Here is a 56687-nt window from a genome sequence, read left to right on the forward strand (position 1 = left end):
GTTGGGGTTAAACCATCACCCCCTTGTGGCCAATGTTTGCCCGCAAAAATGGGGGGGGGGGGCGGGGGGGGCGGCCCCCGGGGGGGGCGCCCGCCTCCGCATTACGCCAGTCGTTCGAGCTGCGCCGTGATGCGCGCGATGTCGGCCTCGGCGGTCGCCTTGCGCGCCTTGATCTTGTCGACCACCGCATCGGGCGCCTTCGCCAGGAACGCCTCGTTGCCGAGCTTGCCGGTCGTCCCGGCCAGCTCCTTCTCGGCGGCCTTGAGGGCCTTGTCGAGACGGGCCCGTTCGGCCGCCACGTCGATCGTGCCCGACGTGTCGAGCGCGACCGTGACCTGGTCCGAGACGGCCAGTTCGGCGGTCGGCGCGAAGCCTTCGGCCTCGGCGTCGAGCTTCGCGAACGAGCGGATGAGCCATTCCTGGTCGCCCAGTCCCGCCGCGTCGAGGCCGGTGATGCGCGCGGCCACCCGCTGGCCCGGCTTGACGCCCTGGTCCGAGCGGAAGCGCCGCACCTCGACGACCACATGCTGCATGGCGGCCACGAGCCGTTCGGCCTCCTCGTCCACTCCGGACGGCGTCGGCCAGGCGGCCACGGTGAGCGAGTCGCCCCGCTCCTCAGTGCCGGTGAGCGTCAGCCACAGCTCCTCCGTGACGAACGGGATCACCGGGTGCAGCAGGCGCAGCAGCTGGTCGAAGACGTGGCCGAGCACCCGGCGGGTGTCCTCGGCGGCCTGGCCGCCCGCGGCGAGCACCGGCTTGGTCAGCTCCAGGTACACGTCGAACACGTCGTCCCACGCGAAGTGGTAGAGCACGTCCATCGCCTTCGCGAACTCGTACTGCTCCAGGTGGGCGTCCACCGTCGTGACGGTGCCCGACAGTCGCGAGAGGACCCACCGGTCGACGAGCGACGGGTCCGCGGGCAGGTCGCCCTCCACGGTGGCGCCGCTCATGAGCGCGAACCGGGTGCCGTTCCACAGCTTGTTGCAGAAGTTCCTCGCGACCTCGGCCAGCTCGATCGAGGCGATGCCGTCAGCGCCCGGGTTGGCCTCGCGCGCCAGCATGAACCGCAGCGCGTCGGCCCCGAACCGGTCGACCACCTCGAGCGGGTCGATGCCGTTGCCCAGGGACTTCGACATCTTCACGCCGTTCTTGTCCCGGAGCAGGCCGTGCAGGACCACCTCGGAGAACGGCGCCTTGCCCATCGCGTAGGTCCCGAACATCATCATCCGCACCACCCAGAAGAAGATGATGTCCCAGCCGGTGATGAGCGCGGCCGTCGGATAGAACTTCTCCAGCGCCGGGGTCTCCTCCGGCCAGCCGAACGTCGAGAACGGCCACAGGGCCGACGAGAACCACGTGTCGAGCACGTCCGGGTCCTGCGTGTAGCCCTCCGGGGCGGTCTCGCCCGGGCCCACGCACACCTCTTCGCCGTTCGGGCCGTACCAGATCGGGATCCGGTGGCCCCACCACAGCTGGCGCGAGATGCACCAGTCGAGCAGGTTGTCCACCCACCCGAAGTAGCGCTTCTCCATCTCCGGCGGGTAGATCTTCGTCTCGCCGTTGCGGACCGCGTCACCGGCCATCTTCGCCAGGCGCTCCACCTTCACGAACCACTGCATCGACAGCCGCGGCTCCACAGTGGTGTCGCAGCGCTCGCAGTGGCCGACGGCGTGCATGTACGGGCGCTTCTCGGCCACGATCCGGCCGTCGGCCCGCAGCGCGGCGGCGATCGCCGAACGCGCCTCGAACCGGTCGAGCCCCTGGAACGGGCCGTGCGCGGTGATCACGCCGCGCTCGTCCATGATGAGGATCGAGTCCAGGTCGTGGCGCTGGCCGATCGCGAAGTCGTTCGGGTCGTGCGCCGGGGTCACCTTCACCGCCCCGGTCCCGAACTCGGGGTCGACGTGCGTGTCGGCCACGATCGGGATGCGGCGCCCGGTGAACGGCACCTCAACGGTGGTGCCGAGCAGGTGCCGGTAGCGCTCGTCGTCGGGGTGGACGGCCACGGCGGTGTCGCCGAGCATCGTCTCGAGCCGGGTCGTGGCGACCACGATCGACTCGTCCCCGTCGCCGTAGCGCATCGACACGAGCTCGCCCGCGTCGTCCTGGTGCTCCACCTCGGCGTCGGAGAGCGCGGTCATGCAGCGCGGGCACCAGTTGATGATGCGCTCGGCGCGGTAGATCATGCCGTCGTCGTACATGCGTTTGAACATCGTCTGCACGGCGCTGGAGAGGCCCTCGTCGAGGGTGAACCGCTCGCGGTCCCAGTCGACGCCGTCGCCGATCTTCTTCATCTGCGAGCTGATGCGCTCGTGGTAGGTGTCCTTCCACTCCCACGCCTTCGCCACGAACGCCTCGCGGCCCAGGTCGTGGCGGGAGAGGCCCTCCTTGTCGGCGAGCTGGCGCTCCACCACGTTCTGCGTGGAGATCCCGGCGTGGTCGGTGCCCGGCAGGAACAGGGCCTCCTTGCCGCGCATGCGCTCGCGGCGCACCATCCAGTCGATGAGGGTGTGATTGAGCGCGTGCCCGAGGTGCAGCTGGCCGGTCACGTTCGGCGGCGGGATCACGATCGCGTAAGGGTCGCGGTCCGAGTCGTCGGAAGCCTTGAAGCGACCGTCGGCTACCCACTTCTCGTAGCGTCGCGCCTCTACCTCTACGGGCGCGTACGTCTTCGGGAGATGGGTTTCCAGGTCCGGTGTCTGCTTCGCTTCGTCTGTCACCACCCAAGTGTATGTAGCGCGGATGGCGCGGCGCGAAGCGGTTTACGAGGTGTCGCCCAGGACCCTTCGGGTCGCGCTCGCCACGTCCGTTTCGCCGTTCGCGACCTGTTCGGCGAGCTCCTCGCTCACCGTGTAGCGGCGCCGGAGCTCGGCGTCGACGCGGGCGCGGATCTCGGCGGCGGCGCGGCGGCGGCGCTTGTCGGCGAGGTGGTCGCCGCCGGCGAGCCAGTCGCGGTGCTTGGTGATGGCGGCGACGAGGTCGTCGATGCCCTTGGCTTCGGAGGCGACGGTGCTGCATATGGGCTGGCGCCATTCGCCGGGTTCGCGGCGGACGAGGCTCATGAGGGCGCGGAGGTCGCGCACGGTGCCGTCGGCGCCGGGCCGGTCGGCCTTGTTGACGACGTACACGTCGGCGATCTCCACGACCCCGGCCTTGACGGCCTGGATCCCGTCCCCCATGCCGGGGGCGAGCAGCAGGAGGGTCGTGTCGGCGAGGGAGGCGATCTCGACCTCGGCCTGGCCGACGCCGACCGTCTCGACGATGACCACGTCGAAGCCGAGCCCTTCGAGGAGGCGCACGGCCGCGCCCGTGGTCGCGGCGAGGCCGCCGAGGTGGCCGCGGGTGGCGATGGAGCGGATGTAGACGCCGTCGTCGAGGGCGTGGTCGGCCATGCGGACGCGGTCGCCGAGGATCGCGCCGCCGCTGAAGGGGCTCGAGGGGTCCACGGCGAGCACGCCGACGCGAAGATCCGCCTCACGCCACGCGGCGATCAGCGCGGAGACGAGGGTCGACTTGCCGACGCCCGGCGAACCGGTGACGCCGACGATCGTGGCGTCGCCGCCTTTCACGAGGCGCGCGATCTCCGGTGCGCCTGAGCCGTCCACGAACGTGGTGCCGTTCTCGACGGCGGTGATGAGGCGGGCGGTGGCCCGGCGGTCTCCCGCTCGGGCCGCCGCCACCAGGTCTGCGACCTGCATCAAGCTCCCTTGAGGACGATCGCGTCGCCTTGGCCGCCGCCCCCGCAGAGGCCCGCGGCGCCGAGCCGGCCGGGGCCGAGCTGGCGGGCGAGGGTCTGGGCGAGGCGCGCGCCGGAGGCCCCGATCGGGTGCCCGAGCGCGATCGCGCCGCCGTCGGGATTGACCTTCTCCAGGTCCACGCCCAGGGACTCGGCCGAGGCCAGGACGACCGCGGCGAAGGCCTCGTTCATCTCGACCACGTCGAGGTCGGCGGCCGCGACACCGGCCTTCGCGAGGGCTTTGGCGATCGCGTTGGCGGGCTGGTCGAGCAGCGAGTTGTCGGGCCCGGCCACGGTGGCGTACGCCAGGATCTCGGCGGTCCAGGCCCAGCCGTTCGCCACGGCGGTGGACTTCCTGGCCAGGACGAGCGCGGAGGCGCCGTCGGAGATCTGCGAGGCCGTGGCGGCCGTGATGGTGCCGTTCTCGGTGAAAGCCGGACGCAGCCGGCCCAGGCCCTCGGCGGTGGAATCGGGCCTGACGCCCTCGTCGGCGTCCACGAGGCCCTTGCGGGTCTCGACGGCGGTGATCTCCTCGGCGAGCCGCTCGGCGGCCTTGGCGGCGCGCTGGTGCGAGTAGGCGGCGAAGGCGTCCTGGTCCTCGCGGGTGATCGAGCGGCCCTTGAGATGGCGCTCGGTGGACTCGCCCATCGAGATGCCGTCGTAGGCGTCGGTGAGGCCGTCGTGGGCGAGGTGGTCGAGGAGCACGGCCCCGCCGTACTTGAAGCCGCGGCGCGAGCCCGGCAGCAGGTGCGGCGCGCGGCTCATCGACTCCATGCCCCCGGCGACGATCACGTCGGCGGCGCCGCCGCGCAGGAGCTGGTCGGCCAGGCCGACGGCGGTGAGCCCCGAGAGGCAGACCTTGTTGACCGAGAGCGACGGGATGCTCATGGGCAGCCCGGCCGCGACGGCGGCCTGGCGGGCGGGGTTCTGGCCGCATCCGGCGGGCAGGACCTGGCCGAGGATGACCTGGTCCACCTGCTCAGGGGCGACGCCGGCCCGCTCGAGTGCGGCTCTGATGGCGGTCCCGGCCAGATCGGTGGCGGGGATGTCGGCGAGCGCGCCGTTGAAGCGCCCGATGGGTGTCCGGGCACTGGCGAGGATGACGGTGCTGTCGTCGTTCATGAAGACCTCCGTTGGTCGATACCCTCGATGGTATGACGTTCACTGAGGGAATCGGCTTGCGGCGCATCGATCACGTCGGGATCGCGGTCCCGGACCTGGATGCGGCCCTGGAGTGGTATGCCGGGGCGCTCGGCGGGACCGAGGTGCACCGCGAGGTGAACGAGACGCAGGGCGTGGTCGAGGCGATGGTCGCGTGGCCGGAGGGCGGGGCGCAGGTGCAGCTGCTCGCGCCGCTGCGGGACGCCTCGCCGATCGCGAAGTTCATCGGTTCGAAGGGGCCGGGGCTGCAGCAGCTGGCCTTCACCGTCGAGGACGTGGAGGCGGCGGCGGCCGCGCTGCGGGCAAGAGGCTGCCGGATGCTGTACGACGAAGCGCGCCAGGGCACCGCGGGCTCCAAGATCAACTTCGTGCACCCGAAGGACGCCGGGGGCGTCCTGGTCGAACTCGTCGAACCCGCATAGGGCGCTTGCAGGTCCGCTGTCGGAGGGCGACGAGACGGTCACGATCGCTGTCGGATTGATGACGCCAATCGGGTGACACCTGGCGGACACCGAAACTTCACCGCACACGAGTTCCGTGTCGTTTCAAGGATTTCGCCCGTTTTGCGGCTAGTGTTGCGGGTGGTTCGCCCCTCATAAACCCCTGACCTTGCTGTCGACATTCGCCGTCGCGTCTGCAAGTATTGGTCCATGTCGCAGCAGCCCTCCAGCAGTACCTTTTTCGACAACGACCAATCGGTGCCTGAGTTCCCCGTCCAGTTGCGGGGTTACGACCGTCACCAGGTGGATGAGTTCATCTCGAAGAACCTCGGCAAGCTGAAGCAGACCGAGTCGCAGCGGACAGAGGCCGAGCAGCGGATGACGGACGCCCAGCGTCGTCTGCGCCAGGCCGAGCAGCGCATCCAGGGTCTCGAGCAGCGTCTCGCCGAGCAGCAGAAGCAGCTCGAGGAGAACACCCGCCCGACGCTCTCCGGACTCGGCACCCGCGTCGAGCAGATCCTGCGGCTGGCCGAGGAGCAGGCCAACGAGCACCGCGCCGAGGCGAAGCGCGAGACCGAGGGCATCCTCTCGGCCGCCCGCCTCGAGTCCCGCGAGATCACCGACGCCGCCCGCGGCGAGGCCGGCTCCCTGAAGCAGAACGCCGAGCGCGAGGCCAACACCCTGCGCACCCAGGTCGAGCGCGAGGTCGCGGAGCTGCGGACCAACGCCCGCCGCGAATGCGAGACCCTCCGCGCCGACGCCGAGCGCGAGACCAAGCAGCTGCGCACCGCCACCGGTCACGAAGTGGCCGAACTCAAGGCGTCCGTCGAGCGCGAGGTCGCGACCCTCCGTGCCACGGCCGACCGCGAGATCACCCAGCTGCGCGCCAAGGCCGCCCGCGAGGCGGAGGAGAAGCGCGCCGAGGCCGCGAAGCTCTTCGCCGAGGCGAAGGAGAAGCGCGACAAGGACCTCCAGGCCCTCGACCTCGAACTGGCCGAGCGCAAGGAGAAGGCCGAGCGCGAGGAGTCCGACCGCCACACCCGCGCGGTCGCCGAGACCCAGAAGCTCGTCTCCGACGCCGAGAACCGCGCCCGCGACGCCGAAGAGCGCGCCAAGGCCGCGGAGACCCGCGGCGAGGAGAAGCGCTCCGAGGCCGACAACTACGCGCAGGAGACCACCAGCAAGGCCAAGAAGGACGCGCAGAAGCTCGTCTCGGACGCGAAGGCCGAAGCCGAGCGCCTGCTGGCCGACGCCAAGTCGGACGCCGAGCGCGTCACGACGGACGCCGAGACCAAGGTGGCCGAGCTCACCGCGAAGCGGGACCAGGTGCAGGAGACCCTGCGCAACCTCAGCGGTCTGGTCAGCGGCGCCCTCGGTGGCGCCCTTGGACAACAGGGCGACGACAAGTAGAAAAACAGGACGACAAGTAAACCTGGCGAATCCGCGTTACCGTCGAAGTCTGCGACCGTGAAGAATGATCGCAGGCGTAGGTCGACGGTGGAGGAACCACAGCTTCGGCCGCGTCCCGTCACATCCGGTCCCTTGCCGGCGGTGGCGGGACGCGGCTTACGTGAGGATGAGGGTATGGCGCGTGAAGACAGACTGGACGACTCGGAACTGCTGACCGGATTCAACGAGGGTGGACCCGTCGAGTACGAGTTCGAGACCGCCTTGCGCGGATACGACAAGGGTCAAGTCAAGCGGTTCCTGCAGCAGATGCAGCTCCAGATGGACACCCTCGCAGGTGAACGAGCCGAAGCGGTCGCGCAGATCGACCGGCTGGTGATCCAGATCCAGCAGCTGCAGGCGCAGATCCAGGAGCTCAGGCGGCGCAGCGCCGCCGGCGACAAGGCCTCCTACCGGCATCTGGGCGTCCGCATCGAGCACATGCTGACCCTCGCGGAGGAGCAGGCCGAGGAGATCAAGGCCAACGCCCACGCGCAGACCCAGCATCTGCACCATCGCGCCGACCAGCGTCTCCGCGAGGCCGAAGCACAGATCGAGCAGGCCCGCAAGGACTTCGAGACCACGCTGAAGGCCCGGCGGGCCGCCGCCGAGAAGGCCGAGGCCGACCGGCGCGCGATCATCGACGCCGAGATCAACAAGCGGGCCCGCGAAGCGCAGGCCATGGTGGACCAGGCGAAGGAGCGCGCCGCCGCCCTCGTGGCCGAGGCGGAGCAGGACGCCGAGAACAAGCGCGCCGCGGCTGACGAGCAGACCCGGCAGCTGGTCGCTCACGTCGAACGCCTCCGGGCCGAGGCCCAGCAGCTCAAGGACGACGCCGCCCACGAATCCGAGCAGGCGATCGCCGAGGCCCGCGAGAAGGCCGACCGGATCGCCGCCGAAGCCGAGGCCGAGGCCGAGCGCAAGCGCGCCGAGCACGAGGCGGAGCTGCGGGACCTGCGCACCGAGGCCGTCGAGAACCTCGAGAAGTTCAAGCAGGAGACCGAGACCTTCGCGCAGACCGTCCGCACCGAGGCCGAGAACGAGGCCACGCGGGTGCGGGCGGAGGCCGCCGACAACGCGACGTTGACGCGCACCGAGGCCGCCGACGAGGCCAAGCGGCTCCGTCTCGACGCCCAGCGGCGTCTGGAGGAGGCCGAGGCCGAGGCGCAGCGGCTCACGTCCGAGACCGACGAGAAGATCGCGAAGCTCACCGCGGATGCCGAGGAGACCGCCCGACTGGAGCGCGAGGCCGCCGAGGCGAGCGCGTTGCGGCTGGCCGAGGAGACCGAGCGCGAGACCCAGCGGCTCCGCGAGGAGGCGGCCGACGCCTCCCGCAAGGAGCGCGAAGCCGCCGAGATCGCGGCCCGCAAGCTGGGTGAGGAGACCGCCGCCGAGACGAAGCGGCTGCGCGAGGAGGCCGCTGCCGAGGCCGAGCGGGTCACCGCCGAGGCCGCCGCGGAGGCCACGAAGCTGCGCGAGAACGCCGACCGGGCGAAGGTCGAGGCAGAGGCCGAAGTGGAGCGTGCCCGCGCGCAGCTGGCCGAGATCGAGGCCGAGCGCGAGCGGCTGCTCGCCGAGGCGAAGGCCGAGGCCGCCCGGATCCTCGAGCAGGCCGGCCTGGAGGCCGAGCAGATCAAGTCCGAGCGGGACCAGTACGTGACCGAGGCCGAGAAGAAGGCCGAGAACGCGAAGCGCCGCGCCGAGGAGCTCTCCAAGACCGCCAAGCAGACCGCGCGGCGCGACTCGGAGGCGATCCTCGCGACGGCCCGGGCGCAGGCGAAGAAGCTCGTCGAAGAGGCCCGTGCGGGCCGCGGCGAAGAAGCGCCCGCGAAGGCCGGAGAGCCGGCCGCGAAGGACGCACCGGCGTCGGAGGCGGCCGTCAACAAGCCGACCACCGGCCGCAAGCGCCCCGCGGGCGGCGGCAAGCAGAGCAGCGGGGCCACGGAGAAGGTCTCGTCCTCGTAAGCGGGACAAGCGAACGGAAGGGCCCGGTGCGGAGATCCGCACCGGGCCCTTCCGTATCGCCCACCCGTGCGGGGGACTCCAACGGGGGCCACCGCGGCCCGCGGCCCCCGCTCTTGTCGTACCCACGATGGACGCTGGCCCTACAGTCCTTTCCCCTCCAGTGGTGGGTGGGGGCTTGTGGACGGCCGATTGCAGAGAGGGCCCGCAGCGCGTTCGCGCCGCGGGCCCTGGGTCCACTACCGGTGGCCGATCACGAGATCGGCTTGTCGTCAGTGGTCGCGTTCAGCGTTCCGGCCGTCGTGGGCTCCTTGTCGATGCCCTCCTTGGCCTTGCGCTTCGAGTCGCCCGAACCGCCCGGGGTGGTGCCGACGATCGGCGGCATCAGGCCGCCGCCGGTGGCGCGCTTCTTGTTCCACACGTCGAACAGGACCGCGGCGAGGACGACCAGGCCCAGGATGATCTGGACCGTGTCGGTCGCGATGCCGAGGACCTGCATGCCCTGACGCAGGACACCCATCACGAGACCACCGATGACCGCACCGATGATGGTGCCGACGCCGCCGGTGACCGAGGCGCCGCCGATGAACGAGGCAGCGATCGCGTCGAGCTCGAACGCGTTGCCCGCGCCCGGCGTCGCCGCGTGCAGGCGGGCGGTCACGATGACGCCCGCGAGGCCGGCCAGCGCGCCCATGATCACGAAGACCCCGAACGTGGTCTGCTTGGTCTTGACGCCCGAGAGCATCGCGGCCTTCTCGTTCCCGCCGCCCGCGTAGACGTGGCGGCCGAACACGGTGCGGTTCGCGATGAACGTGAACAGCAGGACCAGGCCCAGCAGGATCCAGCCGATGATCGGCAGGCCCTTGTAGGAGTAGAACGTGTAAGCGGCCGCGAGCATGACGGCGGCGAGCGCCGCGGTCTTGATCAGCCAGGTCGTCTGGGAGGACGCGGCGATGCCCGCCTTCACCTGGCGGCGCCGGCTGCGGACCGAGAAGAACACGAACAGGGCCGCGCCCGCGATGCCGACCACGAGGGTCGGCACGCGCAGGTCGACGCCCATGAACTGGTAGCCGGAGGCGAGCTCGTTGAAGGTGCCGGTGGTGCCCTTGGTCTCCGCGCCCAGGACCTTGAGGGTCAGTCCGCGGAAGATGAGCATGCCGGCGAGGGTCACGATGAACGCCGGGATGCGCACGTAGGCGATCCAGAAGCCTTGCCAGACGCCGATCAAGGCACCGAGGGCCACGGCGAAGAGCACCGCCGCGTACCAGGGCCAGTCCCAGTCCGCGAGCGCGGTCGCGGCCATGGCGCCGCAGAACGCGAGCACGGAGCCGACCGAGAGGTCGATGTGGCCGTTGACGATGACCAGCATCATCCCGATCGCGAGGATCAGGATGTAGGAGTTCTGCAGGATCACGTTCGTGATGTTCAGCGGCGTGATGAAGTTTTCGTTCTGCAGGGTCACGTTGAGGACCTGGAACAGGATCATGATCAGCACCAGGGCGATGATCATGCCGTAGGCGCGCAGGTTGATGTTGCGCACTGCCGAGAGCAGGCTCGGCCGGGTCTTGGTAGGGACGGTGGTCATTGGCGTTGCTCTTCTCCCCCGCTGGCGGTCTCAAGGGTCATGAGACGCATCAGCTCTTCCTGTGTGGCGTTGGCCCGGTCGACCTGACCGGTGATGTGGCCTGCGCTCATCGCGTAGATGCGGTCGCACATGCCGAGCAGCTCGGGCAGTTCCGAGGAGATCATGAGCACTCCCTTGCCCTGGTCGACCAGCCTGTGGATCAGCTCGTAGATCTCGTACTTGGCGCCGACGTCGATGCCTCGCGTCGGTTCGTCGAGGATGAGCAGCTCGGGTTCGGTGAAGACCCACTTCCCGAGCACGACCTTCTGCTGGTTGCCGCCGGAGAGGTTTCCGGCGAGCGAGTAGACCGACGGCGCTTTGACGCCGAAATCGGTGCGGAGCCGCTCGGAGACCGCGTTGACCTTGTCCTGGTCGACGACGCCGCGGGTGGAGAGCCGGTCGAGCCCGGGGAGGGTGAAGTTCTCCCGCAGGTCGTATTCGAGGTGCAGGCCGTAGTGCTTGCGGTCCTCGGTGGCGTACGCCAGCCCGGATTCGATGGCTTCGGGGACGTTGCGCAGGTGCAGGCGCTTCCCGTCCATCGTGGCCTCGCCCGAGATGTTCGAGCCCCAGCTGCGGCCGAAGACGCTCATCGCGAATTCGGTGCGGCCGGCGCCCATGAGTCCGGCCAAGCCGACGATCTCGCCGCGGGCGACGTTGAGCGACGCCTTGTTGACCATGACCCGGTCGCGCTGTTCCGGGTGGTGCACGGTCCAGTCGTTGACTTCGAAGAAGATCTCGCCGATCTTCGGTTCGTGCGGCGGGAACAGGTGCTCGAGGTCGCGGCCGACCATGGACTTGATGAGTCGGTCCTCGGTGACGGCGTCGGCCTCGGTGTCCAGCGTCTCGATCGACTGGCCGTCTCGCAGCACGGTGATCCGGTCGGCGACCGACAGGACCTCTCCCAGTTTGTGGGAGATGATGATGCTGGTGACGCCTTCCTCGCGGAGCTGGCGGAGCAGTTCCAGGAGGTTCTCGGAGTCGGAGTCGTTGAGCGCGGCGGTCGGCTCGTCCAGGATCAGGAGTTTGACGTCCTTGGACAGGGCCTTGGCGATCTCGACGAGCTGCTGCTTGCCGACGCCGATCTTCTCGACCAGTGTGGCCGGGTTGTCGTGGAGGCCGACCTTCTGCATGAGGCGGGCGGCCTCGGCGTTGGTGCGGTCCCAGGAGATGACTCCGCCGCGCTTGCGCTCGTTGCCGAGGAAGATGTTCTCGGCGATCGAGAGCTCCCCGACGAGTGCGAGCTCCTGGTGGATGATGACGACGCCGGCGGCTTCGGAGTCGCGGATGTTCTTGAACTGGGCGGGCTCGCCGTCGAATTCGATCTCGCCGTCGAAGTCCCCGAAGGCGTAGACGCCCGACAGGATCTTCATCAGCGTCGACTTGCCGGCGCCGTTCTCGCCGACGAGTGCGTGGATCGTGGCCCGCTTGACCCCCAACGCGACCCCGGACAGTGCGAGCACGCCCGGGAAACGCTTGGTGATCCCCCGCATTCGGAGGATGTCTTCAGACATTGATTCGTCCTATGTGGAAGATTGGACTGCTCTGGGGAGAGGTTCAGGGACGCCCATGGCGGGCAGGGCGTCCCTGAGAGAAAGGTCTTGCGGTGACCGCTTAGGCCAGTTCGTCGGCCTCGATGTAGCCGGAGTCGACGACGATTTCCTGGTAGTTGTTCACGTCCACGCTGACCGGCTCCAGCAGGTAGGCGGGAACGACCTTGTTGCCGTTGTCGTAGGTCTCGTTGTCGTTGATGTCGGGCTTTTCGCCGCCGAGGACCGCGACGACCATGTCGACCGTGGTGTCGGCGAGGGCGCGGGTGTCCTTGTAGACGGTCATCGACTGCAGGCCCTCGATGATGTACTTCACCGATTCGACCTCGGCGTCCTGGCCGGTGATCACGGGCATCGTGGTGTAGCCGCCGCCCTGGAGCGAGGCGACGATGCCGCGGCTGATGCCGTCGTACGGCGCGAGGACCGCGTCGACGACGGAGCCGTCGTTGTAGAAGTTGGACAGGATGTTGTCCATGCGCTCCTGAGCGACGGCGCCGTCCCAGTTCTCGGTGGCGATCTGCTCGAGCGAGGTCTGGCCGGACTTCACGACGAGCTGGCCGCCGGTGACGTAGGGCTCCAGGACCTCCCAGGCGCCGTTGAAGAAGTACTTGGTGTTGTTATCGGTCAACGCCCCGGCGAAAAGCTCGATGTTGAACGGGCCGGCCTGGTTGGCCAGGTCGAGAGCCTCGACGATGTAGGTGCCCTGCAGGGTACCGACCTTGGTGTTGTCGAACGACGCGTAGTAGTCGACGTCCGGCGTGTCCAGGATGAGGCGGTCGTAGGCGATGACCGTGATCTCCTGGCCCTTGGCCTGGGCGAGGACGCCGCTGAGGGACTTGTTGTCGATCGCGGCGATGACGAGCACGTCCACGTTCTGGCCGACCATGGTCTCGATCTGGCTGACCTGGTCGGCGGCCACGTCGTTCGCATACTGGAGGGTCACTTCGTAGCCCTCGGCCTCGAAGGAATCCTTCAGGTTGTTGCCGTCCAGGATCCAGCGCTCGGAGGTCTTCGTGGGCATCGCGATGCCGACCTTCTTGCCGCCCGAGCCGTCGCCGCCGCCGTCTTCAGAGGCGCAGGCGGAGGCGACCATGGCGACTGCGGCCGCGCCGATGGTTCCGGTCATCAGGTGACGTCGATTGACGTTCATTAGTACTCCTTCGTACCGGGCGGTTTCGGTGCATGACCTACGTCGCCCTGGGGTCAAGACGGAATCGATAGTTCAACGTTTTTCCACAACCGTCAACAGCGGATGCGTCTCGTGTCCGAATCGTTGCTTTCCAACCTCGACGAATTCCGACACTCCGCGCTCTCGCGGCACATCGAACCCGAGACGCCTCAATGAGAATAACTGTGTGTATCGATCTCCTCACCCGATCGTCCCACATCTCTACGGCCGACTACCACTCGACCATTCGGATGGGTTAGCCTCACATTTAGTGCCAAATCACGACACCGAACAGCTGACCCCCCGGAGGAGGTGAGGATGTCGTCCACCCAGACCATCGGACCCGCCGCCGTGCACCGTTTACTGCACCGGGACTCGGTGTGCAGCGTCTTCAGCGGCACCGTCGCGACAGGCCCCACCGATCTGCTGTGCGTCACCGTCGCCCATGAGCGGGTCGACGGCTCCCGACGCGAAGTGTTCCTCGAATGGGCGGCGAAACTCACCGGCCTCCCCGCCCACCCCCACCTGTCCCCCTGCACCGCCGTAGGGCTCACCGAGAACGGCCGCCCTTACCTCGCCGTCGGCACCGCCCGCCGCAGCCTCGCCGACCTCCTCGCCGAGCAGGGGCCGATGCCCCCTGGGCAGGTGCGCGCCCTCGGCGTGGCCCTGAGCGACGCCGTCGCCGTCTACCACCGCGCCGGCCTGATCCACGGTGCCATCCAGCCCTCCCACATCCTCGTCGGCACCGGCCACCACCTCCAACTCACCGCCTACGACGTCACCGCCCCCGTCCTGGCGGCCCCCCTCCCCCCCACCCCCTACACCGCCCCTGAGCACCTCGACGCGGCCGTCGCGGGAGAGGTGGCCGCAAGCCCCTCCGGAGACGTCTACGCCCTCGCCACGGTCCTCTACGCCGCCCTGGGCGGAAGGCTCCCATGGGTCCGGCACGCCCGCGAGGACGCCGCCGACCCCCTCCTGCGCGCCGCCCCCGTGCCGCACATCCCCGGCGTGGACGCCGAACTCACCGACATGATCGGCGCCGCCCTCAGTCCCGACCCCCGCCGCCGCCCGACCGCCGACGCCTTCCGCGAACAGCTCACCCGCCTCTCCCTCTCGGGACCCAGGGCCCAGGGCCCGCGGCTCGACACCGTCGCCACCGGGCTCCTCCCCCGGCGCGGCCTGCGCCCCGTCACCGTCGCCGTCTCCACCGAACTCGCGCCCTACCGTCCCGGCCGCGAGCGCGTCGGCCTGCGCCCGAGACTGCGGTCGATCGCCACGGCCACCGCCGGCGTCGCACTCACGGGAGCGCTGCTCGGCGGCGCCGCCCTGGCTACCTACGCCGCGACCAACCCCGAGAGCACCGGCACCGTCTGCTCCGACCCGGCCGTGCTCGGCGGACGCATCGACGAGCAGTTGGAGGACGGCCGGATCATCGACAGCTGGTGCGCCGAGGAAGGCGACTACGTGGCCGCCACCGTCGACTACCCGGGCGGCTCCGGCGGCGACGGCGAAGGCGCGGTCCAGCGCAAGGTATGGCGCATCGAAGGCGAGGACCTCGTCGCCGTCACCGACTGCGCCGACACGGCCATGCCGGCCGCCATCGCCGACTTCCTCGAGTGCGCCTGACCGCGTTCGGCATCGCGCTCGCCCCCGATCGCGTTCACGCGCTTCAGGACCGCGCCATCGATGCCCGTCGCGCTGCCGTGGGCTTTGCCGCGCCCTGATCCGGTTGCGCGCCGACGGATCGCGCGGCTCGCGGCTCGTGTCGCCGCTTCGTTCGTCGTCATGTCCGCCTCCTCGTCTGCACCGGTCCTTCCGGTGTGACTCCATGATGGGCGGGCGAACCTGAAGCCAGCCTGAAGCCGCCTGAAGCCTTCTTCAGGAACCAGGTGCGAAAGGGCCCGGCGGCGCTGCTGCGCGGCCGGGCCCGGATCGATTCGCGTGCGGGGTCAGTCGCGCTCCGGCTTCGGCAAGCCGTTCTCCTGCGCCGCCTTCGGCAGGCTGTTCTCTCGTCCTGCCTTCGGCAGGAAGCCTCCGAAAGCGGCCACGGTCTTGTTGGCGTAGGCGGAGGTGTCACCGCGTTCCATCGGTCCGTCCCACGTGGTCGGCAGCGGCGCGTACTCGGGGAGAATGCGGCCCACCATGCGGTCCAAGGCCTCTTCGGCCTTGCCGACCCACAGGTGGCTGCCCTTCTCGATCTCCACGACCTCCGCCTGCGGCACGGCCGCGAAGCGCTGCTTGGCCTCCGGGTACTGCAGGTAGTCGTCCTGCTCGGGAATGAGCGCCAGCAGCGGGCGGCCGTCCTCGGCCCACCGCGCCAGATCGTCCTCTTTGGAGTAACGCAGCGGCGGCGAGAGCAGCACCGCGCCTTCGACACTCGGCTCCAGGCCGTACTTCAACGTGAGGTCGGTGCCGAAGGACCAGCCGACCAGCCACACCCGCGGCAACTCCGCGAACTCCGCGTACTCCACCGCGGCCGCGACGTCGAAGCGCTCGCCGACGCCGTGGTCGAAGGCGCCCTGGCTCGCGCCCTGCTGCGACTCGGTGCCGCGGGTGTTGAACCGCAGCACCGCCATGTTCGCCAGCGCGGGGAGCCGCCAGGCGGCCTTGCGGAAGATGTGCGAGTCCATCATGCCGCCATGGGTGGGCAGCGGGTGGACGCAGATGAGGGTCGCCTCGGGCTCGCGGTCGGCGGGCAGGGCGAGTTCGCCGACGAGTTCGAGCCCGTCGGCGGTTTCGAGCGTGAGCGCCTCGCGTCTGGCGGGGAGCATGCTCGCGGATCTGATGACAGCCACGCCGGAATTATCCCTTGAATTCGCCGGAGGCGATACGGCGTGTGGCGCAGCTGGCAAGGGTCACCCGATGCGACCGCTGTGTCGCCTGGTCGTGCGCCGAAACCGAACGCCGAAGGGCGGGACCGCGCGGTCCCGCCCTTCGGCGTTCGGTTTCGGCCGTTCAGCGCCAGCGTCCCGGTTGGCGGCGGCTCCTGGCGTTCCAGCAGCCGGTGTGCCAGTGGCGGCGGTCGTCGCCGTCGCCGTCGTCGGCCCAGGCGACGACGTGCGGTGTGCCCGGTTGGATCTCGAGGTCGCAGCCGGGGCACCGGTAGCGCTTCTCGGCGTTGGAGCCGGGGATGCGGCGGACCCGGACGGGTCCGTCCGGGCCGTCGATCAGGCTCGGGTCCTGGGCGCCCGAGGTCGGCCGCCGGGATTCGCTCCGGCGGCGGTTCTTGCGTGGCATGGCTCGGCCTTAAGCGCGGGCGGGGTCGTCTCGCCCGGCGTCGGTAGCTGCGGCGGCCTCCGCCTCGGCGGCTTCGCGCGCGACCCGTTCGTTCAGTCGCCTGACGTGCTTGTTCATTCCTCGGATGAGGAAGATCGTCACGACGACGAGGAACACGGTCACGAACAGCCCGAGCGGCCCGGCCATCGCCTGGTCGCGCTCCGGCCCGAACTCTTGCTGCGCCAGGATCTCGATCACCTGTCAACCGTATCCCGCGGGTTCTAGGACTCCTGCAGCGCCGGAAGCCGCCAGTCGACCGGCTCACCGCCCTGCTCCTTGAGGAGCTCGTTGGCGCGGCTGAACGGCTTGGATCCGAAGAAGCCGCGGCGGGCGCTCAAGGGCGAGGGGTGGGCCGACTCGATGGCGGGGATGGGGCCGAGGAGGCTCTTGAGTTCGCGGGCGTTGTTGCCCCAGAGGATGGCGACTGCGGCGCCTCCGCGTTCGGCCAGGGCGCGGACGGCCTGTTCGGTGACCGCTTCCCAGCCCTTGCCCTTGTGGGAGGCGGGCGTGCCGGGGGCGACGCTGAGGGAGCGGTTGAGCAGCAGGACGCCCTGCTCGGCCCAGGGGGTGAGGTCGCCGTTGGCGGGGAGTGGGTGGCCGAGGTCGTCGCGGTACTCGTTGAAGATGTTGACCAGGCTCTTGGGCAGGGGCCGCACATCGGGGGCGACGGCGAAGGAGAGGCCGATGGCGTGGCCGGGGGTGGGGTAGGGGTCTTGGCCGACGATGATGACCTTGACCTGGTCGAACGGCTGCTGGAAGGCGCGGAGGATGTGCTCGGCGGCGGGCAGGTATCGGCGTCCGGCGGCCACTTCGGCGCGGAGGAATTCGCCCATCTTGGCCACGTCGTCGGCCACGGGGGCGAGGGCTTTGGCCCAGCCGGGCTCCATCAGTTCTTCAAGCGGTTTCTGCATGACTCAGATGCTAGGTCCCTCCACCGACACGAAATACCCCGCGTCGCGCAGGGCCGCAACGATTTCGGTCGCGTGTTCGGGTCCGCGGGTCTCGATCGAGAGGTCCACGGCGACTTCGCCGACGGACAGGCGCGGGTCGCTGCGCTGGTGGTAGACGTCGACGATGTTGCCGCCGTAGGCGCCGATGAGTTGCAGGATCGATGCCAGGGCGCCGGGCCGGTCGGGGCAGCGCAGGTTGGCGCGCATGAAGCGGCCGGAGGCGCCGAGGCCGTGTTCGATGAGCCGCATGAGCAGCAGCGGGTCGATGTTGCCGCCGGAGATGACGGCGACGGTGGGCGGGTCGTAGTCGACCGAGTAGTTGAGGAGCGCGGCGTAGGCGGTGGCGCCGGCGGGTTCGACGACGAGTTTGTTGCGTTCGAGGAGGGAGAGGAGGGCGCGGCTGATGTCCTCTTCGGTGACGGTGACGATCTCGTCGACGAGGGTGGCGACGTGCGCGAAGGGGACGTCGCCGGGGCGGCCGACCTTGATGCCGTCGGCGATGGTGTGCATCTTGTCGAGGCGTATGGGTCGTCCGGCGGCGAGCGAGTGCGGATAGGCGGCGGCGCCTTCGGCTTGGACGCCGATGATGCGGATGTCGGGTTTGAGCTGCTTCGCGGCGGCGGCGATGCCGGCGATGAGCCCGCCGCCGCCGACCGAGGTGACGATGGTGCCGGTCTCGGGCAGTTGTTCGAGGATCTCGAGGGCGATGGTGCCCTGTCCGGCGACGATGTCGCGGTGGTCGAAGGGGTGGATGAGGGTCGCGCCGGTCTCGGCGGCGAAGCGGTGGGCCGCTTCGAGGGCGTCGTCGACGGTGTGCCCGCCGAGGATCACTTCGGCGCCGTAGCCCTTGGTGGCGGCCACTTTCGGGAGGGGCGCGGACTCGGGCATGAAGACGGTGCAGCGGATGCCGAGCGTGGAGGCGGCGAGGGCGACGCCTTGGGCGTGGTTGCCCGCGGAGGCGGCGACGACGCCGAGGGCGCGTTCGGCTTCGGTCAGGTGGGAGACGCGCATGTAGGCGCCGCGGATCTTGAAGGATCCGGCGCGCTGCAGGTTCTCGCATTTGAGGTGGACGCCGTCGAGGACGGGGTCGCGGGAGGGTTCGAGGGGGGTGCGTCGCACGATCCCGGCGAGTTCGGCCGCCGCGGCGCGGACGTCGTTGAGTGTCACGAGTTGCGTCACGCCTCGATCGTAGTGCCCCGGCGGGCGGACGCCCGGGACGCCGTTCGCGCGGGGTCCCGATGGTCCCGCGCAAAGGCCGGAAAGCGGTTACTGTAGACCGATATGCCGTCCTTGATCCCGCATGGGCGATCGGTCAATCCATTGAAACCGCAGGTGGCACCTAGTGTGAACCGACGTTCACTTCACGTCGCAGCGGGTGACCGCCGTTACCCTTCGAATTTGGAAGGCTTAAGCTACGAAGCGTCAATCCTTAACCAGGAAGAAGCCTGCGGGTCATGCTTCACTGACCGCCCGACCGTAAATCCCGGCACACCACTGAGCAATCCATCCCCTTAGAACCCCCTGGAGTCAACGGTGACTGCTGTCACGCTGAAGAACGTCTCGAAGGTGTTCCCCGGCGATACCCTGGCCGTGGACTCCTTGAGCATGGAAGTCAACCACGGCGAATTCCTCGTCCTGCTCGGCCCGTCCGGCTGCGGCAAGTCCACCGTGCTCCGCATGGTGGCCGGCCTCGAAACCCCCTCCGACGGCGAGATCCTCCTCGACGGCGAGTACGCGAACGACCTGCCGCCGCGAGACCGCAACGCGGCCATGATCTTCCAGACCTTCGCGCTCTACCCGCACATGTCCGTCGCGGACAACATCGGCTTCCCGCTCAAGCTCGGCAAGCAGAACGGCGCCCAGTCCGTGCCCGACGCGGTCGGCGACATGGCCAGCGCCCTCGGCATCTCGGACCTCAAGGACCGCAAGCCGAACCAACTCTCCGGCGGCCAGCAGCAGCGCGTCGCCATGGGCCGCGCGCTCGTGCGGCGCCCCAAACTGTTCCTCATGGACGAGCCGCTGTCGAACCTCGACGTGGGCCTGCGCGCCGAACTGCGCACCGAGATCTCCTCGCTGGTGCGCCGCCACGACGCGACGACGCTCTACGTGACGCACGACCAGACCGAGGCGCTGACGATGGCCGACCGGGTCGCGGTGATGCGCAAGGGGATCCTGCAGGACGTGGGCACCCCGGACGAGGTGTACGAGCGCCCGGCGACGATGTACGTGGCCGCCTTCCTGGGCACGCCCCGCATGAACCTCCTCGAGGCGCGCGTCAACGTGTACCTCGACCGCTATGTGGCCCTTGACTTCGGCGATCAGGAGCTGCGGCTCCCGTGGCACGACCTGCGCGGCCGGGCCGTGGCCCGCTACCACGGGGAGAACATCGTGGTCGGAATGCGGGCGGAGGCGCTCGCGCCGGTCGCGGACGGGCACCCGGGCCAGTCGATCGCGGGCCGTGTGCGCTTCTACGAGCACCACGGCCATGAGACGCTCGTGTTCCTCGACATCGGCGCCACGGCGGTGGTGCCCGACGGTATCGGCGACAAGCCGGACCTGACGCGGGGCGGCTCGAAGCCGCGCCGCCGTCTCGGCGGGCTGTTCTCCGGGTTCGGTCAGGCCCAGGTCGAGCAGCACGAGGCCGACACGGGACCGATCCGCAAGCCCGCCGACCTGGTCTTCCGGCTCCCCCCGCACATCCCGGTCTCGGCCGGGCAGCCGATCACGGTGGCGGTGCACATGGACGCGCTGCACTACTTCGACAAGTACGGCAAGCGGATCGACGTCGGCTGGTCCGCGCGGGCGTAGGCGAACAGCACGCCGCGGGCCCCGATTCGGGGCCCGCGGCGTCGTCGATCGGTCGGCGGTCGGCCTTTAACCCAGGAACTTCTCGGCGTCGATGATCTTCACGGAGATCTGGGTGTCCCTCGGGGTCTTGTAGGCGACGGTGTCGCCGACCTTGTGGCCGAGGATGGCCGCGCCGAGCGCGGAGTCGGGGCTGTAGACCGTGAGGTCGGTGGTGGCCGCGATCTCGCGCGAGCCGAGGAGGAACTTCTCGGTGTCGTCGGGGTCGCCGTCGAAGGCGATGGTCACGACGGTCCCGATCTGGATCTCGTCGCTCTCCTTCGCCTCGCCCACCTTCGCGTTGCGCAGCAGGTCTTCGAGCTGGCGGATGCGGCCTTCCTGCTTGCCCTGCTCGTCGCGGGCCGCGTGGTAGCCGCCGTTCTCCTTGAGGTCGCCTTCTTCCCGGCGGGCGTTGATCTCGGCGGCCATGGCGGGACGGTTCGCGATGAGCTCGTCCAGTTCGCTCTTGAGACGGTCGTAGGCCTCTTGGGTGAGCCAAGTGCCCTGGTTAGCGTCGGTAGCCATGTGATCCATATCCTCCGAATAGTGCGATCCGTACTGCGAGGTCCTGCCTCTGGGTGTAAGTCCTCGCGACCCGGGTCTACCCCGGATAGCGAAAGGCCCGCCGACCGAAACGCGGTGCGACGGGCCGAAAGTCAATAGTCAGTCCGTCTGCCAACACCTCAGGACTTCGCCGGTGTTGGGCACGCCCTCCACTGCGAGGGGGTACGACGTCACCACATGGGTGGCATCGTCCGCCGGGATCTCGACTTCGGCGTACCCGATCTCGGCGCCGGCGAGGTCGCGGGACCTGACGGCGCAGGTGGCGCCTTCACCGGCCGGCTTGTAGACCTCGAACTCGACGGTGACCTGGCCGGGGACGGAGTCGTCGAACCCGAGCAGCCGCTCGGAGACCTCGTTCTGGCCGTACAGTTCCGAGAGGCGCCAGGCGGCGACGAGCCCCGCCAGCACGACGCCGATCGTGAGGGCCGCGGTCACCGCCGGGCGGCGGCGCTTCGGTTCGCGGCGGCGACCGTAGCGACCATCGGGAAAGGTCACGGTCGCCGTTCGCGGCACGCGCCCATCCGTGGTCTGCATCTCAGTCATTGCGTCGCTTTCCTTCGCGATCAGCGGTTCCACCGCTGGAGCCGCGGTTCTCTGCCGAACCGGGAAGTAATGATTATCGAGTATCGTTGCACAGAATGCCAGAGCCGACAACTACCGCAGTGCGCGCGTCGGTTCCAGTGCGCCGAGCCTTACCACTAGAAGCACCCGCCAGTGAGGTTGACCGACGTGACGAACCAGAGCAAGCTGCGCCTCATGTGCGTGCACGCGCATCCCGACGACGAGTCGAGCAAGGGCGCAGGCATGATGGCCCGCTACGTGCGCGAGGGCATCGAGGTCCTCGTGGTGACGTGCACGGGCGGCGAACGCGGCGACGTGCTCAATCCGAAGATGGACCGCCCCGAGGTGCAGGAGAACCTGCCGCGCATCCGCAACGAGGAGATGGCCCGCGCCCGCGAGATCCTGGGCGTCCAGCAGCACTGGCTGGGCTTCATCGACTCGGGCCTCCCCGAGGGCTGGCTCCCCAACTCCGGGGTCGACCTGCCCGAGGACGCCTTCTACCTGGTGCCCACCGAGGAGGCCGCCGCGCCGCTCGTGGAGATCATGCGCTCGTTCAAGCCGCACGTGGTCACCACCTACGACGAAGAGGGCGGCTACCCGCACCCGGACCACGTCAAGACCCACGAGATCTCCGTCGCGGCCTTCACCGCCGCGGGCGATCCGGACAGGTACCCGGACCGGGGCGAGCCGTGGCAGCCGCTCAAGCTCTACTACAACCACTCGTTCGGCAAGGCGCGCATCGAGGCCCTGCACTACGCGATGATCCAGGCCGGGCTCGAATCGCCCTACAAGGACTGGATGGACGCGGGCGACTGGACCCGCGACAAGAGCGAGCGGATCACGACGCGGGTCGAGTGCGCCGAGTACTTCGACATCCGCGACGAGGCCTTGAAGGCCCACGCGACCCAGGTCGACCCGGACGGGTTCTGGTTCGCCGTGCCGCGCGAGCTCCAGCAGAAGGCCTGGCCCACCGAGGATTACGAACTCGTCGAGTCGCGCATCGAATCGCGGCTTCCCGAGGACGACCTCTTCGCCGGACTCCGGTAACTCCACTTGACAACGGCCCCAGGGAACTCCTGGGGCCGTTGCTTCCACTTCCGACCACTGCGGCACCGTCCGTTACGGCCTCGTCGCCGAATCGCCGGGCCGCGCGCACCCTCAGTGAGGAAACAACTGTCGGGCTCCCGACACCACGGTGTATTTCCTCGGAAAGTGCGGGAACCTTGCTGCAAGCGCGCCCCCGCGGGTTACCGTGCCGGGAGAACCGGGCGAACCCGAGTCTGGGACGTATTCGCGGAGGCGGCGCAGAACGGAGGTGGACCCATGGTCAGTCGCGAAACAACACCGGCGCGCACCAAGTCGTTCGTCGGCAGTCTCCTCGTCGCCACACCCACGCTGCAGGACCCCAACTTCGACCGCACGGTCGTCATCGGCGTCGGGCACGAGTCCGACGGTGTGCTGGGCGTGGTCCTCAATCGGGCCACCGAGCGGAAGGTCGTCCACTACCTCGATCAGTGGGCGGAGCTGGCGGGGCATCCCGCCGTCCTCTTCGAGGGCGGCCCGGTGCAGCCTGACGCGGCGATCGGACTGGGCTGGCGGAAGGCCGACGCGCCCTTCAACGACGCGTTCCGGCCGGTGCTCGGGCGTCTGGGCACGCTCGACCTGGCCCGGGACCCCGGCGAGGTCGCGCCGCTCCTGGAAGGGATGCGGGTCTTCACCGGCTACGCCGGCTGGGCGCCGGGCCAGCTCGAGGACGAGATCGACGCGGGCGCCTGGATGGTCTTCGACGCCCTCCCGGCGGACCCGTTCTCGACCAACCCCGAAGAGCTGTGGGGCATGGTGTGGAAACGTCAGGGCGGCCTGCTCTCGGCGGTGGCGCACTTCCCGGCCGACCCCGCGCTGAACTGAGCCTGGCAGGTCACGCGCCGAGGAGCAGTCACGGTCAGTCGAATCTACGGCTCGCAGGCTTCGCCGAGGGCGCTTGCGGAGCCGTGACTCAAGCACCGGGCCGCAGTCACGGCGAACGCTTGCGGAGCCGTAAATAAAGCACCGGGCCGCCAGGCCATGAGGATCACGACCACGCCGTAGAAGACGAGGTTCAGCCCCGAGAGCGCCAACAGCCGCCCGCGATGCTGTTCCAGGAGTTCGCCGTCCATGGTGCCATGCGCGTCCTGGAGCTCCTTGCCGATGCGGGCGAGCACACCCGGGATCACGGCCGCGCCGTTGACCACCGCGACCACGTACAGCGTCGAGGCGATGATGACCCAAGGGTCGACGAACGAGTACCGCTCGCTCGTCGTCATCGTCAGCACCCCGAACAGCGCAGCCACCAGCGTCAGCGCGTTGAAGGCCATGCAGCGGCGTCCGGCGCGGTGCACCAGGTCCCCGTCCCGCTCGCGCAGCGCCCGCTCCCCCACCCACGGCATCAGCATGGCCGGACCGACGAACACGACGGCCAACAGAACGTGCAGAACCGACAACAGAGTGTGCATATGGTGATCTTACGGACAAATCGCCCAGCACGATCGGGAAACCTCAGGCAGTTGACGCAACCGATTGGTTGCGATATGGCCCGAGCACGACCCGCGGCGCACCTACGTCGAGTTCACCCTCGAACCGGCGAGTGCGGGCACGCTGCTGCGCGTGGTCGAGACCGGATTCGCGCAACTGCCCGAGCACGTGCGTCGCGAGGCGTTCGAAGGCAACGTCGAAGGGTGGGCGAGCGAACCCGATGAACTCGTCGGATTCCGGTGGTCCGGCCACCGTCACCGAACTCGCCGACCGGTTGCCGATCACGCGGCAGGCGATCGCCAAGCACCTGGCACTGCTCGCCGAGACGGGCCTGGTGGCGCCGGAACCGAGAGAAGGGCGTCGCGTGCGGTACCGGCTGCACTCCGCGCCCATGCAGGTGGCGCAGCAGTTCCTCGCCGCCATGGCACGGGACTGGGACCTGCGACTGCACAACCTGCAAGACCATCTGGACCGAACACCGGAGGACCCGTCATGAACACGCGGTTCCGCGGCGGTCAGAACATCGCCATGAAACTCCCGAAGGCCCAGTTCGAGCAGACCGTCGCCTTCTACCGAGACGTCCTGGGCATGGACGCGCCGGGACAGGCACGCACAAGCGGTCACAGACGAACACATGGGCCCCTCGCGGGGCCCATGTGGGCGTGTGGAGCTGCAGGGAATCGAACCCTGGTCCTCCGCTGCATCTGTGAGACTTCTCCGGGTGCAGTCCGCTGTGCCTTTTATCGAGCCCCACCGATCACGCGGACGAGACGGTGTGGCGGGCTCTAATCGCCGAGAATCTCGGCCTTCCGTCCCAGCGATCAAGACGTCGGCCCAGCATCCTTAAATGATGCCGCGAACCCAGAGCGGATGCGCCCCTGGAGCGGCAACTTCACAGTCGCTTAGGCAGCGAGAGCGAAGTCAGTGCGTTTTGCGTTGGCACTTATTGGTTTCCAACGTTGGTTTACGAGACGGCGTTGGCTTCCTCGACCCGCTTCCCTCACCTCAACATACGGAGTCGAAACCGATCAGCCCCGAGATTGGTGAGTGAGTGTTTCACCCTGTTCAGTTGTCGGTATTCGGTCGTGCTGTGGAATTCTAACCCAGTCCAACGACGGGCGTCGAACCGATATTCCCCCGGCTCACTTCCCGCCGCGCTTGGCGGCGCGGCCCATGGCCTTCTCGATCTCGCGGTCGGACTCGCGCTTGGCGATGGCCTGGCGCTTGTCGTAGTTCTTGCGGCCCCGGGCCAGCCCGAGCTCCATTTTGGCGTAGCCGTTCAGGAAGTACACCGAGAGCGGGACCAGCGTCAGGCCGGGCTCGTCGAGCTTGTGCGCCAGCTTGGCGATCTCGCCGCGGTGCAGCAGGAGCTTGCGGATGCGCCGGGGCGGGTGGTTGGTCCACGTCCCGTAGTCGTACTCGGGGATGTGCAGGTTGTGGACGCGGGCCTCGCCGTTGTAGATCTCGGCGTACGCGTCGACGATGTTCCCCTTGCCCTGGCGCAGGGCCTTGACCTCGGTACCGGACAGGACCATCCCGGCCTCGTACGTGTCCAGGATCTCGTAGTCGTGCCGGGCCTTGCGGTTGGTGGTCACGACCGAGCGCTCGGGACCCGAGTGCTTGACCTTCTCCTGCGTTTGCTTCTTGGACACCCAGCAAGCTTAACGATCGAACATGTGTCTGTCGAAAGCAATTCGCTACCGGCATAGACAGCTCGGCAGGTACCCCACAGGGTTGACGCGGTCGCCGTGCACGCGGACCTCGAAGTGCAGGTGCGGGCCGGTGCTGTCGCCGGTGCTGCCGACCGCGCCGATCCCCTCGTCACGGTCGACGTGCTCGCCGTAGTCCACCCAGATCTCGGACTGGTGCGCGTAGCAGGTGGAGAGGCCCCCGCCGTGGCTGATGCACGTGAGCTGCCCGTACCCGGAGCTCCAGCCCGCGTAGACGACCTTTCCGGAGTCGGCGGCATGGATTCGGGCGCCGGTGCCGGCGGCGAAGTCGGTGCCGCCGTGCAGGCGGGTGGTGCCGTAGATCGGGTGGCGCCGCCAGCCGAAGTCCGAGGACTTCCAACCGTCGACCGGCACGACGAACCCGCCTCCGCCGCCACCGCCGGAGGACGAGCCGCCACCGGAGTCGTCGTCCCGGTCGGCCCGGCGCAACTGGTCGGCGAGGCGCTCGGATTCGGCTTCGAGCCGGTCGTATTCGGACTGGGCGTCCTCGCGGGCGTCCTCGGCGACCGCCAGGGCCGCCTCGTGCTGGCCGACCAGTTGCTCCACGGTGCGCTGGGCGGCCTGGGCCTCGGTGTAGCGGGTCTCGGCGATCGCGAGCGCGTCGGCGGCGGCCGCCTCGGCGTCCTCGGCTTCGGTCTGGGCGAGGGACGCGGCGTTCTCGGCGTTGGCGGCCTCCCGGCGGGCGAGGGTGACCTCCTCGACCGCGAGGTTCTTGCCGTCCATCATGAACTCGAGGTAGGTGAGCCCGTCGACGGCCTTCTGGGGGTCGCCGGAGGCGAGGACGGCGTCCAGGGTGAGCAGTTCGGAGCCGCGGGCCGTGGCGGCGAACAGGGAGGCGCGGGCCTCGCGGGCGGCTTCGACGGCCTCACGTGCGGCCTCGTATTCGACCTCGGCCTCCTGAAGCGCCTCACGGGCGGCGTCGGTCTCGCGCTGCGCTTGGGCCGCTTCGGCTTCGGCCGCCGCGACCCGCCCGTGGGCGACGTCGACGGCGTGCTCCGCGCCGGGCAGTCGGGCCGCGGTCTCGGCGAGCACCAGGCCGGCGGCCCGCACCTCGTCGGAGGCGTCTTCGAGCTGCGCGGCCATCTGGGCCTTCTCGCGCTGGACCTTGTCCAGGTCGGACTGGGAGAGCCCGAAAGCGGGACTGCTCGCGGTCCCTGCCAGGAGCAGGGCCGCGAGCAGCCAACCGATTCGCCTCATAGGCCCAGAATGTAGTCCATCTGCGACGGACATTCAGGGTATTCGGGACAGAAGCCCCGCTGTCCTCATCTACGGCTCGCAGGCGTCGCCGTGGACGAGGAGGTCAGACCTTGATGTTGAAGCGCAAGGTGATCCACGCAGTGATCGCGCTGATCACCGCCGAGACGCCGACGAGGATCGGGAGCAGGACGAGGATCGCCTGCAGCGTGATCGGCGGCATGAGCTTGAAGAGGTCCGAGAACTGGCCGTCGATGACCAGGAACTTCGCGGCGACGAGCGTGCCGAAGGCGAAGATCGAGCCGATCACGGCGGCGAAGACCGCCTCGAGGACGAACGGCGCCTGGACGAACCAGTTCGGCGCGCCCACCAGCTTCATGATCGCGACCTCGCGGCGGCGCGAGTACGCGGCGACCTGGATCGTGTTGGCCACCAGCATGAGCGCGGCCACACCCTGCACGAGGGCGATGACCAGCGTGAGCCTCTGGGCCCCGCCCAGGATGTCGAAGACCTGCTGCAGGATCTGGCGCTGGTTGGTGACCTGGTAGACCCCCGGCACCTCCTCGAACTGCTTGATGAGTTCGGGGGCGTCGTCGATGTTCCTCATCTTCACGCGGAACGCGGACGGCAGCACATCGGCCTCAACCGCCTTCACCAGGTCAGGGGACTCCTTGAAGGTCTCCTGGAACCGCTCGAGCGCCTTCTCCTTGTCCTCGTACTGGACTTCGGCGACGAGGTCGTTGTCCTTGAGCGACTGGTGGATCTGGTCGGTCGTCGCCTGATCGATGTCGCGCTCGAGGTAGACGACCACTTCGAGGTTGGTCTGGTAGAACTCCTCGATCACGTCGACCTGGTTGTACAGCATCAGGCCCGCGCCGAGCATCGACAGCGAGACGGCCATGGTGATGATCATGGCGATGGTCATGGAGATGTTGCGCCACAGTCCGAGGAAGACCTCGGACATCACGTACTTCGCGCGCATGTGCTCTGAATCTGCCTTCCGCTTAGCCGTAGACGCCGCGAGCCTGGTCGCGGACGATCTGGCCGTTCTCGATCTCGATGACGCGACGGCGCATCTGGTTCACGATGTTGGAGTCGTGCGTGACCATGAGGATGGTGGTGCCCGTCCGGCTGATCCGGTCGAGGAGCCGCATGATCTCGATCGAGGTGTCGGGGTCGAGGTTACCGGTGGGCTCGTCGGCCAGCAGCAGCAGCGGCCGGTTGACGAAGGCGCGGGCTACCGCGACGCGCTGCTGCTCGCCGCCGGACAGCTCGTGCGGGTAGCGGTGCTCCTTGCCGCCGAGGCCGACCAGTTCGAGCACTTCCGGGACGACCCGGCGGGCGACCGAACGCGGCTTGCCGATGACCTCGAGCGCGAACGCCACGTTCTCGGCGGCCGTGCGGTTCGGCAGCAGCCGGAAGTCCTGGAACACGCAGCCGATACTGCGCCGGTAGGCGGGGACCTTCCACCGGCGGAGCCTCGTCACGTCGGTGTCCCCGACCGTGATCTTGCCCTTGTCCGGAACTTCTTCGCGCAGCAGGAGCTTGATCATCGTGGACTTCCCCGCACCGGTCGGACCGATGAAGAAGACGAACTCTCCCTTGTCGATGAAGACGTTCACGTCCTCCACCGACGGGCGGTTCGACCGGGGGTAGTGCTTGGTTACACCCTCAAGCTGAATCACGAGGCGGAGTCTAGCCGCCGAAGCACGGAGCCGGTCGGGCGGCTCCAGTACAAGCGTGGCATATTTCGCAGTTTCAGCCCCATATGTCACGGCTGTGCAAGGGTTACGACGCGATTTCAGCCGAACGGAGGAAGCCCGTATGGTCAGGCGGCCTATGAACGCTCGGCGGAGCGTCACGGAGCGGCCACGGAACGGTCCCGTGAGGTCGCCGGGGCGGCGGCCCTACTCGTGCTTCTCCCCGCTCTTGCGCCAGCGGATGCCGGCCTCCAGGAAGCCGTCGATGTTGCCGTCGTAGACGCCCTTGACGTCGGCCGTCTCGAAGCCGGTGCGCAGGTCCTTGACCATCTGGTACGGGTGCTCGACGTAGGAGCGCATCTGGTCGCCCCAGGAGGCCGTGGCCGAGCCGCGCAGCTCGTCGACCTTCGCCCGCTCCTCGTCGCGCTTGCGCTGGAGGAGCTTGGCCTTGAGGACGCCCATCGCGGTGGCCTTGTTCTGCAGCTGCGAGCGCTCGTTCTGGCAGGAGACGACGATGCCGGTCGGCAGGTGGGTCAGTCGCACCGCCGAGTCGGTGGTGTTGACGCCCTGGCCGCCGGGCCCGGAGGAGCGGTAGACGTCCACGCGGATCTCGTCCTCGGGGATGTCCTCGATCTCGTCGGTCTGCTCGAGGGCCGGCACGACCTCGACGGCGGCGAAGCCGGTCTGGCGGCGGCCCTGGTTGTCGTATTTGCTGATGCGCACCACGCGGTGCGTCCCCTGCTCGACCGAGAGGTGCCCGTACGCGTACGGGCCGTTCACGGCGAACGTGGCGGAGCGGATCCCGGCCTCTTCGGCGTAGGAGATGTCGTAGACCTCCGTGCCGAAGTTGTGGGCCTCGGACCACCGCAGGTACATGCGCATGAGCTGCTCGGCGAAGTCGCAGGCGTCGGCGCCGCCCGCACCGGAGCGCACGGTGAGCACGCAGTCGCGCTCGTCGTACTCCCCGGAGAGGAGGGTGCGCACCTCGAGCTCGTCGACCGCCTTGCGGATCGAGTCGAGCTCGGCGGCGGCCTCGGCGGCCGCGCCCGGGTCGGACTCGTCGTCGGCCAGCTCGAACATGATGGCGACGTCGTCCATGCGTTCGTGCAGCGAAGCGAGTTTCTTGAGCTCGGCCTGCACGTAGGAGAGGCGTGAAGTGATCTTCTGGGCCTGCGTGGTGTCGTCCCACAGCCCGGGGTCGGCAGCCGCGGCCTCGAGTTCGGCCAGCTCGCGCCGGAGCGCGGGGAGGTCGAGGACGGCCTCGACGCTGCTGAGCGTCGCCTTCAGTTCACGGAGATCGGCGGAAACATCGACACTGGTCACAACAGATCAGACTACGCCTGTATTCGGGCTCATACGAAACGGGACGCGAGCCCCGCTGGGGCCGCGTCCCGTTCCGTGCTTGATCGTCGTTCTCCCGGGTCAGTGCCCGGATGCTCCCGCTATCGCTTCTTCAGCCAGCTCAGCGCCGAACGGTGGTAGCCGATCGCGAATTCCATCGCGATGGCCGCGTTCGGGTCCTCGTCCGCGTAGTCCTTCGCAGCGGCGCGGGCCTCTGCCAAGGCCTCCTGGTGCTGCTCGGTCGCGTCGGCGAACATCTCCTCGGCGGTGTCCTTGGAGAGGTAGTCGAGGAAGGCCGTGCGCAGCGCAACGGGGTCGCGCAGCTGGCCGATTCGGGCCGGCTCGTTGAGCCAGCGGGTGAACGCCCGCTTGCCGTTGGCGCTGATCGTGTAGGGCACCGAGGCGCGGGGCCCCGGCTTCCCGACTCGAACGAGTCCGCCTTCGGCGAGCGCGGGGAGTTCGCGGTAGACCTGGGAACGCGTCATGGTCCAGTACGGACCGAGGCGACGGGTCGCCTCCGCCATGAGTTGTCCACCGGTCATCGGTCCTTCGTGCAGCAAGCCCAGCAATGCTGCTGAGGTTGCGTTGAGTTCTTTTCCTGCCATGCCCGACAGGATGCCATGTGGATGCCCCCATGACAAGTGGACAGCTCCAATGTGTCGATAGACCGTTACCGATACTTGATTGGATGTGTTCACGGATTGCGTTGCAAGCCTTGCGAAACGCTCAGGGACGTTCGTTGGATTGCAACGCCTGTTTCGAGAATTCCAATCATGTGATCCCGATCGCCCACTTGGGTTGCGATGACTCGGCGTCGCCCGGCGATCACGGATCATTATCGACTGTCGTGATCGCTTTCAGTTGCGAGGCATCGGGGATCCGATGAGATCCGATCCGGGCGAGTCGTCGTCGGAACCGCCCTCAGTGGAATCATCGCCGTCGTTCTCCGATTCGGACATTTCATCTGATATCTGGTCAGGCGATTCGCTTTCGACGTCCGGCCCTTGAGGAGTGGCGGTCTCCTCGCCGGGCGTGGCGCTCGGTTCCGGGGCCGATGCCGTTGGCTGGGCGGAGGATTCGCCCTCAACGGGCGCGGACTCACTCGCGCTTTCGGACGGATCGGCGATATCGTCCTCATTCGGGAGACCGGGTCGGGTAACCACCAGAAAGGCCCAGACCGCGGCGATCACGACGAAGCATGCGGCGGCGGTGAGGCCCACGACCCAGCCGCGGCCGAGTCGCTCCGAGTCGTTGCCGTAGACCGCGCCTCCACGGTCCTCCCCCTCGGGCGCGCCTTCGCCGGCGGCGAGCATCGCGCCGAGCTCGGGAGGCTCGATCTCGGCCGCGTGCGGCGTCACGGGGTCGTACTTGAAGTCGGCGGTCGCGTCCCGCTCCTGCAGCTCCGGGTCGATCGGCGCGGTCGCCTGGTCCGACAGGCGCGGGGCGAGGCGGCGCAGCTCGGCGGCGATCGCGTCGAGGTCGCCGCGGGCGCGCGGGTCGAGCGCGAGGAGCGTCTCGACGATCCGCCACAGCTCCGCGTCGACGGCGACGGGCCTCACGGGGATCCGCGTCAGGTGCCGCTCGACGACTTCGGTGATGGAGCCGCCGCGGTAGGCGCTGTGCGCGGTGAGCGCTTCATAGAGGACGAGCCCGAGCGCGTAGTTGTCGACGCCGGGGCTCGCCGAGTCACCCGAGGCGACCTCCGGGGCGATGTACTCCGGGGTGCCGTGCGAAGGCGCGGTCCTGGACGCGGCGGCGCGCGCGATCCCGAAGTCGATGAACTTGAGGCCGTCGGCGCCGGCGAGCATGAGGTTGCCGGGCTTCACGTCGCCGTGGCGGTACCCGGCCCGGTGGATCGCTGCGAGGGTCTCGGCGGCGCTCGCGCAGCGGCGCGCGGCCTCGGCGGCCGGGAGCGGCCCGTGGACGCGCAGGTGCTCGCGAAGGTCGAGCCCCGGCAGGAACTCGAGGATTACCGCGCAGACCTCGATGGTGACGATGAAGTCCTTCACCGCGACCACGCCCGGGTGGTCGATGGTGCGCAGGATGTCGGCCTCGGCCCGGAAGCTCTCGAAGATCTCGTCCTCGTCGCGCAGTTCCGGACGGAGCACCTTCACGGCCACATGGTCGCCGGTGACCTGGTCGAGGCCCCGCCACACGACGCCGACCGCGCCCCGCGCGATCTCGTGCTCCAGGACGTACCGGTCGGCCAGAACCGTCTGCATGGGTGCTCCTAGGGGGCTGGCGAAGCGGGCTGAATCCACTGTAAATGCAGTGTCATCGCAGCTCAGCGGCGGAGTAGCAGGGTGGCACGAACGGGGGATACACCGCAGGGCGGGCGAGGGCGGGCGCACCGGGATCAACGGTCGCATGCTGTGAGTGGCGGGACACTACACTTGCGCCCATGTCCCTCGAACGGCCAAGCTTTGAACAGACAGCCGAATCCCGGTGCGGAATCAGTGGTGATCGCCTGTGACCGAATTGCGTTGGCGCTACGGCGCCGCGACCGACGTGGGCAAAGTCCGCGACCTGAATGAGGACTCCCACCTCGCGTCGCGGCGGCTCCTCGCCGTCGCCGACGGCGTGGGCGGCGCGGCCGCCGGCGAGGTCGCCAGCGGCGTGACCATCGCCGAGGTGACACGGCTCGCCCGCCGCTCCCCCGTCGAGGCCACCGCGGAGCTGGGCGCGGTCGTCGAGGCCGCCCGCGACCGCATCCGCGCGGCCGTCGCCGAGAACCCCGAGTCCGAGGGCATGGCGACGACGCTCACCGGACTCTGGCTGGGCGACAACGCGGTCGACATCGTCCACATCGGAGACTCACGGGCGTATCAGGTGCGCGGTGAGGACTTCGTGCAGGTCACCGTCGACGACTCGTACGTCCAGCACCTCGTCGACGAAGGCGCGATCACCCCCGCCGAAGCCCAGGACCACCCCTACAAGTCGGTCGTCACCCGCGTGCTCCAGGCCAACCCCGCCCCGGCGCACTTCGAGACGCGCCCGGCGCTCATCGGCGACCGGTACATGCTGTGCTCCGACGGCCTCAGCGACGTGGTCGACGACGCCGTCATCGAGAACGTCCTCCGCGACTTCACCGACCCCCAGGCCGCGGCCGACGAGCTCGTGCGCCTCGCCCTCGAAGGCGGCGGGCCGGACAACGTCACCGTCGTCGTCGGCGACGTGGCCGAACACCGGCAGCGCCGACGCTGGCCGTGGGCCGTCGCCGCGATCGGCGTGGTGCTGGTGATCGCCGCGATCGTCGTGGCGCTGGCCCTGCTCAACTGACGCGGTCCTCCACGCGTCCCCGTGTCGCGGCGCCGCTGGTGCATCAGCGAAACGGCAGACCGAGGTCGGCGCCTTCGCTGCGGGCGGTGTGGTCGAAGAAGAGGGCGTCGTCGGCGGTGACGTTCTGAAGGTGGCCGTGCAGTTCGTAGCCGATGATGCCGACGAGGCGGTTCCAGGCGAGGATGAGGCGGGCGACTTCGTCGGGCTCGAACGACTCGCCGGCCAGCATCTGGAGCATCGCCGGTTCGATGGCCTCGGGCGGGCAGACCGGGCCTGAAGGCGGATTGAGGCTGCCGGCCCCCTTGGCGTCGGCGCAGATCCGGGCGAGGGTGAGCGGCATGCGGCCCGCGACTTCGACGGTGATGTGCGGGGCGACGTACCCGGGCACGGGCGTGCCGAAGATGAGCGCGTACTCGTGACGGTGGGCCAGGGACCATTCGCGCACCGCGCGCCAGACCGCGAGCCAGCGCTCCTCCGGTGCGGCGCCGGGAAGGTCGGCGTTCTCGGCGGCTTCGCCGATTTCGGTGTAGGCCTGCACTATCAGCGCGGTCAGCAGGTCGTCGCGACTCGCGAAGTATCGGTAGACGGCTGAGGAGGCCATCCCGAGTTCGCGGGCGACGGAGCGCAGGGAGAGCAGGGCGGAGCCGCTCTCGGCGAGCTGGCGCCGGGCGGCGGCGAGGATCTCGGCCGTGAGCTCGGCGCGGGCCCGTTCTCTGGCGGTTTTCGGCGCGTTCATCAGGACAGTGTACCGAAACGAGAGCACTGCTCTTGCATTGTCGAAGCGAGTGTGCAATCATTGCTCTCAACAGAGAGCACTGCTCTCGAATATGAGCAGTGAACCCCCAAGGAGCAGACATGTCAGTCCCCGAGACCCGCCAGGACCCCAGAGCTCGCATGGGCGCCTTGGCATTCGCACTCGCCGGCGTCCTCTTCGTCGTCTACGAGGCCGCCGCCCCGCGCGCCGACCAGACCACCCTCGAAGGGGCCGAGTCCTGGACCAGCGCCGGATGGGCCCTCGGGCACCTCGCCGCGATCGCGGGCCTCATCCTCATCCCGCTCGGCTACGGCGCGCTGCGCGGCCACCTCGAAGGCACCCGGAACGAGAAGACGGCCTTCACGGCCGCGACCATCGGCTACATCGGCTCGGCCCTGACGATCTCCTACTACGGCGCAGAGGTGTACGGCCTCAAGGCGATCGGCCAGCGGGCCGTCGAGGACGGCGACGCGACGATGACCGAGGTCGGCGAAGCCTTCCGAATGGACCCGACCGCGTTGACGGTCTTCGTGATCGGTCTGGCCCTCATCGCGGTCGCGGCGGTGCTGGCGGCCGTGGCGGTGTGGCGGTCGGGCACCCTCAACAAGTGGAGCGGCGTGCCGCTCGCGATCCTGCTGGTGACGATGCTCCCGCAGTACTTCCTGCCGCACGGCGCGCGGATCGCCTGGGGCGCATTGGTGACGGTCGCGGCCCTGTGGCTCGCCGCGGAAATGTGGAAGGTCGCTACTCGCACCTCGGTCGAAGCCTGACGCCGGCCTTCAGGTCCGACGCCATGCCGATCCGGGGCTCGCGGACTTCGCCGAGACCGGGCCCCGGTGCTCGAGCGTGACGCAAGAAGACGACGGCGGTCCCGCGCGTGCGGGGCCGCCGTCGTCTTCTTGCGTCGTTTCGCCTACGCGGACAGGGCGATGCCGTCGAGGATGTCGTGCTCCGAGATGAGCACCGAGTCGATCCCGCTGCGCTCCATGATCGTCCGCAGCACGAGCGCGCCGCCGACGATGACATCGGCGCGGCCGGGGTGCATCACCGGGATCGCCAGGCGCTCGTCGTGGTTCACCGCCGCGAGGTCGGCGGTCACCTGCGCGACCTGCTCGTACGTGAGCCGGGTGCCGTCGATCGCCTCCGGGTCGTACGCCTTGAGCTCCAAGGCGATCGCCGCGATCGTGGTCGCCGTCCCGGCCACCGCTACCAGCTCGGTCGCCTCACGGGCCGCGTCGGCCACCGCGAGCGCGCCGTCGGCGATGCCCGTGATGTCGGTGACGGCCTCGGCGATCTCGTCCGCGTGCGGCGGGTCGGATCGCAAGTGCCGCTCGGTCATCCGCACGCAGCCGACGTTCACGGAGATCGCCGCGGCGACCTCGGAACCGGTGCCGCGAACGAACTCCGTTGAGCCGCCGCCGATGTCGATGAGCATCCGCTGTCCTTCATAGACGGGCAGTGTCGCGACCGCGCCGGTGAAGGAGAGGCGGGCCTCTTCATCGCCGCTGATGACCTCGGGGTCCTGCCCGAGCACGGCCACGACCATGGCTTTGAAGTCGGCCGCGTTCGCGGCGTCCCGGCTCGCGGAGGTCGCGACCATGCGCACCGCCTCGACCCCGTGCTCGCGGATCTGGGCCGTGTAGTCCGCGAGCGCGACGCGGGTGCGTTCGAGCGCGGCGTCGGAGAGGCGGCCGGTCCGGTCGACGCCCTCGCCGAGGCGCACGACCTCCATGCGGCGCACCACGTCGTGCAGTCGCCCTGCAGCGTCGATGTCGGCGATGAGGAGGCGGATCGAGTTGGTGCCGCAGTCGATGCCGGCCACGCGGCGGGTCATGCCTCGCCCTCCTGAGGTTCGGGGTCCTGCGTTCCGGCGGCGCAGCTGCTGCGCCGCCACCATTCGGGGAGCATCTCGATCGCCTCGTCGCCCATGGGGCTGACGCCGGGTCCGGCGGCGAGCGAGTGGCCGACGAGGGCGTGCAGGCACTTGACGCGGTCGGGCAGGCCGCCCGCGGAGACGCCCTCGATCTCGGGGACGTCGCCCAGCCGGGCGCGGCGCGCGAGGTAGTCCTCGTGGGCGCGGCGGTGCTGCGCGGCGAGTTCCGGGTCGGTGCCCAGGCGCTCGTTCATGTCCTTCATGACCCCGCCGCCCTCGAGCCTGCCGATGGCCGAGGCGGCTTTCGGGCAGGTGAGGTAGTAGGTGGTCGGGAACGGCGTGCCGTCGGGCAGGCGCGGTTCGGTCTCGATCACCGCGGGCTGACCGCACGGGCAGCGCCAGGCGACGGCGTGCGCGCCGCGGATCGGTCGGCCGAGCTGCTTGCGGACGGCCGCCGCGTCGGCATCGGTGACCGGTTCCGGCTGCTGGGGCCAGTCGTTGGGCTTCACGGCGTCCCGCCCTGCAGCGCCGATTCCAGTGCCGCGTGTCGCGGTTGCACAGCCTTCACTCTGCTGATTCCTCTGTTTCGTCTGGTTCGAGCCGGTCGGCGTCTGCAAAGGTATCGGCCAGCTCGTCGTACCAGGCCCGGTCCTCGGCCGCTTCGTCGTCCGCGCCACCGGTGTGCTTCGGGTCGTCCTCGTCGATGACGATGACGAGGTCCTCGCCGGGGGGCACGAGCAGGAGGCTGGAGCGGATCTGGGCCTTGACGTACTCGGGGTCGTCCCATTTGACGCGTTCGGCTTCGAGCTCCTCGATGTGCTCGGACTGGGCCGACTGCTCGGCTTCGAGGCGGTTGATCTCGATGCGCTGCTCGACGTAGGTGCGCAGCGGGTAGGCGTAGGCGAGGGCGAGCGCGGAGAGGACGAGGGCGAGGATCGCGGCGCGGCGGGAGACCTTGCGGGCGGGGCGGTACCGGACCCGTTTGACCTCGGCGCGGCCCGACCCGGGGACGGGGCGGCGGGCGGCACGGGTGCGGCCGGGACCGGTGGATCGTCCTCCCGGGTGGCTGGGTCGGCGGCTCGCGTTCACGGGCCCAGCCTAGTCGATCGGGCGAGACCGAAGGCCCCCGTGCCGGTGCGCGGGGGCCTTCGGAGTCGCGTTTCGCTCGGCCGGATTGCAGCTTCCCTTCAGGTCGCTTCAGCCTGCCTTCAGCTTCGCGAGTCTACCGTTGCAGCCGGGGGCCTTTCCCGGCGCCGGAAGTGCATCCGGTGTGCGCCGAGAACGGCCCGGTCTCGGCTACTTGCCGAACTTCGGGAATGCCGAAGCACCCGCGTAGCGGGCGGCGTCGCCGAGGTCTTCCTCGATGCGAAGCAGCTGGTTGTACTTGGCGACGCGGTCCGAGCGGGCCGGGGCGCCGGTCTTGATCTGGCCGCAGGACATCGCGACGGCCAGGTCGGCGATCGTGGTGTCCTCGGTCTCCCCGGAGCGGTGGCTCATCATGCAGCCGAAGCCCGCGCGGTGGGCCATCTCGACGGCGTCGGTGGTCTCGGTGAGCGTGCCGATCTGGTTCACCTTGACGAGGAGGCCGTTCGCGGCCTTCTCGTCGATGCCGCGGCGGATGCGCTCGGGGTTGGTCACGAACAGGTCGTCGCCGACGATCTGCAGGCGGTCGCCGACCTTGGCGGTGAGCGTGGTCCAGCCGGCCCAGTCGTCCTCGGAGAGCGGGTCCTCGATGGACACGAACGGGTAGGCGCCGATGAGCTCCTCGTAATAGGCGCTCATCTCCTCGCCGGACTTCTTCTGGCCCTCGAAGAGGTAGGCGCCGTCGGTGTAGAACTCGGTGGCGGCCACGTCCATCGCGAAGGCGATGTCGGTGCCGAGCTTGTAGCCGGCCTTCTCGACGGCGACCGCGATCAGGTCGAGCGCGGCGCGGTTCGAGTCGAGGTTGGGGGCGAAGCCGCCCTCGTCGCCGAGGCCGGTGGAGAGCCCGCGCTCCTTGAGGACCGACTTGAGCGCGTGGTAGGTCTCCGCGCCCCAGCGCAGGGCCTCCTTGAAGGTGGGAGCGCCGATCGGTGCGATCATGAACTCCTGCACGTCGACGTTGGAGTCCGCGTGGGAGCCGCCGTTGAGGATGTTCATCATCGGCACCGGGAGCAGGTGCGCGTTCGGGCCGCCCAGGTAGCGGTAGAGCGGCAGCTCGGCGGAGTCGGCGGCGGCCTTGGCCGCGGCCAGGGAGGCGCCGAGGATCGCGTTCGCGCCGAGGTTGGACTTGTCGGGGGTGCCGTCGGCGTCGAGGAGGGCCTGGTCGACCAGGCGCTGCTCGGAAGCCTCGATGTCGATCAGGGCCTCGCGGATCGGGCCGTTGACGTTGTCGACGGCCTTCTCGACGCCCTTGCCGAGGTAGCGCGTCTTGTCGCCGTCGCGAAGCTCGATGGCTTCGAAGGCGCCGGTCGAGGCACCGGACGGGACGGCCGCCCGCTGCAGCGTGTCGTCGTCGAGCAGGATCTCCACTTCGACGGTGGGATTGCCGCGGGAGTCGAGGATCTCCCTTGCCCGGATGTCTTCAATTGCAGCCACTGTCACTCCTGAGATAGCCGAATCTGACGATCGACCCGATTACGGGGCCGTGTCCGAAGGATTTCGGCCGACCCGACACTGCGTCGGCCACAGCTCCTGAGGATACGCCCTACGCCTCTTGGCGACTCTTGCGAGCCAGGAATTCGGACCGCCGGCGATGCCTCCGAGCCGCGGAAAGGGCCAGTGCCGGACCTCCGCCGGCCGCGAATGAGTGTTGCCCGCGACGCGGACGCTCGTGTTACATGGGCCGTGGACGCCCCGCTATAGGGTGGAGTCCTATCTCAGATCAGACACCTGTGTTAGGCGTGCCCCCCCCCGGATGCCGCCGCCGGGCGGCAATCCCCCTCGCCTGGTGCAATGGAAGTGGAGCCCCATGATCCTGCAGAACCCCCTGCGGCGCTGTGCTGTATTGAGCGCGGTGGCGCTCTTCGCCCTCGCCGGTTGCTCGGACGGCGCCGAAGGCGGCGAGTCGGCTACGGAGGACGAGGCCGCGCTCACCGAGTTGAGCGGACGCCTCACCGAGGGCGACCAGCCCGCCTACACCGCCGAGTACCTCATCGAGGGCTCGGAGGAGCAGGTGCTGGTGGCGGTGGACCTGGAGGCCGGGACCGCCGCGGTCGTCATCGGCGACCGGCCCAGCCTCTGGGCGGGCGAGGACCCGGCCGAACTGAACGTATGGCTGGGTCAGGAGCTCGACGGCGTCCTGCCCGCCGAGGAGACCGTGGCGTCCTGGCTCTCCGAGACCGCGGCCGACGCATCGGCCTCGACCGAGTTCTCCAACACCACGCTCGCCGGCGAACTGGCCGACTGCGTCGACGTGCAGGGGGCCGAGGACTCCCCCGTGGGCGCGTACCAAGTGTGCGTGACCACGGTCGGCGTCATCGCCAGTGTCGTCGCGAAGGTCGGCGGCGACGCCTACACCGCGAAGCTCGTCAATTACCACGACGGCGTGGACGCCGGCTGGCTCGACGAGATCACGGGTCAGGCCGGGACCGCCAACCAGTAGGATCCGCCGCCGTACGGCGGCGGATCGCGTTACAGTCGCCCGGCGGGCCGGGGCCCGGCGCCACGGGGGTTCACCTGAAAAGGTGGCGGCGCCGCCCCGGCCCGCATTCGTCTCCGCGCGGGCGAGGTTGGCCGCATCACATGCGGTATCCCGGTTGTGGACCCCCGGCGCCATCCATGTATAGTTGTCGTCGTTGCCGCGGCAAGCCGCGATCAACACAGGCCAAGCTCCCGTCGTCTAGGGGCCTAGGACGCTGCCCTCTCAAGGCGGAAACGGCGGTTCGAATCCGCTCGGGAGTACCAGTAGCAATGCAGGGGTCGACTTCGGTCGGCCCCTGTTTTCGTGCGCCGGTCCGGCGGTCCGGGCTCGGGCGGTTTTCGGCATTGCTGACACAATGGATTGTTGGCGCAGTGCGGTGCCGTATTTACCATAGGCTGCCTGCATGTATGCCGCGCGATCGTCTGCAAGGGCTTCGATAGTGCTGCTGTGCGCGCTCCTCGCGCTGGTCTCGGGCGGTCTGGTCCTCGACCGGCCCGCGCAGGCACAGTCGAGCGGGTCGTGGCACACGTGGGGCGAATTCGAGGGCAGCGCCGGCGACTACCACACCTCCATGTCCTTTCCGACCGGTCCGATGATCGACGCCGACGTGTCCACCGATTCGCGCGGCGGCGGGGTCGGCGTCATCTCCGGCCAGTCGAACTGGCTGTCCGCCGGGACCCCGATCGGCGCGAAGTACGGCTCCTCGAGGAACCAGCCCTACCTCAACCTGCGGCCCCAGGCCGACCGGGCCGATTCGCCCTCGCGCACCGACTACGCCTTCGACGTTCCCGTGCCGCCGGGCGGGTGGGCCTTCGCCCTGGGCGACGTCGACGCCGACCAGGTCAAGGTGATCGCCAAAGGACCGGACGGCGCCACACTGACCGCGAGCGAACTCGGGTTCCAAGGGGCCTTCAACTACTGCGGCGCCGCGTCGGCCGGAGGCCCGTCCTGCTCCGGTGACGGCACCGACCAGCCGACCTGGAACGCCGCGACGCGAACGCTGGTCGGCAATGCCGCGGCCGCCGACACCGACGGCGCGAGCGGCTGGTTCGAGCCGACGGTCCCCGTCAAGTCGCTCACGTTCATGTTCACCCGCCGCTCCGGGTTCCCCGTCTACCAGACCTGGTTCGCCTCGCTCGGCTGCGATGTCACGGGGACCGTCACCGACTCCGGGGCCCCGTCCGCCGGGACCGAGCTCAACATCCTCGATTCGAGCGGATCCCTGGTCGAATCGGCCACGACCGGTGACGACGGCTCCTATGCGTTCCCGGACTACCTGATCGGCGGCGAGTACACGGTCGAGCTCATCGCACCCGACGGGAAGATCGTGGACGGCGACATACGCCGGCAGGCGGACCTGAGCGCCTGCCCCGCCGCCCCGACCGACTTCCAGCTCCGGGACATCGTGCCGACCTCGGTGAGCGGCAACGTCTCCACCGCGGAGGGGCAGCAGCTCGGCGGCGTGGCGGTGACCATCGCGCTCGAGGACGACACCACCAGGACCACGGTCACCGACTCCGACGGCGACTACCTGTTCGACGACGTGCCCGCGGGCGACCACGTCATCACCATCGACGAGCCGGAGGGATACGACTACGCCGGCGCCGACCAGCGGGACATCACCGTCGTGCCCGCGCAGACCACGCCCATCACCGGTCAGGACTTCCTGCTGGCGGCCCAGGCGCGACTCCTCGGCCTGGCGATCGCCTGCGAAGAGCCCCTCCCCGGCGTGACCGCGACACTCACCAGACCGGACGGCTCCACCGAGTCGACCGTCACCGACGCGGACGGCCTGTACTCCTTCGCAGGGCTCGCGGCGGGCATCTACACCGTCGCAGTCGATGTGCCCGAAGGGCATAGCGCCGATACCCCGACGACGCAGAACGTGCGCGTGGTCGACACCGACGTGTCGGGAGTCCACTTCTACTACTCCGAGCCGACGGCGGTCACGGGGACGGTGACCGGTCCTGACGGCGAGCCGACGGGCGGCGTGGCGCTGACGGTCACCCCCCGGGGCGGTTCACCGGAGCAGGCGACAACAGGGGACGACGGTACGTACGGCATCGGCAACCTGCCGTCCGGGTCGCACACGGTGAGGATCACCGCGCCCGACGGCTACGAGGTCGACGGCGAGGCTGAGCGGACCGTGTCCAACTCGAGCACGTGCGGCGACGCGGTCGCCGACTTCGCGCTCCTCGAATCCGATGACCCGGGCGACCCCACGACCGACCCCGGGGGCCCGAGCGCGAAGCCGAATGGGGAGACGGACGACGGCGAGGTCGATCCTTCCGGGGTCGCGAACGGGGACGACCTGCCGGGCACCGGCTTGAGCGCCCGCATCGCGCTCGTCAGCGCCCTGTTCCTCCTCGCCGCGGGCGCGGTGATGATCGCGGCGGCGAAGGCCAGGAGGGACGAGGACACCGGGCTGACGCTCTAGAGCGAGGGCTCCGAAAACGCGACGACGGGGAGGCCGGGCTCGCGGGCCCGGCCTCCCTGTCGTCGGCCTTCCTGTCGCTTCAGAACGGCTGTCGACTGCGGTGCGGTCTCAGACGCTCGGCCATTCGCCGGCGGTCTTGCGGGCGCGGCGGACCATGAGCCAGCCGACCAGGGCCGCCACGAGGGCGATCGCACCGATCGTGCTGTAGAGCATCGCGGAGCCGCCGGTCACGGGCAGGGCCGCGTCCGGAGACGGCGAGCCGTCTCCCGAGGGGTAGTCGGAACCGCCCGGGTCCGAAGGGCCTTCGGAACCGCCCGGGTCCGGCGTCGGATCCACCGGAGTCGGCCCCGTGTTGACGATCGTGCATCGGATGTCATCGCCGACGCTGACGCGCACGTCCAACGAGGTGCCGTCACCGGTCGGCAGCGCGTCGTCGGCCGCGCCGTGGTTGGTGCACGTCCAGTCCTGGGTGTACGCCGCGAGGTCGGTGTCGCCTTCGGCGGTCTCCGAGAGGGTGAAGACGCGTCCGGCGCGGGAGGCGAGGATCGTCTGGGAATCGATCGTGCCGGAGTCGCCGCCGCCCGTCGAGCCCTCCTCGATCACGGCGCCGTTGCCGTCCTCGATGGACATGCCGAACGAGTCGGTGTCGTTCACCTGGTTCTCCACGGTCTTGTCCATACCGACCTTCGCGGTGAGGATGCCGAACGCGACGCCCTGCACGGCGTTCGCGGTGCGATCGAGGAAGCCGATGGACGCGGTGGTCGGCGCGACCGAGTAGAGCACGATCTCGTCGACCGGGAGGCCTCCGGCGGTGTCGCCGTTGCAGGTGACCGAGGTGGTGCCGAGCCCGGTGTAGGCGCCGCCGCACGCGGGCTGCGCGTCGGGCATGGTCGCGCGGGTGAGCTCCTCGATGGGCTGGTCGGAGGAGAAGGTCAGGCCCTCTTGGCGGTTCGTGGTCTCGGCGTCGGCCATGACGATGCCGTAGCCGTTCACGGGAGCGCCGGACGGGCCGGTGACGACCAGGTCCTCGACGGTGAGCGTGCCGAGGTCGCCGGAGGCGCCGGTCCCGGCGTCGACCTGCTGGTAGAGGGCGGGCTTACCGGGAGTGCCGATGTAGGCGGTGTTGCCGATCGGGGCCTTGGCGTAGGTCGGGAACGCGGTCGCCTGGAGCACTCGGTAGCCGTCGGCGCCCGGCGTGACCTTGAAGGTGAACGACATCGAGTAGTCCGGGGTGAGCTCGATCGACATCGACTGGCCGGCGGGGCTCATGGCGGTGGTCTGGTCGAAGTCGCTCATGTCGATCCAGCAGATCGTGCTGGCGAGATCGCCGCCCGTGCCGTATCCGCACCCGGAGGTCTGCGCCGCCGCCGGGCTCCCGAAGAGGGCGCCGGCGACGAGGACGGCGAACGCCGTCGCCAGTCTGGCAAGAGTATTCACTGTGCATGTCCCTGCGTGATCGCTGGAGATATCGAAGATGCCGATACAAGAGAATAGAACTGTCTTATTTGTCCGATCGACGTCCGTAAGCATAGGGGACTGAGCAGGCCACAAGCGACTTCGCCGAGCCGCGCACGGCCGCTATCATCGACTTCCGCTACGTCGAGGTGACGAAAGGCCGGTGCGGTCATGATCGGAGTCGTGGGCGAGGCCCTCATCGATCTGGAAGTGGCGCAGAACGACGCCAGGCATCCGGTCGCGCATCCGGGCGGCAGCCCGATGAACGTGGCGGTCACGCTCGGGCGCTTGGGCACTGAGGTCGCGTTCCTGGGACGGGTCTCGGGCGACGCGTTCGGGAAGCTGCTGCGGACGCATCTGGCCGAATCGGACGTGAACCTCCGCTGGATCGTCGACGCCCGGGAGCCCACCAGCCTGGCGATCGTCTCGGTCGATCCGGGCGGCTCGGCCAGCTACGCGTTCCATGTCGAGGGCACCGCCGACTGGCAGTGGAGCGCAGCCGAACTGCCGCACAATCCAGGCCTGGACGCGGTGCACGCCGGGTCGCTCGCGCTCGCGGCCGACCCCGGCGGCATCGTCGTCGAGCGGTGGCTCGCCGGGCTCAGCACGAGCACCACGATCAGCCTCGACCCGAACGTGCGCCCGGCGCTGCTCGGCGCGCGCACCGACTACCAGGAGCGCCTGGAGCGCTGGCTCAAGTTCGCCGCGATCGTGAAGATCTCCGATGAGGACCTGGGGTGGGTCTGGCCGGGCGTCGAGTCGGAGGAGTTGGCGGCGCATTGGATCGCCAAGGGCCGCAAGCTGGTCGTGGTGACACGCGGCAGCGAGGGCTCGCTGGTGTGGGCCGGAGGCGAGGCGTTCGCGGTGCCGGCGGCGGAGGCCGACCTGGTCGACACGGTCGGCGCGGGCGATTCCTTCAGCGGGGCGCTGCTGGACTGGCTGGGCCGGAACGACCGCCTGCGACCGGGCGACCTGGACCGGCTCACCGCCGAGGAGGCCCGCGAGGCCGTCGCGTTCGCTTCCACGGTGGCGGCGATCACCTGCTCGAGGGCGGGCGCGAACCCGCCCAGGCGGAACGAACTCGACTGAGCCGCGAAGGGCCGGACGCGCGATGCGTCCGACCCTTCGCCGATCGTTCTCAAGCCTGGAGGTACTGCTCCAGGTCGTCGAGGATCATGCCGGCGGCGGTGACGCCGATGCCGGTCATCCAGACCTCGTCGTTCACGGCGTGGGCCTTGCCGTCCTGGACCGCGGGGATCGACTGCCAGAGCGCGCCGCCCGTGTACTCGGCCAGCATGGCTTCGCCGTCGGAACCATAGGCGCAGTAGAAGATCACGTCGCCGCCGACGGCGTCGAGCTCCTCGGCCGAGACCTCGCCGAAGCGGCGGTCCTCGGCGCCGTTCAGCTGCTGGAGCTCGGGGCGGGCGAGGCCGACGTCGCCGAGGACGATGCCGGAGAAGGAGTCCGGGCCGTAGTAGCGGATCTGGTCGGGCATGAAGCGCACCAGGCTGACCTCGGTGGCGATCGAGTCGCCGAGGGCCGTGCCGAAGTCGGCGGCGCGGGTCTCGAGGTCGGCGAGGAGCTGCTTCGCCTCCTCGCCCTTGCCGAGGGCGTCGCCGTCGAGGAGGAAGTTCTCCTTCCAGGTGACGCCGACCTGCTCGGTGAACACGGTCGGGGCGATCGCGTTCAGCTCGTCGTAGAAGGCCTCCTGGCGGAACTTCGAACCGAGGATCAGGTCCGGCTCGAGGGCCTCGATCGCCTCCAGGTCGGGCTCGGCGGTGGTGCCGACGACGGCGACGTCGGAGAGGTCGCCGAGGTAGGTCGGCAGTTCGGTCTCGCTGGCGCGGGCCGCGCCGATCGGGGTGACGCCGAGGGAGAGCGCGGTGTCGATCTTGTCGGTGTCGAGCACGACCACGCGCTGGGGCTCGGCCGGGATCTCGGAGCCGCCCATCGCGTGCTCGACGGTGCGGGTCTCGCCTTCGGCGTCGTTGCGTTCGGCGGCCGGGTCAGAGGTCCCGCACGCGGCCAGCGCGAGCGCGCAGGCGGAGGCGGCTCCAAGGGCCAGCAGTCTTCTTCTCATTCCGGGTTCCTTTCGTCAGCAGCAGGTAGATGAGGTAGACGCCGCCGAGCGCGGCGGTGAGGACGCCCGCGGGCATCTGGTAGTCGCCGAATGCGGTGCGGCCCAGCCAGTCCGCGAGGACGAGCAGCACGGCGCCGGTGAGTGCCGAGGCGAGGAGGGGCGGGCGGGAGGTGCGGGCGAGGCGGCGGGCGATCTGGGGTGCGGCGAGGGCGACGAATTCGACGGCGCCGACTTGGGAGACGGCGGCGGCGGCGAGGACGACGCCGAGGACGGCGAGGCCGATGCGGCGGCCGGTGACGCGGACGCCGAGGCCGGTGGCGGTGGGGTCGTCGAGGTCGGTGGTGTCGAGGGCGTGCTGGGCCCAGACGAGGGCGGGGAGGGCGCCGAGGAGGAGGACGCCGAGGAAGGCGGCTTCGGTCCAGCCGCGTCCGGCGAGGGTGCCGATGAGCCAGATCTGGGCGCGTTGGGCGTCGATGGCGTCGGCGGCGAGCAGGAGGATCTGGGTGCCGGATTTGAGGAGCACGGCGACGGCGATGCCCGCGAGGACGAAGCGGGGGGCGGAGCGTGCACCTCTGGCCGCCACGAGGAGCACTGCGGTGGCGGCGGTGAGGCCGCCGGTGAGGGCGGCGGGGGCGAGGAGCGCGTAGGCGAATCCGGCGGTGAGGGCGAAGGTGGCGGCGAGTCCGGCTCCGGCGGTGACGCCGATGATGTCGGGGCTGGCGAGGGGGTTGCGGGCGACGGATTGGATGAGGGCGCCCGCGACGCCGAGTGCGGCTCCGGCGGCGACGGCGAGGACCGTGCGGGGCAGGCGCAGGACTTCGATGATGCGGTCGTAGCCGGTTTCGCCGGTGAGGGTGGCGATGGTGTCGGCGAAGGTGATGTAGGTGTCGCCCAGGCAGAGTGCGGCGGTGACGGCGGCGAGGAGGGCGATGAGGAGGAGGGTGCTGACGGCGGCGCTGCGGCGGTGCCAGGTGAGCGAGAGGTCGCCTGCGCGGAGGGTGGTGCGGCCGGGGAGCGGGAGTGTGCGGGGTTCGGGGAGTTCGGTGCGGGTCATGCGGTGACCGTCCTGGCTCGGCGTACGAGGGCGATGAGCAGCGGCGCGCCGATCACGGCGCAGATGACGCCCGCCGGGGCTTCGCCGGGGACGATCACGCGTCCGATGATGTCGGCGGTGAGCAGCATGCAGGGGCCGAGCGTGAGGCTCAGGGCGATCTGGCTGCGGTGGGTCGCGCCCACGGCCCATCGGGCGAGGTGCGGGATGGCGAGGCCGATGAAGCCGATCGGTCCGGCGGCGGCTACGGCGGCGCCGGTCAGGAGTGCCACGGTGATCGCGGCGGCGGCGCGGGTGAGGCCGACCCGGTGGCCGAGTCCGGCGGCGGCTTCGGCGCCGAGTTGCAGGCCGTCGAGGCCGCGGGCGGTCAGGAGTGCGAGGGCGATGCCGCCCAGCAGGAACGGGGCCATGCCCCAGGCGACTTCGGCGTCGCGTCCGGCGAGGGATCCGACGGCCCAGAAGCGGTACTGGTCGAAGGAGTGCACGTCGGTGGCGAGCACGGCGTAGACCATGGCGGAGAGGCTCGCGTCGAGTGCCGCGCCGCAGAGGGCGTAGGTGACGGTGCCGCCGCCGGTGGTGCGGGCGGCCACGGTGGAGACGGCGTAGCCGATGAGTCCGGCGGCGAGGGCGCCGGCGATGCCGAGCCACACGTACTGGCCGATGCCGGTGAGGCCCAGGACGCTGAGGCCGATGACGACGCCGAGGCTCGCGCCGGCGGCGACGCCGAAGATGCGGGGGTCGGCGAGCGGGTTGCGGGTGAGGGTCTGCATGAGGACCCCGGCGACGGCGAGTCCGGCTCCGGCGAGGAGGCCGACTGCGGTTCGGGGGACGCGCTGCTCCCAGAGGACGGCGGCCGCGATGGGGTCGGTGCGGTCGAGGCCGTGCCAGAGTTCGGCGAGGGTGAGGTCGCGGGCGCCGAGGGCGAGGGAGGCGATCACGATGAGGCCCAAGGCGATTGCGGATGCGCTGATGGTGAGGGTGCGTCCGCGCGCGGTCTGGGCGGGTCCGGCCTTGAGTGGGCGTCCGGTCTTGGGAGAACGTCCGTCCTCGAGGAAGCGCAGTCGGGCGGCGGGGAGGGGCACGCACTAGAGCATAGGCGAGCCTAACCTAAATGGGGCAGGCTCGAGTGCGGAATGTGACCTGTGCTCCCGGAGCCGCTGGTCATTCGGGGTAGCGGATGCCCTCGGCGACGGCTTTGACCGCTTCGAAGCCCTTGCGCTCGAAGGGGTCCCGCACCTCGACGGCGAGGCCCGGTTCGATGAGGCGGGCGATCTCGTTCTCGCTCGCGAAGCCGTCGTCGCCGAAGGCGTTCGGGCTCCAGTCGTCGCCGCGTTCGTGGTACTCGTGCAGGAACTCCTTGAGGGACTTGAGGTCTCGGAGCCGGGACGCGCGCATGACCTGCACTTGGAGGTCGACGCGCCAGGAGCCGGGCTCGATCTCGGTCTCCCAGACGCGCTGCGCGCAGTCGACGCCTTCCCATTCGGTCACGAAATCGGAGGGCGTGCCCAGGTCCTCGGGCAGGTACGTGAGGGCGAGGCCGTCCAGGCGCGCTTCGGTGCCGCTGATCGTCATGCCGCGATCGTACCCAGGTGTCCGCCCGTGGAAACGGACTTGCGCGGACGGAAGCACCCGTGCCGCGGATGTCCGTATCGAGATGATTTCGTAAGTTTGCAGTGTCCTGTAGGTAAAAGATTGCCTTCGCCCCTTGCCCGCCGCTGACATCCCATGATTCGATGATTCGCGAGTGAACTTCGCATTCACGTGCGCCGTTCCCGCCCGTCCCCCTGAATCCGCCGGTCACTCCCCCACAGGAGCCTCCATGCAAGCAGTCAAGCGCGTCGCGAAGCGTGCCCTCGCCACCGCGGCGGCGGCATCGCTCGCCGTCCTCACCGTGCTCGTCCTCGACACCGCCCCCGCCGGAGCCGTGCGGCCCCCGGGGATCCCCTCGCTCTCCACCGCGCAGTCCGAACTGGGCCGGCTCACCGTCGCGAACGAGTCGAACGGCGACTCCTACGACCGCGACCTCTTCCCCCACTGGTCCTCGGTCGGCGGCGGCTGCACCGCCCGCCAGTACGTGCTCAAGCGCGACGGCTCGAACGTGGAGACCGGCTCCGACTGCCAGCCCGACTCCGGCTCCTGGCAGTCCGACTTCGACGACACCTGGACCTCCACGGTCTCCAACGCCACCATCGACCACGTCGTGGCCCTCTCCGAAGCCTGGGCCTCCGGCGCGAGCCAGTGGACCACCGCCGAACGCCAGGCCTTCGCCAACGACGTCAACTCCCCGCAGCTGTGGATCGCCACCACCTCGGCGAACTCCTCCAAGGGCGACAAGGACCCGGCCGAGTGGATGCCCGCCAACTCCTCGGTGCGCTGCGACTACGTCAAGGCCTGGACGCACGTCAAGTATCTGTACGACCTCTCCGTGAACGCCGCTGAGAAGACCGCGATCCAGTCGCACTTCGACACCTACTGCTAGACGAACGCGACGGCGGCCGATCTCCTCAGATCGGCCGCCGTCGCGCTGTCGTCTAAGCGGTCGCCAGCGCTATCAGCCCCGTGATGACCGCGAGCCCGCAGGCCACGAGTCCCAGGACCAGGCCCGTCGTCGCCACGCCCTTGCCCGAGACGCCGCCTTGCGCGGCCCGGATCTGGCGCCGCGCGTACACGGCCAGGGACACCGAGCCGATGCCGAACAGCGCCGCCGACATGAAGAACGTGAGACCCGCCCAAGGACTGAAGATCGCGCTGATCAGCCCCGGGATGGCACCGCAGATGCCCGCGATCCCGGCCACCAGCGAACCGATGGCCGGACCCGAGGGGATCGGCTTGAGGCGCGGGAACCAGAGGTGAAAACCGTCGACCATGGCAGGTGCGGGGACTGCCATCGGCTGCCAGACCGGATGCACGGGTTGCATCGGCTGCATCGGATAGGGGTGCTGGTACTGCGGCTGCGCGTAGCCGTGGACCGGCGGAGCGGGCGGCGCTTGGGGAGGCGGCGGCTGCATGTGAGGTTGGTACGGGTCCTGCGCGGTCACGCACCCAGACTAGCTGCCTCGAAGGGATCTCGCGACCTCGGTGAAGTACTCGTCCACCTCCCGGGTGTCGTAGCCGCGCAAGGTCATCTGGAAACCCAGATCGGCGAGGGAGTCGGGGTGCGGAGGCGCGCCGGCCTCGGTGGCTCTCCTGATGCGGGCCACGGCACGGTCGACTTGAGCTCGGTCGTATCCGCGGAAACGGACAGAGAAGAAGGGGTTCTCCATACGTCACAGTCTGCCAGGTCTACACCACGGAGTGGGATCGCCCTGCCCATGATCAAATTTCGACGGTCATAACAACTCGTAACGGCCACAAGTTAAGTCAGGAAACGTCTCAACCATTTCACTTGCTGCCTGATTGTCCGCGAGAATGGCCCGACCAATGCCGTAGCGGCCCGTGCGTCCGCTTCCGAGACCGCCCCGGGCGCGAAAGCCGCGGCGTTCACCAGACGCGGCAAAGCCCCGATATCGGCCTTCAACGCCGCAAGACGCCCCGCGGCCTCCTGCGCGTTCGCATGGCCGGGCACCTTCACACCCGCCCGCGCCGCCTCCGCCAGCACCTCGGCCCAAGCCCCCGCGACCCGCTCGGCCGGAGACCCCCGACGCAACCGCCGCCGGCGCCGCAGCGCCCGACGCAGCTTGAGCGCCAGCGGCACACAGGCCAGCAGCATCGCGGCCGCCGCGTACCAGACCCAGCGCGGCAACCCGCCGTCCGCCTGACCTGCCTCCTCGTTGAAGTCGCCGTCCTGCTCCAGCGCCTCGTCGTTGAAGTCCTCGGCCTCACCGCCGCCCCCCTCGGCCTCCTCCGAGCTCGGCGTCTCCTCCTCCATCTTCTCCAGCGTCTCCTCCGGGGGGATCGGAGCGACCCCGGCGGCGGGCATCGGATCGAAGCGGACCCACCCGGGCCCGTCGAACGCGACCTCCGGCCAGGCCTGGCCCTGCGCCGCCGTCACCGTGCTCGAACCGGACGGCACGTCGAAACCGACCACGACCCGGCTCGGCAGGCCCACCAGGCGGGCGATCACCGCATAAGCGGCCGCGAAGTGCTCGCTGGTGCCGCGCTGGCCCCCCGCGGTGACGGGGCTGCCGAGAAAGAACCCGAGGGAGGGCAGGTCGTGCCCGGAGGGCGCTTCGGCGTCGAAGGAGTAGTGCTGGGAGAGGAAGTCCGCGAGCCCTTGGGCCCGTTCGTAAGGCGTGTCGTAAGTGGCGTTGACGTACTCGGCGATGGCCGCCATGATCTCGGGGGTCCCGGGCGGGACGCCGACGGTGGTCACGTCCGAGAGGTCCGGGCGGGCCGACTCGGCCCCGGACGGATCCGAGGACACGAGCGCGGAGTCGACGTGGAAGCTCGTGCCCGTGGCGAGGCCGTCGGGGGTGAGCAGGCATTTCGTGTAGAGGTTCACGGCGATCGGCAGATCGGTGACGGTCGCGGGGTCGGCGGCGGCGGGCACGAGCTTGCCGCCGAGCTCGATGATCTCGACGTCCGCCGAGTAGGTGGCCTCGCCCGCGCCGGGGACCACGGTGCCCGCGGTGCGGAAGTCGCCGGTGGCCTGCCAGGTGGTGCCGTCGTATTCGGTGAGCACGGCGAGGCGCATCCACGCGTCGGCGCTCGTGTCGGCCTTGAACAGCTCCTGCTCGGGGTACTTCGCCCATTCGGCGATGCGCACGAGCGGGTTGAGGTCGATGTCCGTGAGCTGCGGCGGCTCCACGTACTCGCGCGGGTCGCCGGGGCTGGTCGTCACGAGCCGGGCCGCGGCCGGGCCCAGGACCGCGACGGCCGCGAGCAGCACCGTGGTGGTGATGACCGCGCCCATGAGCGCGGGGGTGCGCGACGGCACCTTGCCGTCCACAGTGGCGTCACGGTCGGGACGGCGTTCGGGCGGCGCGGCGGTCACCGCGAGCGCGGCCGCCGCGAGCACGCAGAACGCGATCGCGTCCACCGGCCCCGCGTCGGCGTTCGGGCCGACCAGGTACAGGCCCGCCCCGTACAGGAGCGTCGGCGGCAGGCAGCCGAGGAGCGTGCGGCCGTAGCGGATCGCGAACTCGCACGAGAGCGTGGCCGCGAGCCAGGTCAGGAAGACCGGCACCACCACCGTGTCCGGCACCGGCTCGACCGGGATGAGCGCGGTCAGTGTGCGCGGCACGGCGTTCACCAGCGCGTCGACGATCGTGACGCCCAGCGGGTCCGTGCCGTCGCTCGTCAGCGCGACGGCCCCGAGGAGGTACGCGGCCAGGCCCGTGGCCGAGATGCCGGGGGCGAGGAACGAGGGGCGGTTGCGCAGCGCGAACCCGATCGCGAACGCGCCGAGCGCCGCCCCGGCGACCAGCAGCAGGAGCAGCCGGCCGTGGTAGACACGGGCCGCCACGGTGCCCGCGAGCAGGCACATGAGGGTGAGGCATACGGCGACGGTGGCGACGCGCAGCCGGTAGCGGGTCCTCCGCTTCGTGCTCACAGCCGCGTCCCCCCGTTGTTCCAGGCCGCCGCGAACTGCTCGCCGTCGGCCCCGCGGATCGTGGGCACGCCCCCGGCGAGCGAAGCCGAGGTCGGGAGCCCGAGCGCGAGGTGCACCGCGATGACCGTGGGGTAGGCGCGCTTGAGGGTCGCGAGCCGGTCCGTCGGCGGCTCGGTGCCGGTGATCCACACCAGCGTGTCGCCGTAGCGGGCGGCGGTGAGCCGGGAGACGTACGCGCTCAGCGAGTCCTTCGCGTCAGGGGCCAGCTCGGCGAGCAGGTCGCCATAGGAGTCGCGCCCGGCCCCGGAGACGACCGCGCCGGAGGCCGGCACGAGCGCCGCGTGGTACTCGGCTCGGAAGCACGCGGTGAGGATCGAATAGGCGGCCTCGCAGGCCGCCTCGAACGGTTGCGGCACAGGAGCGCCCGGCGCGGCGGGCCAGCTCTCGGGGCGGTCGTCGATCGCGATCGCCACGGTGGGCAACGAGGTGTCCAGGTGCTCCTTCACCATGAGCTTGCCGATGCGCGCCGAAGTGCGCCAGTGGACGTGCCGCAGTTCGTCGCCGATCACATACTCGCGCAGGGCATGGAAGGTGAGCGAGCCCTGCTCGACCTTGTCGGCGGTCCCTTCGAGGGAGCGGGCGAGGCCGTCAGGGGTGCGGGCGAGCTGGTGCAGGCGCGGGTGGATCCACAGGCGCGCGGTCGGACCGAAGGTCCCGGCGGTCGCGGCCAGCCCGAGCAGGTCCCGCTTGCTGATGGTCAGCGGGCCGGCGTCGACCACGCCGCGCCGCTCCGCCCGGATCGCATAGCTCGCCCCGGCGCTCCTGCCCGGGCGCAGGCGCGCGAGCGGGATCGAGACGCGGCGGGTCTCGAGGCCGGACCCTCCATAGGCGTCGACCGCGCGGGCGTTCACGGAGCGCCAGCGCCCGGCGTTGCGCACGTTCAGCGTCACCGTGGCGTTGTGGCCCACCGAGATCCGGTCCGGGGCGACGGCGCGCTCGACCTCGAGGCGCGGCCTCGCGGCGATCACCGACCCGGCGGCCACGCACGCGAGCGCGGCGGCCGCGCCGAGCGCGGCGAGCTCCGGGTAGCCCCAGACCCAGCCGGCGACGAGCAGTCCCACCGCCGCAATGGCGAGCCCGGCACCGCGACCGGTGACCGGCACCGCGAGAGCGAGATTCGCGATCCGTTCAGCGGGCTGACCAGTCAAAATGGACTTTTTGGCCTCGCCCGGTCCGGGTCCGGAGGCCCGACCGGACTCGCTCATGCCGCCGAAGCCGGCAACGGAACGGGGACCTGGTCGAAGGCGTCCGCGACGATCGCGGCACCGGTGACGCCGCGCATGGCCGCGTCGGGGGCGGTCTGGATGCGGTGCGCGAACACCGGTACGGCCAGCGCCTTCACGTCCTCCGGGATGATGTACGTGCGGCCCTGCGAAAGCGCGAACACGCTTGCGGCCCTGGTCAAGGCGATGAGGCCACGCGGGCTGACGCCCACGGCCACCTGCGGGTGGTTCCGGGTCGCGTTCGCGAGCTGCACGAGGTAGGCGTACAGCGGCTCGGCGATGTAGACGTGCTTGGCCATCTCCGCCATCTGCGCCACCGTGTCGGTGTCGACCACGGGCGCCAAGTGCTCGGGACTGCGCTGGTGCGTGCCGCGCAGGACCTCGATCTCGGCGGCCTCGACCGGGTAGCCGACCGAGAGCTTCACCAGGAAGCGGTCGAGCTGGGCCTCGGGAAGGCGGTAGGTACCGTCCATTTCGACGGGGTTCTGGGTGGCGACCACGAGGAACGGCTGCGGCACCTGGTGCGGGTTGCCGTCCACCGTGACGCGGCCTTCCTCCATGACCTCCAGGAGCGCGGACTGGGTCTTCGGGCTGGCCCGGTTGATCTCGTCGGCGATCACGATGTTCGCGAACACCGGGCCCGGGTGGAACTCGAAGGCCCCGCTGGACTGGTTGAAGATCGTCACGCCCGAGACGTCGGAGGGCAGCAGGTCCGGTGTGAACTGGATGCGCCGCCACTGGCCGGAGACCGCGGCGGCGATCGTCCGGGCGAGCGTGGTCTTGCCGGTCCCCGGCACGTCCTCGAGCAGGATGTGGCCCTCGGAGAACATGGCCGTCAGCGCCAGGCGCACGACCTCCTGCTTGCCGAGCACGACGGTGTCCACTGCGGCGGCCAGCGCCTCGAACGTCGCGGCGAACTGCTCGGCCTGCGCGACGCCAAGCTGGACCGGCTGCTGCACGCGCCTAGGCACTTGCAGCGGATGGGTCTGCGAGGTGTCGTGCATTCGTTGCTCCTGTTAGCACTGGGGAAGATCCCCGGTGGAGTTCTTGCCGACCCCGTCGATGTTGAACCAGACGAAGGGGATGTACGCGTTGGCAGCGTAGTCGATCTTGATCCACTTGTTCGAGGCGTCTTTGCCGGGGTGATAGTCGACGGCCTGGCCGCCCTCGGTGCCGCGCGGGTTGATGGTCGTATCGCCCGTGGTCCAGCAGTACGCCTTGTAGCTCTTCGGCGTGTTGGTGGTGCCGAGGCTGTTGCCGGACTGGCTGGCCTGCGGGTAGACGCCCACGCCGTCGACGGAGTCGCAATAATCGGTGTTGTATCCCTCGTCGCACCGGAAGTAGACCTTGCCTGTGATGGTCGTGGTCGATGCCGTGTACGAGCTCGACGTGGCGTTTCCGGCCGGGTTCGAGATCTTGACCGTGTAAGTGTGCTCGGTCGAGGCCTTCAGGCCGCCTTGGGTGAGGCTGTCGCACGCGCCTTCCTTGACGGGTGTTCGGCCGTCGCGAAGCATCTGGCAGGTCGCGTTGCCGCCGCCGCTGTCGTAGGTCATGTTCAGCGTGATCGAGTTCGCGGTCGCCGAGTGCCCGGTGATCTGGACGGTCGGAGCGTTCATCGTGTTGGACGTGGTCGTGGCCGGTTCGGACTCGCCCGCCTCGTTGACCGCGACGACCGAGACCGGAACCTGCTCGCCGTTGCCGAAGCCCGAGACGCGTGCGGTGGTGGTGTTCCCGCCGACCTCGACGGTCTGGGATCCGGCCCTGACGATGTAGTTCTCGATCGGGCGGCCGTTGTTGGAGGGCTGCTGCCAGGTCACGTCGATCGAGCCGGCGGCGTCGCTCGCGGTCTCGGCGAGCAGTTCCGTCGGGGCGTTCGGCACGTTGAACGGGGTGACCGAGTTCGACGGCGGCGAAGGCGTCGAAGCGGCGGCCCCGGCCAAGGTGGTCACCTGGAAGACGTAACCCGTGCCGTAGTCAAGGGTCCCTTCGGGAACGGTGAACGTGGTCGTGTCGGACCGGCCGACCACGAGGTTCTTCCCAGAGGCGATGGCCTCGATCTGGTAGCCGCTGATCTCGTTGCCCTGGCCGTTGGCCTCGTCCCACTGCACGGTGACGGTGCCGTCGTTGTTGGCGGTGGCCTGGACAGTGGCGACCGGGTCGGGGACCTCGGCGGACGGCGTGATCGACGGCGAGGTCGCCGGGTCGCCCTGGCCTTCGGCGTTGTGGGCGGTCACGGTGAAGGTGTAAGGCGTGCCGTTCGTGAGGTCGCCGATCTCCAGGACCCGCTGGTCCGGGGCGATCTCCCAGCTGCCGCCCGCGCCTTCGATCGTGTACTTCGTAAGCGCCGAGCCGTTGTTCGGCGCGGCGTCCCAGGACAGGTTGATGAGGCCGTCGCCGACCGTGCCGCGCAGGTTGGTGACCGCGCCGGGCGGGCCGATCTGCGGGGCGGACTCGTCGCTGCCGTCCTCGTCGCCTTCGTCGCCGTTCGCGTCCTCTTCCTCCGGCGGGGCGTTGCCGCCGAGGATGTCGTCGCGGTCCTTCTCCGCCTGGCGGGCGTTGCCGTCCGAGGAGACGACCACGGCCGCGTTCGTGTTCACCGCATTGGCGAACAGTGTGTCGCCCGTGTGGTAGAGCTCGACCGGGCCTCCGCCCGCGTCGATCTCGATGCGGTCCAGCTCGTTGCCGTCCAGGTCGTAGACCCATACCAGGCCCGAGGCGCCGTCCGGCACGTAGATCCGCTGGTGGAACTCGACCGAGGCGCCCAGCAGGTTCGAGGGGGCGGCCGAGATCGTGAACCGCTTGGACTCCGCATCGTTCACCGTGACGACCGACGGCGGGTCGGTGACCGTCACCGATGCGATCGTCCCCGGGCTGGAGTCGGCGGTCTCGGCCGGACCCACCAGCTCCACATCGGTCTGCGAGCGGCGACCGTCGGCGCGGATGGTCGTCATCTTCTTCGCCGTCGAGTTCAGGACGGCCACACCGTCGCCGAGGACGGTGAGCGCGAGCTCCTGGCGGGGCTCGGCCACGACTTCGGTCGCCACGGTCCGGGCGCCCTTCTCCTTCGGCTCGATCTGCACGATGGTGCCCTCGCGCGGCACCCCGATCCAGAGCTTCCCGGCCGTGTCGAACGCGCCGCCGGTCAAACCGGCGGGGAACTGCAGCGGGTCGCCGATCGCCGCGAGCGTGGACGGGTCGACCTGATTGACCAGGCCTTGCGTCTGGTCGATGATGAAGGCGCCCTCGTCGGCCAATGCCAACCGCACGCCCTCGCCGGGGGCGGTCTCGGCCTCGCCCGTGAGTTCCAGGGTGGAGAGGTCGATCGCCGAGACCTTCCCCGAGGCGATCTCCCGCAGCAGCAGATGCGAATCGGTCTGGACGATCTGCACCGCGTTCCCGGCCGCGTCGGTCAACGGGAACCGGACGTCGGTCGCTGCCGTCAGCCCGTTGACGCGGGCGATCTCACCGGCCGGAGTCGTCCACAGCCACAGGCTCGAGTCCTCGAGATTGCTGTCGCGGCTGAACGCGCCCGTACCGAGCAGGGTCGCGACCAGTGCGCCGACGAGCACCACCGGCAGGCCTATCGCGATGAGCAGGCCCTTGACGT

General features: G+C 69.6%; 51 protein-coding genes, 1 tRNA gene, 1 other RNA gene and 1 pseudogene (1 of these 54 running past the window's edge). 16 read left to right on the forward strand and 38 right to left on the reverse strand.

The genetic code is table 11. The annotated features are described in order from the left end of the window. Nucleotides 1–101 precede the first annotated feature (101 nt). From JHY01_RS15580 to JHY01_RS15590, 3 genes are read right to left on the reverse strand one after another with little or no spacing between them, the layout of a single operon-like run. Nucleotides 102–2720 carry a valine--tRNA ligase gene (locus JHY01_RS15580; protein WP_205326580.1) on the reverse strand — a complete coding sequence of 873 codons (2619 nt, stop codon included), beginning with the start codon at nt 2718–2720 and terminating at the stop codon, nt 102–104. Nucleotides 2721–2762: 42 nt separating this feature from the next. Beyond that, on the reverse strand, nt 2763–3698 hold the full coding sequence (gene meaB / locus JHY01_RS15585) for a methylmalonyl Co-A mutase-associated GTPase MeaB (RefSeq protein ID WP_205326581.1): 936 nt from the start codon (nt 3696–3698) through the stop codon (nt 2763–2765). Next, nucleotides 3698–4858 (reverse strand): acetyl-CoA C-acyltransferase, encoded by a 1161-nt coding sequence (locus tag JHY01_RS15590; RefSeq protein ID WP_205326582.1) that lies wholly within the window; start codon nt 4856–4858, stop codon nt 3698–3700. Before JHY01_RS15590 ends, meaB begins: the two co-directional genes overlap by 1 nt. A gap of 32 nt (nt 4859–4890) precedes the next feature. Between JHY01_RS15590 and mce the strand changes: the two genes are divergently transcribed. The 3 genes from mce to JHY01_RS15605 all read left to right on the forward strand — a co-directional run bounded on the left by mce (nt 4891) and on the right by JHY01_RS15605 (nt 8748). Next, the gene (gene mce, locus JHY01_RS15595; RefSeq protein ID WP_205326583.1) at nt 4891–5319 is read left to right on the forward strand and encodes a methylmalonyl-CoA epimerase; all 429 of its coding nucleotides are present in this window, start codon (nt 4891–4893) and stop codon (nt 5317–5319) included. 228 nt (nt 5320–5547) lie between these two features. Beyond that, complete coding sequence (locus JHY01_RS15600; protein ID WP_205326584.1) at nt 5548–6747, forward strand: cell division protein DivIVA; 1200 nt, start codon at nt 5548–5550, stop codon at nt 6745–6747. Between the two features lie 174 nt (nt 6748–6921). Beyond that, entirely contained in the window at nt 6922–8748 is a 1827-nt protein-coding gene (locus JHY01_RS15605; RefSeq protein ID WP_205326585.1) for a DivIVA domain-containing protein, read from the forward strand. 250 nt (nt 8749–8998) lie between these two features. On the opposite strand, the gene mmsB is transcribed toward JHY01_RS15605, so the two are convergent. The 3 genes from mmsB to chvE form a co-directional block, all read right to left on the reverse strand. After that, complete coding sequence (gene mmsB / locus JHY01_RS15610; RefSeq protein WP_205326586.1) at nt 8999–10330, reverse strand: multiple monosaccharide ABC transporter permease; 1332 nt, start codon at nt 10328–10330, stop codon at nt 8999–9001. After that, on the reverse strand, nt 10327–11880 hold the full coding sequence (gene mmsA, locus JHY01_RS15615; RefSeq protein ID WP_205326587.1) for a multiple monosaccharide ABC transporter ATP-binding protein: 1554 nt from the start codon (nt 11878–11880) through the stop codon (nt 10327–10329). The genes mmsB and mmsA overlap by 4 nt, the downstream gene beginning before the upstream one ends. A gap of 100 nt (nt 11881–11980) precedes the next feature. Further along, the gene (gene chvE, locus JHY01_RS15620; RefSeq protein WP_205326588.1) at nt 11981–13066 is read right to left on the reverse strand and encodes a multiple monosaccharide ABC transporter substrate-binding protein; all 1086 of its coding nucleotides are present in this window, start codon (nt 13064–13066) and stop codon (nt 11981–11983) included. A gap of 336 nt (nt 13067–13402) precedes the next feature. Between chvE and JHY01_RS15625 the strand changes: the two genes are divergently transcribed. Continuing rightward, nucleotides 13403–14710: a protein kinase gene (locus JHY01_RS15625; protein WP_205326589.1), complete on the forward strand. Its 1308-nt coding sequence runs from the start codon at nt 13403–13405 to the stop codon at nt 14708–14710. Nucleotides 14711–15033: 323 nt separating this feature from the next. On the opposite strand, the gene JHY01_RS15630 is transcribed toward JHY01_RS15625, so the two are convergent. From JHY01_RS15630 to ilvA, 5 genes are all read right to left on the reverse strand, one after another. Further along, nucleotides 15034–15855, reverse strand: coding sequence for an alpha/beta hydrolase (locus tag JHY01_RS15630; RefSeq protein WP_240192854.1), 822 nt, complete (start codon nt 15853–15855; stop codon nt 15034–15036). A gap of 184 nt (nt 15856–16039) precedes the next feature. Continuing rightward, the gene (locus tag JHY01_RS15635) at nt 16040–16321 is read right to left on the reverse strand and encodes a hypothetical protein (protein ID WP_205326591.1); all 282 of its coding nucleotides are present in this window, start codon (nt 16319–16321) and stop codon (nt 16040–16042) included. Between the two features lie 9 nt (nt 16322–16330). After that, nucleotides 16331–16558, reverse strand: coding sequence for a hypothetical protein (locus JHY01_RS15640; protein WP_205326592.1), 228 nt, complete (start codon nt 16556–16558; stop codon nt 16331–16333). A 23-nt stretch (nt 16559–16581) separates the two neighbouring features. Continuing rightward, entirely contained in the window at nt 16582–17271 is a 690-nt protein-coding gene (locus JHY01_RS15645) for a uracil-DNA glycosylase (RefSeq protein WP_205326593.1), read from the reverse strand. Between the two features lie 3 nt (nt 17272–17274). Then, nucleotides 17275–18489 (reverse strand): threonine ammonia-lyase, encoded by a 1215-nt coding sequence (gene ilvA / locus JHY01_RS15650; protein ID WP_205326594.1) that lies wholly within the window; start codon nt 18487–18489, stop codon nt 17275–17277. Nucleotides 18490–18843: 354 nt separating this feature from the next. Here ilvA and JHY01_RS15655 point away from each other — a divergent pair, with 354 nt between their 5' ends. Further along, nucleotides 18844–20118: an ABC transporter ATP-binding protein gene (locus JHY01_RS15655; protein WP_205326595.1), complete on the forward strand. Its 1275-nt coding sequence runs from the start codon at nt 18844–18846 to the stop codon at nt 20116–20118. 66 nt (nt 20119–20184) lie between these two features. On the opposite strand, the gene greA is transcribed toward JHY01_RS15655, so the two are convergent. Further along, a complete protein-coding gene (gene greA, locus JHY01_RS15660) occupies nt 20185–20679 on the reverse strand; it encodes a transcription elongation factor GreA (protein WP_205326596.1) in 495 nt (164 codons plus the stop codon). A gap of 138 nt (nt 20680–20817) precedes the next feature. Next, nucleotides 20818–21261, reverse strand: a complete 444-nt coding sequence (locus JHY01_RS15665) for a DUF4307 domain-containing protein (RefSeq protein ID WP_205326597.1) — start codon at nt 21259–21261, stop codon at nt 20818–20820. A 213-nt stretch (nt 21262–21474) separates the two neighbouring features. Between JHY01_RS15665 and mca the strand changes: the two genes are divergently transcribed. Further along, on the forward strand, nt 21475–22326 hold the full coding sequence (gene mca, locus JHY01_RS15670) for a mycothiol conjugate amidase Mca (RefSeq protein ID WP_205326643.1): 852 nt from the start codon (nt 21475–21477) through the stop codon (nt 22324–22326). A 276-nt stretch (nt 22327–22602) separates the two neighbouring features. After that, on the forward strand, nt 22603–23187 hold the full coding sequence (locus tag JHY01_RS15675; RefSeq protein ID WP_205326598.1) for a YqgE/AlgH family protein: 585 nt from the start codon (nt 22603–22605) through the stop codon (nt 23185–23187). 44 nt (nt 23188–23231) lie between these two features. Here JHY01_RS15675 and JHY01_RS15680 read toward each other — a convergent pair whose 3' ends face one another. After that, nucleotides 23232–23771, reverse strand: coding sequence for a DUF2269 family protein (locus tag JHY01_RS15680; RefSeq protein WP_205326599.1), 540 nt, complete (start codon nt 23769–23771; stop codon nt 23232–23234). A 79-nt stretch (nt 23772–23850) separates the two neighbouring features. On the opposite strand from JHY01_RS15680, the pseudogene JHY01_RS28150 reads away from it, so the two are divergent. Both JHY01_RS28150 and JHY01_RS15685 read left to right on the forward strand, forming a co-directional pair. Further along, a pseudogene (locus JHY01_RS28150) lies at nt 23851–24027 on the forward strand (ATPase); the annotation flags it as partial. Next, entirely contained in the window at nt 24011–24286 is a 276-nt protein-coding gene (locus tag JHY01_RS15685; RefSeq protein WP_205326600.1) for a helix-turn-helix transcriptional regulator, read from the forward strand. The pseudogene JHY01_RS28150 and the gene JHY01_RS15685, both read left to right, overlap by 17 nt. 166 nt (nt 24287–24452) lie before the next feature. Here the strand turns inward: JHY01_RS15685 and ssrA are convergent. The 8 genes from ssrA to JHY01_RS15725 all read right to left on the reverse strand — a co-directional run bounded on the left by ssrA (nt 24453) and on the right by JHY01_RS15725 (nt 31977). Beyond that, nucleotides 24453–24826, reverse strand: a transfer-messenger RNA (tmRNA) gene (gene ssrA / locus JHY01_RS15690). 106 nt (nt 24827–24932) lie between these two features. Further along, entirely contained in the window at nt 24933–25442 is a 510-nt protein-coding gene (smpB, locus tag JHY01_RS15695; protein WP_205326601.1) for an SsrA-binding protein SmpB, read from the reverse strand. Nucleotides 25443–25487: 45 nt separating this feature from the next. Then, nucleotides 25488–26717, reverse strand: coding sequence for a M23 family metallopeptidase (locus JHY01_RS15700; RefSeq protein WP_205326602.1), 1230 nt, complete (start codon nt 26715–26717; stop codon nt 25488–25490). A 103-nt stretch (nt 26718–26820) separates the two neighbouring features. Then, nucleotides 26821–27696, reverse strand: coding sequence for a permease-like cell division protein FtsX (gene ftsX, locus JHY01_RS15705; protein ID WP_205326603.1), 876 nt, complete (start codon nt 27694–27696; stop codon nt 26821–26823). 22 nt (nt 27697–27718) lie between these two features. Then, complete coding sequence (ftsE, locus tag JHY01_RS15710) at nt 27719–28399, reverse strand: cell division ATP-binding protein FtsE (protein ID WP_205326604.1); 681 nt, start codon at nt 28397–28399, stop codon at nt 27719–27721. A gap of 222 nt (nt 28400–28621) precedes the next feature. Next, nucleotides 28622–29737: a peptide chain release factor 2 gene (prfB, locus tag JHY01_RS15715; RefSeq protein WP_205326605.1), complete on the reverse strand. Its 1116-nt coding sequence runs from the start codon at nt 29735–29737 to the stop codon at nt 28622–28624. 119 nt (nt 29738–29856) lie between these two features. Continuing rightward, on the reverse strand, nt 29857–30360 hold the full coding sequence (locus tag JHY01_RS15720) for a PadR family transcriptional regulator (protein ID WP_030155315.1): 504 nt from the start codon (nt 30358–30360) through the stop codon (nt 29857–29859). A gap of 252 nt (nt 30361–30612) precedes the next feature. Next, nucleotides 30613–31977 (reverse strand): protein kinase, encoded by a 1365-nt coding sequence (locus JHY01_RS15725; RefSeq protein ID WP_205326606.1) that lies wholly within the window; start codon nt 31975–31977, stop codon nt 30613–30615. 247 nt (nt 31978–32224) lie between these two features. Between JHY01_RS15725 and JHY01_RS15730 the strand changes: the two genes are divergently transcribed. Beyond that, nucleotides 32225–33034, forward strand: coding sequence for a PP2C family serine/threonine-protein phosphatase (locus JHY01_RS15730; protein WP_205326607.1), 810 nt, complete (start codon nt 32225–32227; stop codon nt 33032–33034). A gap of 43 nt (nt 33035–33077) precedes the next feature. Here JHY01_RS15730 and JHY01_RS15735 read toward each other — a convergent pair whose 3' ends face one another. Then, nucleotides 33078–33770 (reverse strand): TetR/AcrR family transcriptional regulator, encoded by a 693-nt coding sequence (locus JHY01_RS15735; protein ID WP_205326608.1) that lies wholly within the window; start codon nt 33768–33770, stop codon nt 33078–33080. A 119-nt stretch (nt 33771–33889) separates the two neighbouring features. Between JHY01_RS15735 and JHY01_RS15740 the strand changes: the two genes are divergently transcribed. Next, on the forward strand, nt 33890–34558 hold the full coding sequence (locus JHY01_RS15740; protein ID WP_205326609.1) for a hypothetical protein: 669 nt from the start codon (nt 33890–33892) through the stop codon (nt 34556–34558). A gap of 143 nt (nt 34559–34701) precedes the next feature. Here JHY01_RS15740 and JHY01_RS15745 read toward each other — a convergent pair whose 3' ends face one another. The 4 genes from JHY01_RS15745 to eno form a co-directional block, all read right to left on the reverse strand. Continuing rightward, a complete protein-coding gene (locus tag JHY01_RS15745; RefSeq protein WP_205326610.1) occupies nt 34702–35622 on the reverse strand; it encodes a Ppx/GppA phosphatase family protein in 921 nt (306 codons plus the stop codon). Further along, the gene (locus tag JHY01_RS15750) at nt 35619–36170 is read right to left on the reverse strand and encodes a DUF501 domain-containing protein (protein ID WP_205326611.1); all 552 of its coding nucleotides are present in this window, start codon (nt 36168–36170) and stop codon (nt 35619–35621) included. The genes JHY01_RS15745 and JHY01_RS15750 overlap by 4 nt, the downstream gene beginning before the upstream one ends. A 55-nt stretch (nt 36171–36225) precedes the next feature. Beyond that, on the reverse strand, nt 36226–36750 hold the full coding sequence (locus JHY01_RS26755) for a septum formation initiator family protein (protein ID WP_205326612.1): 525 nt from the start codon (nt 36748–36750) through the stop codon (nt 36226–36228). 207 nt (nt 36751–36957) lie between these two features. Beyond that, nucleotides 36958–38238 (reverse strand): phosphopyruvate hydratase, encoded by a 1281-nt coding sequence (gene eno, locus JHY01_RS15760; protein ID WP_205326613.1) that lies wholly within the window; start codon nt 38236–38238, stop codon nt 36958–36960. Between the two features lie 373 nt (nt 38239–38611). Here eno and JHY01_RS15765 point away from each other — a divergent pair, with 373 nt between their 5' ends. The 3 genes from JHY01_RS15765 (at nt 38612) to JHY01_RS15775 (ending at nt 41720) form a co-directional block, all read left to right on the forward strand. Next, nucleotides 38612–39244 carry a hypothetical protein gene (locus JHY01_RS15765; RefSeq protein WP_205326614.1) on the forward strand — a complete coding sequence of 211 codons (633 nt, stop codon included), beginning with the start codon at nt 38612–38614 and terminating at the stop codon, nt 39242–39244. A gap of 226 nt (nt 39245–39470) precedes the next feature. After that, nucleotides 39471–39546, forward strand: a tRNA-Glu gene (locus JHY01_RS15770). 140 nt (nt 39547–39686) lie between these two features. Next, the gene (locus JHY01_RS15775; protein WP_205326615.1) at nt 39687–41720 is read left to right on the forward strand and encodes a collagen binding domain-containing protein; all 2034 of its coding nucleotides are present in this window, start codon (nt 39687–39689) and stop codon (nt 41718–41720) included. 108 nt (nt 41721–41828) lie between these two features. Here JHY01_RS15775 and JHY01_RS15780 read toward each other — a convergent pair whose 3' ends face one another. Further along, a complete protein-coding gene (locus JHY01_RS15780; RefSeq protein WP_205326616.1) occupies nt 41829–43157 on the reverse strand; it encodes a CshA/CshB family fibrillar adhesin-related protein in 1329 nt (442 codons plus the stop codon). A gap of 189 nt (nt 43158–43346) precedes the next feature. Here JHY01_RS15780 and JHY01_RS15785 point away from each other — a divergent pair, with 189 nt between their 5' ends. Beyond that, nucleotides 43347–44264, forward strand: a complete 918-nt coding sequence (locus JHY01_RS15785) for a carbohydrate kinase (protein ID WP_205326617.1) — start codon at nt 43347–43349, stop codon at nt 44262–44264. A 49-nt stretch (nt 44265–44313) separates the two neighbouring features. On the opposite strand, the gene JHY01_RS15790 is transcribed toward JHY01_RS15785, so the two are convergent. From JHY01_RS15790 to JHY01_RS15805, 4 genes are all read right to left on the reverse strand, one after another. Then, nucleotides 44314–45255: an ABC transporter substrate-binding protein gene (locus JHY01_RS15790; protein WP_205326618.1), complete on the reverse strand. Its 942-nt coding sequence runs from the start codon at nt 45253–45255 to the stop codon at nt 44314–44316. Then, nucleotides 45182–46309, reverse strand: coding sequence for an iron chelate uptake ABC transporter family permease subunit (locus tag JHY01_RS15795; protein WP_205326619.1), 1128 nt, complete (start codon nt 46307–46309; stop codon nt 45182–45184). Before JHY01_RS15795 ends, JHY01_RS15790 begins: the two co-directional genes overlap by 74 nt. Further along, on the reverse strand, nt 46306–47388 hold the full coding sequence (locus JHY01_RS15800) for an iron ABC transporter permease (protein ID WP_307814467.1): 1083 nt from the start codon (nt 47386–47388) through the stop codon (nt 46306–46308). Before JHY01_RS15800 ends, JHY01_RS15795 begins: the two co-directional genes overlap by 4 nt. A 79-nt stretch (nt 47389–47467) precedes the next feature. Continuing rightward, the gene (locus JHY01_RS15805; protein ID WP_205326620.1) at nt 47468–47878 is read right to left on the reverse strand and encodes a hypothetical protein; all 411 of its coding nucleotides are present in this window, start codon (nt 47876–47878) and stop codon (nt 47468–47470) included. A gap of 247 nt (nt 47879–48125) precedes the next feature. Between JHY01_RS15805 and JHY01_RS15810 the strand changes: the two genes are divergently transcribed. Further along, on the forward strand, nt 48126–48785 hold the full coding sequence (locus JHY01_RS15810; RefSeq protein ID WP_205326621.1) for an HNH endonuclease family protein: 660 nt from the start codon (nt 48126–48128) through the stop codon (nt 48783–48785). Between the two features lie 52 nt (nt 48786–48837). Here JHY01_RS15810 and JHY01_RS15815 read toward each other — a convergent pair whose 3' ends face one another. The 6 genes from JHY01_RS15815 to JHY01_RS15840 form a co-directional block, all read right to left on the reverse strand. After that, nucleotides 48838–49344 (reverse strand): DUF4190 domain-containing protein, encoded by a 507-nt coding sequence (locus JHY01_RS15815; protein WP_205326622.1) that lies wholly within the window; start codon nt 49342–49344, stop codon nt 48838–48840. A 9-nt stretch (nt 49345–49353) separates the two neighbouring features. Further along, entirely contained in the window at nt 49354–49569 is a 216-nt protein-coding gene (locus JHY01_RS15820; protein ID WP_205326645.1) for a DivIVA domain-containing protein, read from the reverse strand. A gap of 92 nt (nt 49570–49661) precedes the next feature. Then, a complete protein-coding gene (locus JHY01_RS15825; protein ID WP_205326623.1) occupies nt 49662–51797 on the reverse strand; it encodes a transglutaminase-like domain-containing protein in 2136 nt (711 codons plus the stop codon). Beyond that, a complete protein-coding gene (locus JHY01_RS15830; RefSeq protein ID WP_205326624.1) occupies nt 51794–53005 on the reverse strand; it encodes a DUF58 domain-containing protein in 1212 nt (403 codons plus the stop codon). The genes JHY01_RS15825 and JHY01_RS15830 overlap by 4 nt, the downstream gene beginning before the upstream one ends. Nucleotides 53006–53058: 53 nt before the next feature. Then, the gene (locus JHY01_RS15835) at nt 53059–54084 is read right to left on the reverse strand and encodes a MoxR family ATPase (RefSeq protein ID WP_205326625.1); all 1026 of its coding nucleotides are present in this window, start codon (nt 54082–54084) and stop codon (nt 53059–53061) included. A 12-nt stretch (nt 54085–54096) separates the two neighbouring features. Continuing rightward, nucleotides 54097–56687: the 3' portion of a fibronectin type III domain-containing protein gene (locus JHY01_RS15840; RefSeq protein WP_205326626.1), read on the reverse strand. Its footprint extends 34 nt past the window's final position; 2591 of the gene's 2625 nt are visible here — the last part of the coding sequence; the start codon falls outside the window, past its right edge — the gene reads right to left on this strand; it ends in the stop codon at nt 54097–54099.

Origin of the sequence: Glycomyces sp. YM15, from assembly GCF_016918015.1 — a bacterium.
Taxonomy (GTDB): Bacteria; Actinomycetota; Actinomycetes; order Mycobacteriales; family Micromonosporaceae; genus Glycomyces.

Coding starts and splice junctions, on each gene's coding strand:
- JHY01_RS15790 (WP_205326618.1), bottom strand. CDS start 45,255: ATGAGAAGAAGACTGCTGGCCCTTGGAGCCGCCTCCGCCTGCGCGCTC.
- JHY01_RS15810 (WP_205326621.1), top strand. CDS start 48,126: ATGCAAGCAGTCAAGCGCGTCGCGAAGCGTGCCCTCGCCACCGCGGCG.
- greA (WP_205326596.1), bottom strand. CDS start 20,679: ATGGCTACCGACGCTAACCAGGGCACTTGGCTCACCCAAGAGGCCTAC.
- JHY01_RS15645 (WP_205326593.1), bottom strand. CDS start 17,271: ATGCAGAAACCGCTTGAAGAACTGATGGAGCCCGGCTGGGCCAAAGCC.
- JHY01_RS15835 (WP_205326625.1), bottom strand. CDS start 54,084: ATGCACGACACCTCGCAGACCCATCCGCTGCAAGTGCCTAGGCGCGTG.
- JHY01_RS15820 (WP_205326645.1), bottom strand. CDS start 49,569: ATGGAGAACCCCTTCTTCTCTGTCCGTTTCCGCGGATACGACCGAGCT.
- mmsB (WP_205326586.1), bottom strand. CDS start 10,330: ATGACCACCGTCCCTACCAAGACCCGGCCGAGCCTGCTCTCGGCAGTG.
- ftsX (WP_205326603.1), bottom strand. CDS start 27,696: ATGCGCGCGAAGTACGTGATGTCCGAGGTCTTCCTCGGACTGTGGCGC.
- mmsA (WP_205326587.1), bottom strand. CDS start 11,880: ATGTCTGAAGACATCCTCCGAATGCGGGGGATCACCAAGCGTTTCCCG.
- JHY01_RS15685 (WP_205326600.1), top strand. CDS start 24,011: ATGAACTCGTCGGATTCCGGTGGTCCGGCCACCGTCACCGAACTCGCC.
- JHY01_RS15785 (WP_205326617.1), top strand. CDS start 43,347: ATGATCGGAGTCGTGGGCGAGGCCCTCATCGATCTGGAAGTGGCGCAG.
- JHY01_RS15740 (WP_205326609.1), top strand. CDS start 33,890: ATGTCAGTCCCCGAGACCCGCCAGGACCCCAGAGCTCGCATGGGCGCC.
- mce (WP_205326583.1), top strand. CDS start 4,891: ATGACGTTCACTGAGGGAATCGGCTTGCGGCGCATCGATCACGTCGGG.
- JHY01_RS15735 (WP_205326608.1), bottom strand. CDS start 33,770: ATGAACGCGCCGAAAACCGCCAGAGAACGGGCCCGCGCCGAGCTCACG.
- JHY01_RS15680 (WP_205326599.1), bottom strand. CDS start 23,771: ATGCACACTCTGTTGTCGGTTCTGCACGTTCTGTTGGCCGTCGTGTTC.
- JHY01_RS15745 (WP_205326610.1), bottom strand. CDS start 35,622: ATGACCCGCCGCGTGGCCGGCATCGACTGCGGCACCAACTCGATCCGC.
- JHY01_RS15625 (WP_205326589.1), top strand. CDS start 13,403: ATGTCGTCCACCCAGACCATCGGACCCGCCGCCGTGCACCGTTTACTG.
- chvE (WP_205326588.1), bottom strand. CDS start 13,066: ATGAACGTCAATCGACGTCACCTGATGACCGGAACCATCGGCGCGGCC.
- JHY01_RS15805 (WP_205326620.1), bottom strand. CDS start 47,878: ATGACGATCAGCGGCACCGAAGCGCGCCTGGACGGCCTCGCCCTCACG.
- JHY01_RS15635 (WP_205326591.1), bottom strand. CDS start 16,321: ATGCCACGCAAGAACCGCCGCCGGAGCGAATCCCGGCGGCCGACCTCG.
- JHY01_RS15590 (WP_205326582.1), bottom strand. CDS start 4,858: ATGAACGACGACAGCACCGTCATCCTCGCCAGTGCCCGGACACCCATC.
- JHY01_RS15675 (WP_205326598.1), top strand. CDS start 22,603: ATGGTCAGTCGCGAAACAACACCGGCGCGCACCAAGTCGTTCGTCGGC.
- JHY01_RS15720 (WP_030155315.1), bottom strand. CDS start 30,360: ATGGCAGGAAAAGAACTCAACGCAACCTCAGCAGCATTGCTGGGCTTG.
- JHY01_RS15765 (WP_205326614.1), top strand. CDS start 38,612: ATGATCCTGCAGAACCCCCTGCGGCGCTGTGCTGTATTGAGCGCGGTG.
- mca (WP_205326643.1), top strand. CDS start 21,475: ATGTGCGTGCACGCGCATCCCGACGACGAGTCGAGCAAGGGCGCAGGC.
- JHY01_RS15600 (WP_205326584.1), top strand. CDS start 5,548: ATGTCGCAGCAGCCCTCCAGCAGTACCTTTTTCGACAACGACCAATCG.
- JHY01_RS15775 (WP_205326615.1), top strand. CDS start 39,687: ATGTATGCCGCGCGATCGTCTGCAAGGGCTTCGATAGTGCTGCTGTGC.
- meaB (WP_205326581.1), bottom strand. CDS start 3,698: ATGCAGGTCGCAGACCTGGTGGCGGCGGCCCGAGCGGGAGACCGCCGG.
- JHY01_RS15665 (WP_205326597.1), bottom strand. CDS start 21,261: ATGACTGAGATGCAGACCACGGATGGGCGCGTGCCGCGAACGGCGACC.
- JHY01_RS15630 (WP_240192854.1), bottom strand. CDS start 15,855: ATGCTCCCCGCCAGACGCGAGGCGCTCACGCTCGAAACCGCCGACGGG.
- JHY01_RS15795 (WP_205326619.1), bottom strand. CDS start 46,309: ATGACCCGCACCGAACTCCCCGAACCCCGCACACTCCCGCTCCCCGGC.
- JHY01_RS15700 (WP_205326602.1), bottom strand. CDS start 26,717: ATGAGGCGAATCGGTTGGCTGCTCGCGGCCCTGCTCCTGGCAGGGACC.
- JHY01_RS15605 (WP_205326585.1), top strand. CDS start 6,922: ATGGCGCGTGAAGACAGACTGGACGACTCGGAACTGCTGACCGGATTC.
- JHY01_RS15725 (WP_205326606.1), bottom strand. CDS start 31,977: ATGCAGACGGTTCTGGCCGACCGGTACGTCCTGGAGCACGAGATCGCG.